At 56.0% G+C, this 57,086-nt stretch carries 54 protein-coding genes and 1 tRNA gene (2 of these 55 cut by a window edge); 23 read left to right on the top strand and 32 right to left on the bottom strand.

Going from position 1 to position 57,086, the window contains the following annotated elements; genetic code table 11:
• The 3 genes in view from ACOYA6_RS15375 to ACOYA6_RS15365 are tightly spaced (at most 28 nt apart) and all read right to left on the bottom strand, a layout consistent with a single transcriptional unit that may run on beyond the window.
• A protein-coding gene (locus ACOYA6_RS15375; RefSeq protein WP_422654953.1) for an ABC transporter substrate-binding protein crosses the window boundary here: on the bottom strand, positions 1-848 show its 5' portion. It extends 94 nt beyond the left edge of the window; only the first 848 of its 942 coding nucleotides appear in the window; it begins with the start codon at positions 846-848; the stop codon falls past the left edge of the window.
• 28 nt (positions 849-876) lie between these two features.
• Entirely contained in the window at positions 877-1,872 is a 996-nt protein-coding gene (locus tag ACOYA6_RS15370) for an ABC transporter permease subunit (RefSeq protein WP_039031974.1), read from the bottom strand.
• Positions 1,869-3,389 (bottom strand): sugar ABC transporter ATP-binding protein, encoded by a 1,521-nt coding sequence (locus tag ACOYA6_RS15365; protein WP_039031975.1) that lies wholly within the window; start codon positions 3,387-3,389, stop codon positions 1,869-1,871. The genes ACOYA6_RS15370 and ACOYA6_RS15365 overlap by 4 nt, the downstream gene beginning before the upstream one ends.
• Before the next feature lie 231 nt (positions 3,390-3,620).
• Between ACOYA6_RS15365 and ACOYA6_RS15360 the strand changes: the two genes are divergently transcribed.
• Together ACOYA6_RS15360 and yjdP are read left to right on the top strand one after the other, a co-directional pair.
• Positions 3,621-5,903, top strand: coding sequence for an ATP-binding protein (locus tag ACOYA6_RS15360; protein WP_422654952.1), 2,283 nt, complete (start codon positions 3,621-3,623; stop codon positions 5,901-5,903).
• A 69-nt stretch (positions 5,904-5,972) separates the two neighbouring features.
• Entirely contained in the window at positions 5,973-6,299 is a 327-nt protein-coding gene (gene yjdP, locus ACOYA6_RS15355) for a DDRRRQL repeat protein YjdP (protein WP_139564002.1), read from the top strand.
• A 79-nt stretch (positions 6,300-6,378) separates the two neighbouring features.
• Here yjdP and phnP read toward each other — a convergent pair whose 3' ends face one another.
• The 16 genes from phnP to ACOYA6_RS15275 all read right to left on the bottom strand — a co-directional run bounded on the left by phnP (position 6,379) and on the right by ACOYA6_RS15275 (position 18,297).
• Positions 6,379-7,137, bottom strand: coding sequence for a phosphonate metabolism protein PhnP (phnP, locus tag ACOYA6_RS15350; RefSeq protein ID WP_422654951.1), 759 nt, complete (start codon positions 7,135-7,137; stop codon positions 6,379-6,381).
• A 9-nt stretch (positions 7,138-7,146) separates the two neighbouring features.
• Positions 7,147-7,581 (bottom strand): aminoalkylphosphonate N-acetyltransferase, encoded by a 435-nt coding sequence (gene phnO / locus ACOYA6_RS15345; protein WP_039028371.1) that lies wholly within the window; start codon positions 7,579-7,581, stop codon positions 7,147-7,149.
• A complete protein-coding gene (gene phnN / locus ACOYA6_RS15340; protein WP_138370049.1) occupies positions 7,574-8,125 on the bottom strand; it encodes a ribose 1,5-bisphosphokinase in 552 nt (183 codons plus the stop codon). The genes phnO and phnN overlap by 8 nt, the downstream gene beginning before the upstream one ends.
• Complete coding sequence (phnM, locus tag ACOYA6_RS15335; protein ID WP_422654950.1) at positions 8,122-9,258, bottom strand: alpha-D-ribose 1-methylphosphonate 5-triphosphate diphosphatase; 1,137 nt, start codon at positions 9,256-9,258, stop codon at positions 8,122-8,124. The genes phnN and phnM overlap by 4 nt, the downstream gene beginning before the upstream one ends.
• Positions 9,255-9,935 (bottom strand): phosphonate C-P lyase system protein PhnL, encoded by a 681-nt coding sequence (gene phnL, locus ACOYA6_RS15330; RefSeq protein ID WP_039028374.1) that lies wholly within the window; start codon positions 9,933-9,935, stop codon positions 9,255-9,257. Before phnL ends, phnM begins: the two co-directional genes overlap by 4 nt.
• A gap of 196 nt (positions 9,936-10,131) precedes the next feature.
• A complete protein-coding gene (phnK, locus tag ACOYA6_RS15325; RefSeq protein ID WP_139564006.1) occupies positions 10,132-10,887 on the bottom strand; it encodes a phosphonate C-P lyase system protein PhnK in 756 nt (251 codons plus the stop codon).
• Complete coding sequence (gene phnJ / locus ACOYA6_RS15320; RefSeq protein WP_039028376.1) at positions 10,884-11,729, bottom strand: alpha-D-ribose 1-methylphosphonate 5-phosphate C-P-lyase PhnJ; 846 nt, start codon at positions 11,727-11,729, stop codon at positions 10,884-10,886. Before phnJ ends, phnK begins: the two co-directional genes overlap by 4 nt.
• The gene (locus ACOYA6_RS15315; RefSeq protein ID WP_422654949.1) at positions 11,722-12,786 is read right to left on the bottom strand and encodes a carbon-phosphorus lyase complex subunit; all 1,065 of its coding nucleotides are present in this window, start codon (positions 12,784-12,786) and stop codon (positions 11,722-11,724) included. The genes phnJ and ACOYA6_RS15315 overlap by 8 nt, the downstream gene beginning before the upstream one ends.
• Complete coding sequence (phnH, locus tag ACOYA6_RS15310; protein WP_039028378.1) at positions 12,786-13,370, bottom strand: phosphonate C-P lyase system protein PhnH; 585 nt, start codon at positions 13,368-13,370, stop codon at positions 12,786-12,788. The genes ACOYA6_RS15315 and phnH overlap by 1 nt, the downstream gene beginning before the upstream one ends.
• Positions 13,367-13,819 (bottom strand): phosphonate C-P lyase system protein PhnG, encoded by a 453-nt coding sequence (gene phnG, locus ACOYA6_RS15305; protein ID WP_138370053.1) that lies wholly within the window; start codon positions 13,817-13,819, stop codon positions 13,367-13,369. The genes phnH and phnG overlap by 4 nt, the downstream gene beginning before the upstream one ends.
• Positions 13,820-14,545 (bottom strand): phosphonate metabolism transcriptional regulator PhnF, encoded by a 726-nt coding sequence (gene phnF / locus ACOYA6_RS15300; protein ID WP_039028380.1) that lies wholly within the window; start codon positions 14,543-14,545, stop codon positions 13,820-13,822.
• A 20-nt stretch (positions 14,546-14,565) separates the two neighbouring features.
• A complete protein-coding gene (gene phnE / locus ACOYA6_RS15295) occupies positions 14,566-15,345 on the bottom strand; it encodes a phosphonate ABC transporter, permease protein PhnE (protein ID WP_139564009.1) in 780 nt (259 codons plus the stop codon).
• A 100-nt stretch (positions 15,346-15,445) separates the two neighbouring features.
• Entirely contained in the window at positions 15,446-16,462 is a 1,017-nt protein-coding gene (phnD, locus tag ACOYA6_RS15290) for a phosphonate ABC transporter substrate-binding protein (RefSeq protein WP_422654948.1), read from the bottom strand.
• A gap of 23 nt (positions 16,463-16,485) precedes the next feature.
• The gene (gene phnC, locus ACOYA6_RS15285; RefSeq protein ID WP_039028383.1) at positions 16,486-17,274 is read right to left on the bottom strand and encodes a phosphonate ABC transporter ATP-binding protein; all 789 of its coding nucleotides are present in this window, start codon (positions 17,272-17,274) and stop codon (positions 16,486-16,488) included.
• Between the two features lie 134 nt (positions 17,275-17,408).
• Positions 17,409-17,840: a VOC family metalloprotein YjdN gene (yjdN, locus tag ACOYA6_RS15280; RefSeq protein WP_138370056.1), complete on the bottom strand. Its 432-nt coding sequence runs from the start codon at positions 17,838-17,840 to the stop codon at positions 17,409-17,411.
• Positions 17,841-17,961: 121 nt separating this feature from the next.
• Positions 17,962-18,297, bottom strand: a complete 336-nt coding sequence (locus ACOYA6_RS15275; RefSeq protein ID WP_039028385.1) for a zinc ribbon domain-containing protein YjdM — start codon at positions 18,295-18,297, stop codon at positions 17,962-17,964.
• A 207-nt stretch (positions 18,298-18,504) separates the two neighbouring features.
• Between ACOYA6_RS15275 and ACOYA6_RS15270 the strand changes: the two genes are divergently transcribed.
• From ACOYA6_RS15270 to ACOYA6_RS15260, 3 genes are all read left to right on the top strand, one after another.
• Positions 18,505-18,690: a hypothetical protein gene (locus tag ACOYA6_RS15270; RefSeq protein WP_039028386.1), complete on the top strand. Its 186-nt coding sequence runs from the start codon at positions 18,505-18,507 to the stop codon at positions 18,688-18,690.
• A 197-nt stretch (positions 18,691-18,887) separates the two neighbouring features.
• Positions 18,888-21,245: a clamp-binding protein CrfC gene (gene crfC / locus ACOYA6_RS15265; RefSeq protein ID WP_039028387.1), complete on the top strand. Its 2,358-nt coding sequence runs from the start codon at positions 18,888-18,890 to the stop codon at positions 21,243-21,245.
• Positions 21,242-22,120, top strand: coding sequence for a diguanylate cyclase regulator RdcB family protein (locus tag ACOYA6_RS15260; protein WP_039028388.1), 879 nt, complete (start codon positions 21,242-21,244; stop codon positions 22,118-22,120). Before crfC ends, ACOYA6_RS15260 begins: the two co-directional genes overlap by 4 nt.
• 501 nt (positions 22,121-22,621) lie before the next feature.
• Here the strand turns inward: ACOYA6_RS15260 and kdgT are convergent.
• Positions 22,622-23,617 carry a 2-keto-3-deoxygluconate transporter gene (gene kdgT / locus ACOYA6_RS15255; RefSeq protein ID WP_422654947.1) on the bottom strand — a complete coding sequence of 332 codons (996 nt, stop codon included), beginning with the start codon at positions 23,615-23,617 and terminating at the stop codon, positions 22,622-22,624.
• Positions 23,618-24,276: 659 nt separating this feature from the next.
• Between kdgT and proP the strand changes: the two genes are divergently transcribed.
• The 11 genes from proP to ACOYA6_RS15200 all read left to right on the top strand — a co-directional run bounded on the left by proP (position 24,277) and on the right by ACOYA6_RS15200 (position 37,809).
• Entirely contained in the window at positions 24,277-25,779 is a 1,503-nt protein-coding gene (gene proP / locus ACOYA6_RS15250; protein WP_039028390.1) for a glycine betaine/L-proline transporter ProP, read from the top strand.
• A gap of 345 nt (positions 25,780-26,124) precedes the next feature.
• A complete protein-coding gene (locus ACOYA6_RS15245) occupies positions 26,125-27,540 on the top strand; it encodes an undecaprenyl-phosphate glucose phosphotransferase (RefSeq protein ID WP_422654946.1) in 1,416 nt (471 codons plus the stop codon).
• On the top strand, positions 27,530-28,816 hold the full coding sequence (locus ACOYA6_RS15240) for an outer membrane beta-barrel protein (RefSeq protein WP_422654945.1): 1,287 nt from the start codon (positions 27,530-27,532) through the stop codon (positions 28,814-28,816). The genes ACOYA6_RS15245 and ACOYA6_RS15240 overlap by 11 nt, the downstream gene beginning before the upstream one ends.
• A gap of 1 nt (position 28,817) precedes the next feature.
• The gene (locus ACOYA6_RS15235; protein WP_039028393.1) at positions 28,818-29,375 is read left to right on the top strand and encodes a polysaccharide biosynthesis/export family protein; all 558 of its coding nucleotides are present in this window, start codon (positions 28,818-28,820) and stop codon (positions 29,373-29,375) included.
• 2 nt (positions 29,376-29,377) lie between these two features.
• The gene (locus ACOYA6_RS15230) at positions 29,378-31,498 is read left to right on the top strand and encodes a GumC family protein (protein WP_039028394.1); all 2,121 of its coding nucleotides are present in this window, start codon (positions 29,378-29,380) and stop codon (positions 31,496-31,498) included.
• Positions 31,495-32,706 (top strand): lipopolysaccharide biosynthesis protein, encoded by a 1,212-nt coding sequence (locus tag ACOYA6_RS15225; RefSeq protein ID WP_039028395.1) that lies wholly within the window; start codon positions 31,495-31,497, stop codon positions 32,704-32,706. Before ACOYA6_RS15230 ends, ACOYA6_RS15225 begins: the two co-directional genes overlap by 4 nt.
• On the top strand, positions 32,703-34,079 hold the full coding sequence (locus ACOYA6_RS15220) for a hypothetical protein (protein WP_039028396.1): 1,377 nt from the start codon (positions 32,703-32,705) through the stop codon (positions 34,077-34,079). The genes ACOYA6_RS15225 and ACOYA6_RS15220 overlap by 4 nt, the downstream gene beginning before the upstream one ends.
• Positions 34,076-35,074, top strand: a complete 999-nt coding sequence (locus ACOYA6_RS15215) for a glycosyltransferase family 2 protein (protein WP_138370061.1) — start codon at positions 34,076-34,078, stop codon at positions 35,072-35,074. Before ACOYA6_RS15220 ends, ACOYA6_RS15215 begins: the two co-directional genes overlap by 4 nt.
• Positions 35,074-36,285 carry a glycosyltransferase family 4 protein gene (locus tag ACOYA6_RS15210; protein ID WP_139564019.1) on the top strand — a complete coding sequence of 404 codons (1,212 nt, stop codon included), beginning with the start codon at positions 35,074-35,076 and terminating at the stop codon, positions 36,283-36,285. Before ACOYA6_RS15215 ends, ACOYA6_RS15210 begins: the two co-directional genes overlap by 1 nt.
• A 1-nt stretch (position 36,286) precedes the next feature.
• On the top strand, positions 36,287-37,399 hold the full coding sequence (locus ACOYA6_RS15205) for a glycosyltransferase family 4 protein (protein ID WP_138370063.1): 1,113 nt from the start codon (positions 36,287-36,289) through the stop codon (positions 37,397-37,399).
• Between the two features lie 2 nt (positions 37,400-37,401).
• The gene (locus ACOYA6_RS15200) at positions 37,402-37,809 is read left to right on the top strand and encodes a hypothetical protein (RefSeq protein ID WP_039028400.1); all 408 of its coding nucleotides are present in this window, start codon (positions 37,402-37,404) and stop codon (positions 37,807-37,809) included.
• 41 nt (positions 37,810-37,850) lie between these two features.
• Here the strand turns inward: ACOYA6_RS15200 and galE are convergent, their stop codons facing one another.
• A complete protein-coding gene (galE, locus tag ACOYA6_RS15195) occupies positions 37,851-38,867 on the bottom strand; it encodes a UDP-glucose 4-epimerase GalE (RefSeq protein WP_422654944.1) in 1,017 nt (338 codons plus the stop codon).
• Positions 38,868-38,988: 121 nt separating this feature from the next.
• Positions 38,989-39,915 carry a glucosamine inositolphosphorylceramide transferase family protein gene (locus ACOYA6_RS15190; protein WP_138370065.1) on the bottom strand — a complete coding sequence of 309 codons (927 nt, stop codon included), beginning with the start codon at positions 39,913-39,915 and terminating at the stop codon, positions 38,989-38,991.
• 228 nt (positions 39,916-40,143) lie between these two features.
• Between ACOYA6_RS15190 and ACOYA6_RS15185 the strand changes: the two genes are divergently transcribed.
• Entirely contained in the window at positions 40,144-41,568 is a 1,425-nt protein-coding gene (locus ACOYA6_RS15185) for a DUF4832 domain-containing protein (RefSeq protein ID WP_422654943.1), read from the top strand.
• A 222-nt stretch (positions 41,569-41,790) separates the two neighbouring features.
• Here the strand turns inward: ACOYA6_RS15185 and ACOYA6_RS15180 are convergent.
• Positions 41,791-41,866: transfer RNA gene (locus ACOYA6_RS15180), tRNA-Phe, on the bottom strand.
• Positions 41,867-42,037: 171 nt separating this feature from the next.
• On the opposite strand from ACOYA6_RS15180, the gene ACOYA6_RS15175 reads away from it, so the two are divergent.
• Positions 42,038-42,880 (top strand): AraC family transcriptional regulator, encoded by an 843-nt coding sequence (locus tag ACOYA6_RS15175; RefSeq protein ID WP_039028403.1) that lies wholly within the window; start codon positions 42,038-42,040, stop codon positions 42,878-42,880.
• A gap of 36 nt (positions 42,881-42,916) precedes the next feature.
• Positions 42,917-43,507 (top strand): LysE family translocator, encoded by a 591-nt coding sequence (locus ACOYA6_RS15170; RefSeq protein WP_138370066.1) that lies wholly within the window; start codon positions 42,917-42,919, stop codon positions 43,505-43,507.
• Here ACOYA6_RS15170 and ACOYA6_RS15165 read toward each other — a convergent pair.
• The 5 genes from ACOYA6_RS15165 to aspA all read right to left on the bottom strand — a co-directional run bounded on the left by ACOYA6_RS15165 (position 43,504) and on the right by aspA (position 49,088).
• The gene (locus ACOYA6_RS15165; protein WP_039028483.1) at positions 43,504-44,079 is read right to left on the bottom strand and encodes a transcriptional regulator; all 576 of its coding nucleotides are present in this window, start codon (positions 44,077-44,079) and stop codon (positions 43,504-43,506) included. The genes ACOYA6_RS15170 and ACOYA6_RS15165 overlap by 4 nt on opposite strands.
• 46 nt (positions 44,080-44,125) lie before the next feature.
• Positions 44,126-45,823, bottom strand: a complete 1,698-nt coding sequence (locus ACOYA6_RS15160; protein ID WP_422654942.1) for a protein-disulfide reductase DsbD — start codon at positions 45,821-45,823, stop codon at positions 44,126-44,128.
• Positions 45,799-46,122: a divalent cation tolerance protein CutA gene (gene cutA, locus ACOYA6_RS15155; protein ID WP_039028406.1), complete on the bottom strand. Its 324-nt coding sequence runs from the start codon at positions 46,120-46,122 to the stop codon at positions 45,799-45,801. Before cutA ends, ACOYA6_RS15160 begins: the two co-directional genes overlap by 25 nt.
• A gap of 113 nt (positions 46,123-46,235) precedes the next feature.
• A complete protein-coding gene (locus ACOYA6_RS15150) occupies positions 46,236-47,537 on the bottom strand; it encodes an anaerobic C4-dicarboxylate transporter (RefSeq protein ID WP_039028407.1) in 1,302 nt (433 codons plus the stop codon).
• A gap of 114 nt (positions 47,538-47,651) precedes the next feature.
• On the bottom strand, positions 47,652-49,088 hold the full coding sequence (aspA, locus tag ACOYA6_RS15145; RefSeq protein ID WP_039028408.1) for an aspartate ammonia-lyase: 1,437 nt from the start codon (positions 49,086-49,088) through the stop codon (positions 47,652-47,654).
• Positions 49,089-49,423: 335 nt separating this feature from the next.
• Between aspA and ACOYA6_RS15140 the strand changes: the two genes are divergently transcribed.
• The gene (locus ACOYA6_RS15140; RefSeq protein WP_039028409.1) at positions 49,424-49,894 is read left to right on the top strand and encodes an FxsA family protein; all 471 of its coding nucleotides are present in this window, start codon (positions 49,424-49,426) and stop codon (positions 49,892-49,894) included.
• Positions 49,895-49,973: 79 nt separating this feature from the next.
• Here ACOYA6_RS15140 and yjeH read toward each other — a convergent pair whose 3' ends face one another.
• Positions 49,974-51,212 carry an L-methionine/branched-chain amino acid transporter gene (yjeH, locus tag ACOYA6_RS15135; RefSeq protein WP_422654941.1) on the bottom strand — a complete coding sequence of 413 codons (1,239 nt, stop codon included), beginning with the start codon at positions 51,210-51,212 and terminating at the stop codon, positions 49,974-49,976.
• A gap of 177 nt (positions 51,213-51,389) precedes the next feature.
• Between yjeH and ACOYA6_RS15130 the strand changes: the two genes are divergently transcribed.
• From ACOYA6_RS15130 to ACOYA6_RS15120, 3 genes are all read left to right on the top strand, one after another.
• Positions 51,390-51,683, top strand: coding sequence for a co-chaperone GroES (locus tag ACOYA6_RS15130; protein ID WP_032616151.1), 294 nt, complete (start codon positions 51,390-51,392; stop codon positions 51,681-51,683).
• A 44-nt stretch (positions 51,684-51,727) separates the two neighbouring features.
• Complete coding sequence (gene groL / locus ACOYA6_RS15125; RefSeq protein ID WP_039028411.1) at positions 51,728-53,374, top strand: chaperonin GroEL; 1,647 nt, start codon at positions 51,728-51,730, stop codon at positions 53,372-53,374.
• A 137-nt stretch (positions 53,375-53,511) separates the two neighbouring features.
• Complete coding sequence (locus ACOYA6_RS15120; RefSeq protein ID WP_039028412.1) at positions 53,512-53,865, top strand: DUF4156 domain-containing protein; 354 nt, start codon at positions 53,512-53,514, stop codon at positions 53,863-53,865.
• Between the two features lie 101 nt (positions 53,866-53,966).
• Here the strand turns inward: ACOYA6_RS15120 and yjeJ are convergent, their stop codons facing one another.
• The 3 genes in view from yjeJ to ACOYA6_RS15105 are tightly spaced (at most 17 nt apart) and all read right to left on the bottom strand, a layout consistent with a single transcriptional unit that may run on beyond the window.
• The gene (gene yjeJ, locus ACOYA6_RS15115) at positions 53,967-54,821 is read right to left on the bottom strand and encodes a YjeJ family protein (protein WP_039028413.1); all 855 of its coding nucleotides are present in this window, start codon (positions 54,819-54,821) and stop codon (positions 53,967-53,969) included.
• Positions 54,822-54,838: 17 nt separating this feature from the next.
• Positions 54,839-56,965, bottom strand: coding sequence for a peptidase domain-containing ABC transporter (locus ACOYA6_RS15110; protein ID WP_039028414.1), 2,127 nt, complete (start codon positions 56,963-56,965; stop codon positions 54,839-54,841).
• Positions 56,958-57,086: the 3' portion of an HlyD family secretion protein gene (locus tag ACOYA6_RS15105; protein ID WP_422654940.1), read on the bottom strand. The gene runs 1,158 nt beyond the window's last position; the window shows 129 of its 1,287 coding nt (coding positions 1,159-1,287); its start codon lies beyond the right edge, outside the window — the gene reads right to left on this strand; its stop codon occupies positions 56,958-56,960. The genes ACOYA6_RS15110 and ACOYA6_RS15105 overlap by 8 nt, the downstream gene beginning before the upstream one ends.

Below are 57,086 nucleotides of genomic sequence, written 5' to 3'. Positions count from 1 at the left end.
TGCAGAATGTCATAGCCGATCTCCACCGCTTTCGCCGCCATCACCTGCGGATCCTGGGCAGGGGTCGCGATGAACAGAGAGTTTTCACGCTTCAGGGCCTCTTCGGCATCCGGTGAGCCATCCACGCCAACGATAAAGAACTCGCTACGTTGCGCCTGTTTGGCTGCCAGATCGGCACCGATCGCCGTTGGATCATTGATCGCAAACACGCCGTCGATCTTCGGATTGGCCGCCAGCAGGGAGGTCATGACTTCCAGCCCGCCTTCGCGGCTGCCTTTGGCGTTCTGGTTATCCGAGAGCACCTTGATATCCGGGTGTTTTTTGAATTCGGTTTGGCACCCTTCCACACGGTTCTGTACCGCAGAGACCGGCGGTCCGTTGATGATCACCACGTTGCCTTTGCCTTTCAGACGGTCGGTAATCAGCTTACAGGCTAGTTCACCGGCCTGGGTGTTGTTGGAGGTGATAGTGGCATCGGCACCTTCTGCCGCCACGTCAACCGCCACCACCACAATCCCGGCATCTTTAGCGCGCTTTACCGCCGGGCCGATCCCTTTCGAGTCAGCGGCGTTGAGAATTATCATATCGACCTTCGCCGCGATAAAATTATCAATCTGAGAAACCTGCTGGCCGAGATCGTAGCCGCTGGAGACCAGGGTTACTTTCACGTTATCGCCTGCCAGCTTGCGCGCTTCCAGCTCCGCCCCCTTGGTGATCTGCACAAAGAACGGGTTCGCCAGATCGCCCACCGTCACGCCGATGGATTTCAGCTCTTTGGCCTGGACAAACGGGCTTGCTGCAAGCAGTGCGCCAGCGCAGAGCGCGGTAACTAAGGGCTTCAATTTCATGCTGTATTCCTCACGTAGGGTATTGTTGTTATGCACTTTGATGGTGTCGGGTACGGTATTTGTCGATCAGTACCGCAATGATGATCACCGCCCCTTTGATCACCAGTTGCCAGAAGTAGGAGACGCCCATCAGCGTCATGCCGTTGTTGAGGGTAGCGATGATCAGCGCCCCCACCAGCGTGCCGGTGATGGTGCCGATGCCGCCGACGAAGCTGGTACCGCCGAGGATCACCGCCGCGATGGCGTCCAGCTCATAGCCGGTGCCCAGGTTGCCGTTGGCGCTGTAGAGCCTGGAGGCGCTCATCACCCCGCCGAGGCCCGACAACAGGCCGCTCATGCCGTAGACAAACAGCAGCACCAGCCAGACCTTAATCCCCGTTAAGCGTGCGGCCTGCATGTTGCCGCCCACCGCGTAGATGTGTACCCCAAGGGTGGTGCGGCGCAGGATGAACCAGCAGACGGCAATCACCGCCAGGGCAATCACCACCAGCCATGGCACCGGCCCGAGGTAGTTATTGCCGATCCACTCAAAGCTGATGCTGGAGTTGATAACCGTCGTGCCATCGGCCAGCAGGTAGGCCGCCCCGCGCAGCGCCGTATAGGTGCCGAGCGTGACGATAAAGGGCGGTAGCCCGGCAAAGGCCACCAGCGCCCCGTTGAACAGCCCCAGCACCATGCCGAGCATCAGTGCCGCCGGGACCGAGAGCATGGACAGCTCCGGCATCAGCGATACCACCATCGCCGCCACCGCCGTGGTGCCCAGAATCGACCCCACCGAGAGGTCGATGCCGCCGGTCAGAATGATGAAGGTCATCCCCGCCGCCAGCACGATGTTGATCGACGCCTGACGGGTGATGTTCAGCAGGTTGCTTTCGGTAAAGAAGTTAGGCGCGATAAAGCCAAATACCGCGACAATCAGGATCAATATCGGCAGGATACCGATGGTTTGCATCAGATCGCCCATCAGCATTTTTTTGGCGGAGGCCGCTTTGGCCACCTGTTGCGGACTGTTTTGTTGGCTCATGATTTTACCGCCTGGTGATGAGAGTCGTTCACGCCGGTTGCAAGCGTCATTATATTTTCCTGAGAGATATCGCTCCGGTGCAGCTCCCCGGCAATGCTCCCTTCGCGCATCACATACACGCGATCGCTCATGCCGACCACTTCCGGCAGTTCGCTGGAGATCATCAGGATCGCCACCCCTTTGCGCGCCATCTGGTTCATGATCCGGTAGATCTCGCTTTTGGCGCCGACGTCCACGCCGCGGGTCGGTTCATCGAGGATCAGAATGCGCGGGCCAATCGCCACCCAGCGGGAGATAAGCAGCTTTTGCTGATTGCCACCGGAAAGTCCGCCCGCCCGCACCTGGGAATGCGGCACGCGAATATTGAGCAGGGCGATGGCGTCATCGGAGATCGACTGCGCTTTTTTGCGGTTGAGCCAGCCGAAAGTGGCGTCGCGCTCCAGCGTCGCCATGGTGATGTTCTCCTGCGCCGCCAGCTCGAGAAACAGCCCCTGCTCCTTGCGGTTCTCGGTTAAAAAGCCGATCCCGTGGTCGATGGCGGCGCGCGGGGAGTGGATCACCACCGGCTCGCCGTCCACCTCTATCATGCCGCCCGTCGCTTTGCGCACGCCGAAAATCAGCTGGGCCAGCTCCGAACGCCCGGCCCCCACCAGCCCGGCGAGGCCGACGATTTCGCCGGAGCGCACCAGCAGGCTGCAGGGCTGTACTTTGCTGCCGTCGGTGAGGTGATGGACGTTAAGACGCGGGCTGCCGAGCGGGATATCGCGCTCCTTGTTAAACAGATCGCTTAAGGGCCGCCCGACCATCATCCGCACCAGCTCGGAGGCGTTGAGCTTGTCGCGGGTCAGGCTGCCGACGTACTGGCCGTCACGCAGCACGCTGACGCGGTCCGACAGTTCATAGACCTCCGCCATACGGTGGCTGATATAGATAATCGCCATCCCCTCATCGCGCAGACGCATAATCAGCTCAAACAGACGGTGGGTTTCCCGCGACGAGAGGGCGGCGGTAGGTTCATCCATCACCAGAATGCGGCTGTTGCGGTGCAGCGCCCGGGCAATCTCCACCTGCTGCTGCTCGGCGATGGTCAGTTTCATCACCAGGTCGGTGGCCTTAAAGTGAGCGCCGAGGCGGTCAATCACCGCCTGGGCCTGGGCCGCCATCTCTCTGCGCTGCACCAGCCCGCCGCGCGACAGCTCGCTGCCGAGGAAGATGTTTTCGGCCACGGTGAGGTTCGGTGCCAGCTGCATCTCCTGATAAATCAGGGTGATGCCCGCGGCCAGCGCGTCCTTCGGGCCTTTGATGTGAAACGGCTTGCCGTCGATCAGGATCTCGCCGCTGGTGGCGATGTAAGCCCCGGCGAGAATTTTCATCAGCGTGCTTTTTCCGGCGCCGTTTTCACCCATTAAAGCGTGGATCTCACCGGGAAAGACCGTCAGATCCACACCCTTCAGCGCGTGGAAGCTGCCAAAGGTTTTGGCAATGTTGCGCATCTCTAAAACCGGGGTCCTGCTCATGGCGGATCTCCTGTGACGTTCGATATCCGCACTTCATCACAGCCCGGTAAATGCAAAATGTCAGAAGTCGTTCATATTTGTCATAGTTCTGAATAGTTAACCGCCGTCACAATTCCCCGCTTTTTTCCCTCTCCCTGTGGGAGAGGGTGTTCAAGTTCCCTCTCCCCTATGGGGAGAGGGTTAGGGTGAGGGGTGAGGGGAAAATACATGCTTACAGCGGAGCTAAAATTAATGCCCTCACGCCGTCCCCCCTTCTTCGCCAGCGCCCGTGGCCGCCTGCTGATCTTTAATCTGCTGGTGGTGGCGGTGACGTTAATGGTCAGCGGCGTGGCAGTGCTGGGCTTTCGCCACGCCAGCCATATTCAGGAGGAGGTGCAGCGCCAGACCCTGGACGACATGAACGGCAGCATGAACCTGGCGCGGGAAACCGCCAACGTGGCGACGGCGGCGGTGCGGCTGTCGCAGGTGGTGGGGGCGCTGGAGTATAAAGACGAAGCCAACCGGCTCAAGCAGACCCAGACCGCGCTGGGCCATTCGCTGGAGCAGCTTGCCTGGGCTCCTCTGGCGCAGCAGGAGCCGGCGCTGGTGGCGCGGATCATCCGGCGCAGCAACGAGCTGCAGCGAAGCGTAACCGGGATGCTGGAGCGCGGGCAGCGTCGCCATCTGGAGCGTAACGCTCTGCTGAGCTCGCTCTACCAGAGCCAGAGCTATCTGCGTCATCTGCAGGACATCAACCGTCGCTTCGCCAGCAACGTCCCGGACGCCCGGTTGCTCAGCGAGATGGACCGCCTTATCGTCGCCGCCATCGAAACCCCCTCGCCGCGGGCGACCATTCAGCAGCTGGACAGGGTGACGGCGATGTTGCCTCAGGGGGTCACGCCGCCGGTGGTGAGCCTCGTCCTGCCTGATTTTAACGCCGAGCTGAACAAGCTCGGCCCGCTCTCCAGGCAGCTGGAGGAGAGCGATCTCTCCATCAGCTGGTATATGTTCCACATCAAAGCGCTGGTGGCGATCCTCAACAGCGACATCAATCAGTACGTGGAGCAGGTGGCGCAGGCCTCGCAGCTGCGCACCGCCGAGAGCCATCAGGAGCTGCGCTCCATCAGCGTCTTTATCACTGTTTTTGCCGTGCTGGCGCTGATCATCACCGCCTTCGCCTGCTGGTACATCTACCGCAACCTGGGCACCAACCTGACCGCCATCTCCCGGGCGATGTCGCGGCTGGCCCACGGCGAGCAGGATGTCTCGGTGCCTGCGCTGCAGCGCCGGGATGAGCTGGGCGAGCTGGCGAGGGCGTTCAACGTCTTTGCCCGCAATACCGCGTCGCTGGAGCACACCACCCGGCTGTTAAAAGAGAAGACTTCGCAGATGGAGGTGGATCGCATTGAACGTCAGGGGCTGGAAGAGGCGCTGCTGCACAGCCAGAAGATGAAGGCGGTGGGCCAGCTGACGGGCGGGCTGGCGCATGATTTCAACAATCTGCTGGCGGTGATCATCGGCAGCCTGGAGCTTGCCGATCCCCATTCGCCGGACGCGCCGCGCATCAGCCGGGCGCTGAAGGCCGCCGAGCGCGGGGCGCTGTTAACCCAGCGCCTGCTGGCCTTCTCCCGCAAACAGTCCCTGAACCCGCACGCGGTGGAGATGAAGCCCCTGCTGGAGAACCTGGCCGAGCTGATGCGCCACTCTCTGCCCGCCACTATCGCCCTGGAGATCGAAGCGCAAACCCCAGCGTGGCCGGCATGGATTGACGTCAGCCAGCTCGAGAACGCCATTATCAACCTGGTGATGAACGCCCGCGATGCGATGGAAGGGCACGCAGGCACCATCAAAATCCGCACCTGGAACCAGCGCGTCACCCGCAGCGACGGCCGCAGGCAGGATATGGTGGCGCTGGAGGTGATCGACCACGGCAGCGGCATGTCGCAGGCCATCAAATCCCGGGTCTTTGAACCCTTCTTCACCACCAAGCAGACCGGGAGCGGCAGCGGGCTGGGGCTGTCGATGGTGTATGGTTTCGTGCGCCAGTCCGGCGGGCGGGTGGAGATCGAAAGCGCCCCCGGACAGGGCACCACCGTGCGGCTGCATCTGCCGCGCGCCACGCAGCAGGCGCTTCCCCAGCCGGAAACGCTGGCGGCTGCCGCAGCGGCGCAAAGCGACCGGCTGGTACTGGTGCTGGACGATCAGAGCGATGTCCGCCAGACCCTGTGCGAACAGCTGCACCAGCTGGGCTATCTGACGCTGGAGGCCGAAACCGGCGAACAGGCATTACAGATGCTGAGCGCCTCGGCGGATATCGAGATGTTTATCAGCGACTTAATGCTACCCGGCACGCTGAGCGGCGCGGAGGTGATCCAGCAGGTCCGCCAGCAGTTCCCGCATCTGCCGGTGCTGTTGATGAGCGGCCAGGATCTGCGTCCGGCTCACAACCCGCAGCTCCCGGACGTGGAGCTGCTGCGCAAGCCCTTTACCCGGGCGCAGCTGGCGCAGGCGCTACAAAAAGCGATGAGAATTTGAGATTCCTCCGCTACTCGCCCCACCTGCCATTCATTACCGTAAAGCCAGCCCACCTGCGAGACTGGCTTTATGAAACGTTACTCTACCGCTCTGTTATTTGGTCTGCTCTCTTTAACCAGCCATCTGGCCCACGCCGATATCGTTGACGATACGATCGGCAATATTCAGCAGGCCATCAACGACGCTTACAATCCTGACAGCAATAATCGTAATTCCGACGACGATCGCTACGAAGATAGCCGTCGCAGTAATGATAGCCGACAGTATGAAGATCGTCGCAGACAGCTTGAGGACCGGCGCCGTCAGCTGGACGATCGTCAGCGGCAGTTGGATGAAGAGCGACGTCGTTTAGAAGATGACGAGCGTCGTTTGGAGGATGATTACGATCGGCGGTAACGCCCGGCGGCGCTTCGCTTGCACGGGCCTACAAAACCGTAGGCCGGGTAAGCGCAGCGCCACCCGGCGATGCGATGCCTCAATCCAGCATCAATACCATCCCGTCATACCCCGCCTCAAACCCCTCCGGCAGCGGGTTGTCCATCATCCACACGTCAAACTCATGGCTGATATGGGTCAGGAGCACCTGCGGACAGCCAATCACCTGATTGAGCGCGATAACCGTATTCAGATCGCAATGGTTGCGCGGCGTCTCTTCCCGCGGCGGGTGGCTGCAGTCAATCACGATGGCCTGCGGCTGGTTGTTGAGTAAAAACTTCACCGTTTTATCCGGCAGCCCGGCGGTATCGGACAGCCATGCCACCCGGCTGTGGGCGCTCTCCAGCAGATAGCCAAAGGTCAGCTTCGAATGGTTGAGCGGCAGCGGCGTTACCCGCAGACCCTGCAGTTCAAACACCACAAAGGGCTCCAGGGTGTGGCTAAAGTCGAGGATGCCGGGGTGCTTAAACAGATCGTCGCAGCCGCTTTCATCCGGCGGGCCGTACACCGGAATGGTCGCTCCCACGCCCCAGCGCAGCGGGAACAGCCCCTGAACATGGTCCATGTGGTAATGGGTGAGCAAAATCTGCTGAAAACTGCCCGCCGGCCAGTCGTCCATCAGGTGTGGGATCCCCGCATCGAGCAGCGTCACCGCATCATTGAATTTGACCACCGCGCTACAGGGGCGACGGCGATGAGCCTCCTGCAAACGCGCCCGGCGACAGGCCGGACAGTCGCAGCCAAAGGCGGGCACCAGCTGGGCGCCACCGGTTCCCGTTAACGTAATGGTCAGACTCATAGCGCCCCCTTACAGCGGTTTGGTAAAGCGGAAATGGCTCTGTGTGTACCCTTCACGAAGATAAAAACGGTGCGCGTCGAGGCGTCTGACGCTGGTGGAGAGCTCGGTCATCTCCGCCCCGGCATGGCGGGCCTCCTCTTCCGCCCAGGCCAGCAGCTGGCTGCCGACCTTCAGGCCGCGCGCCTGGGGCATCACCACCAGCTCCTGGATTTCACCGATCCAGTTGGCGTGATGGAGATGAAACTGCATGTGCAGGCCGATCATCCCGATGATGTGTCCATCCCGTTCGGCCAGCTGGTAACGCATATTGTGATCCTGCAGATTGGCCGCGAACCCGGCATGAAACGCCGACCGATCAAGCTCCGCCTGTTTTAATTCGCAGATCAGGCCATAGACCGCATCGACGTCCTCCGGGGTGGCGGGACGCAACTCACACTCAGGCATGGTTTTTCTCCTTCTGGCTAATGAGTGACAGGAAGTTATCGACAGACTGGTGCAAACTTCCGTCGTTATTCAGGACAGGGCAGTGGGAGGGCGTATAGCGGGCGGCGCGCTCCAGCCGCTGGTCGATCTCTTTTGCGCTCTCCCGACCCCGGTCCTGCAGGCGTTGACGCAGGATCTCCGGCGACACCTGCAGGCAGATCGGCAGTAATGCCTGCGCATACCGCGCCTGCGCCTGGGGCAGATGGGCGCGCGAGCCGTTTACCACCACGTCAAACCCGGCGTGCAGCCACAGGTCGATCTCCAGGCCCACCCCATAATAATAGCCGTTGGCGTGCCAGCTCAGGGCAAACAGCTGCTGCCCGGCGCGGGTAAAAAACTCGGGCTCGCTGAGGGCGATATGGTTTTCGCTCCCGGCGCTGGCAGGGCGGGTAATGTAGCGATGCGCCACCAGCATCTGCGGCTGTGACTGCTGGCGCAACGCCGCCAGCAGGCTGTCCTTTCCGGAGCCGGACGGCCCCATTAACCAGATCACTCTTCCCATCAGAACACCCGTTTTCCCTGACGCCAGACGTGGTCGATATGAATATGCTCGCCTTTACGGTGCGCCAGCACCAGGTCGGCCCGCTTGCCTTCGCCAATCACCCCGCGATCGTGCAGGCTCAGCGCCTGCGCCGGGTTTCGGGTCACCAGGCGGATCGCCTGCGGCAGGGTAAATCCGTTGCCTTCGTCATCCGCCACGCGGAACGCGGCATCCAGCAGGCTGGCGGGGTAGTAATCGGACGACAGGATATCCAGCAGGCCGAGGGACGCCAGCGAACTTGCTGCCACGTTGCCGGAGTGCGATCCGCCGCGCACGATGTTCGGGGCGCCCATCAGCACGTTCATTCCGTGCTGGCGGGAGGCTTCTGCGGCCTCGAACGTGGTGGGAAATTCGGCGATAACGCTGCCAAGCTGGTGGGATTCCTGGACATGATCCGCGGTGGCGTCGTCATGGCTGGCAAGAGCGATATTGCGCTCCCGGCACAGCGCGGCAATGGCCTGACGATTGGGCTGCGACCAGCGGGCGGCAAGCTGAAGCTGCTCCTCTTCGTAGCGCGCCATCTGCGCGTCGTTGAGGGAGTACTTGCCCTGATAGTATTCGCGATACTTTTCGATGTTGGCGAACTGGCGCTGGCCTGGGGAGTGGTCCATCAGCGACACCAGGGTCACCGGCTCGCGGCCCGCCAGTTTCTCGAACAGCGGCAGGGTGGTGTGATGGGGCAGTTCGCAGCGCAAGTGCAGACGGTGCTCGGCGCGGTTGAGGCCGCGCTTCTGCGTCTCTTCCACGGCGTTGATCATCTTCTCCAGATTCTCCAGACGGTCGCCGCCGTCGCGCACGTCGCCAATCGCCACCGCGTCCAGCACGGTGGTGATGCCGCTGGCGACCATCATCCCGTCGTGGCTGCTCATCGCCGAATGGGCGGGCCAGTCAACTTTGGGGCGCGGGGTGAAGAACTTGTCCATGTTGTCGGTGTGTAGCTCGATCAGCCCCGGCAGCAGCCAGCCGCCTTCGCCGTCCATCGCCTCGGGCAGGCGGCTCTGGGTTTCGGCAAAGGCGCGAATGACGCCGTCCTGAACGTCGATGGAGCCGTCAACGACCTCGTTTTCCAGCACCAGTTTTACGTTGTTTACGATCATGCTGTGATCCCCATCGGGTGCAGACGATCCGCCACGCGATCCCGCACGGCGTCGTCGTGGAAGATCCCGACGATCGCCGCGCCGCGCGCTTTGGCTTCTTCGATCAGTTCCATGACCGCGGCGCTGTTTTTCGCATCCAGCGAGGCGGTCGGTTCATCGAGCAGTAAAATCGGGTAATCGACGATAAAGCCGCGGGCGATGTTCACCCGCTGCTGCTCCCCGCCGGAGAAGGTGGAGGGGGCGAGATGCCACAGGCGCTCCGGCACGTTGAGGCGCGTCAACAGGCTGGCGGCCTTGGCGGCGCAGGTGTCGCGCGGCACGCCGAGATCCAGCAGGGGCTGCATCACCACTTCCAGGGCCGGAACGCGCGGGATCACCCGTAAAAACTGGCTGACCCAGCCGATGGTGGTACGGCGCACATCGCGCACCTTGCGCGCCGGGGCCTGCACCAGATCCACCCATTCGTCGCCGTGGCGGATATGGATGTGGCCTTCGTCCGGCAGATAGTTGGCGTACAGCGAGCGCAGCAGGGTTGATTTGCCGCTGCCGGAGTGGCCGTGCAGCACCACGCATTCACCATTTTTTACCTCAAGGGAGGCGTTTTGCAGCACCGGCAGGCGGACGCCGTTTTGCTGGTGGAGCACAAAGATTTTACTGACGTTTTCAACGCGGATCATGTTGGCCTCGTGGTTCGGGATGCCGGGTGGCGCTTCGCTTACCCGGCCTACAAGGAGCTGGATTCATTGCCGGGTGGCGGCTGCGCCTTACCCGGCCTACAAGGTGCTGGATTTATTGCCGGGTGGCGGCTTCGCCTTACCCGGCCTACAAAATCGTAGGCCCGTGCAAGCGAAGCGCCGCCGGGCAACAGCAATCTCAATTCTGCAAAACGGACGACACCAGCAGCTGGGTGTAGGGGTGATGCGGGTCGTCGAGCACCCGGTCGGTCAGCCCACTTTCCACCACCTCGCCGCTCTTCATCACCAGCAGACGGTCCGCCAGCAGGCGGGCGACGCCCAGATCGTGGGTGACAATCACCACCGCCAGGTTCAGCTCCACCACCAGACCACGCAGCAGATCCAGCAGACGGGCCTGCACCGAGACGTCCAGCCCGCCGGTGGGTTCGTCCATAAACACCAGCTTCGGATGGGTGACCAGGTTGCGGGCGATCTGCAGACGCTGCTGCATGCCGCCGGAGAAGGTGGTGGGCAGGTCGTCGATGCGCGAGGATGGGATCTCCACCTCCTCGAGCCAGTGTTTCGCCGTCGCGCGGATCTCGCCGTAATGGCGCGCGCCGGTGGCCATCAGCCGTTCGCCGATATTGCCCCCCGCCGACACCTGGCGGCGCAGGCCGTCCATCGGATGCTGGTGCACCACGCCCCATTCGGTGCGCAGCAGGCGGCGGCGCTCCGCCTCGCTCATGCCGTACAGCGAGTCGCCGTCATAGAGAATCTCGCCGTTCTGCGGGGCCAGACGGGCGGAGATGGACTTCAGCAGGGTGGTTTTGCCGGAACCGGACTCGCCGACAATCCCCAGCACTTCGCCCGGCCACAGGTCGAACGACACGTCGCTGAAGCCTTTGCCCGGCGCATAAAGGTGGGTCAGGTTATTGACCGAAAGCAGCGGTTTCATTGGCTGTTGGCCTCGCTCTGTTGGCGGCAAAAATCGGTGTCGGAGCAGACAAACATCCGCTTGCCGGTGTCATCCAGCACCACTTCATCCAGATAGCTGTGTTTCGATCCGCAGATGGCGCACGGCTCGTCCCACTCCTGCACGGTAAACGGGTGGTCGTCGAAATCGAGGCTTTCGACACGCGTGTAGGGCGGCACGGCGTAGATGCGTTTCTCGCGCCCGGCACCGAACAGCTGCAGGGCGGGCATCATGTCCATCTTCGGGTTATCGAATTTCGGGATCGGCGACGGGTCCATGACGTAGCGGCCGTTGACCTTCACCGGGTAGGCGTAGGTGGTGGCGATATGGCCGAAGCGGGCGATGTCCTCGTACAGCTTCACCTGCATCACGCCGTACTCTTCCAGGGCGTGCATGGTGCGGGTTTCGGTCTCGCGCGGCTCGATAAAGCGCAGCGGCTCCGGGATCGGCACCTGGAAAATCAAAATCTGATCTTCGGTGAGCGGGGTTTCCGGGATGCGGTGGCGGGTCTGGATCAGGGTGGCGTCTTCGGTGCGCTCGGTGGTGTTGACCCCGGTGACGCGCTGAAAGAACTGGCGGATCGACACGGCGTTGGTGGTGTCGTCGGCCCCCTGGTCGATGACCTTCAGCACGTCCGCCTCGCCAATCACGCTGGCGGTGATCTGAATGCCGCCGGTGCCCCAGCCGTAAGGCATCGGCATTTCACGGCCACCAAACGGCACCTGATAGCCGGGGATGGCTACCGCTTTTAAAATGGCGCGGCGGATCATGCGTTTGGTTTGCTCATCCAGATAAGCAAAGTTGTAGCCGCTGAGGTTAGCCATTTTTGCGCTCCTGTTGCAGACGTTTAAGCAGTTCCAGCTCGGCCTGGAAATCGACGTAGTGCGGCAGCTTGAGGTGCGAGACGAAACCGGCAGCCTCGACGTTATCCGCGTGGGCCAGCACGAACTCTTCGTCCTGCGCCGGGCCTGCGAGGTTCTCGTCGTAGTCCGGCGCCTGGAGGGCGCGGTCAACCAGCGCCATCGCCATCGCCTTGCGCTCGCCCATGCCAAACACCAGCCCGTAGCCGCGGGTAAAGTGCGGCGCGTCGTTGTCCGGGGTGACGAAGCCGTTAACCATTTCGCACTCGGTCACCAGTAGTTCGCCGACGTTCACCGCAAAACCCAGCTCTTCCGGCACAATGTTGATATCGATGTAGCCGCTGCGAATTTCACCGGCAAAGGGGTGATTGCGTCCGTAGCCGCGCTGGGTGGAGTAGGCCAGCGCCAGCAGGTAGCCCTCGTCGCCGCGCATCAGCTGCTGCAGGCGCGAGGCGCGGGAGCAGGGGTAGACTGGCGGGGTGCGGGTGATGTCGTCCGGCTCCTCGCCGCTGTCCTCTTCCGCCTTCGCCAGCCCCTGGTTGGCCAGCAGGCTAAAGACGTGCGGGGCGGCGTCCTGCTGCGGCTCTGCCGTGTTCAGTTCCGGCGTTTCACCGTTTGCCAGCAGGGTGAAATCGAGCAGGCGATGGGTGTAGTCGTAGGTCGGGCCGAGCAGCTGGCCGCCGGGGATGTCTTTATAGACGGCAGAAATCCGGCGCTCGAGGCGCATCTCTGCGGTATTCACCGGCTCGCTCACCGCCAGCTTTGCCAGGGTGGTGCGGTAGGCGCGCAGCAGGAAGATGGCCTCGACGTTATCGCCGCTGGCCTGCTTCAGCGCCAGCGCCGCTAGCTCGCGGTCGGCAATGCCGCCTTCGGTCATCACCCGGTCGACGGCGAGGTTCAACTGCTGTTCAATCTGGGCCACGCTCAGCTCGGGAAGCTGGTCATCGCCCCGGCGTCGGTGCTCCTGCAGCGCGTGGGCGGCGGCGATCGCCTTCTCGCCCCCTTTGACGGCAACGTACATCAGCACACCTCCACGTGGGTGGTACGCGGGATCGCCAGCAGGCGCTCGCCGCAGGTCAGCAGCAGGTCGATCCCCAGCGGGAACGGGTGCGGGCGCTCGGTCAGCTCATGAATGATGCACTCCGGCAGCTGCGGGGCGACCATCCGTTCTTCGGCGATCCCGGCGCCGGTCAGGCGCAGCATGCGTCCGCCGCTCAGGCTGGAGACCTGCAAAATCAGGGTGGCGCTGGTCTCGGGGGCCACGGCGGTGCCTTCGCTCAGGGCGTTGAGCTGCTCGTGGCTGATGTGCTCGTCGGCCACGGCGAACACCGCCTGCTGGGGCTGATCCACCAGCGGGGCGCTGGTATGAAAACGCAGGTTGCTGCTGACGATATCGTTGCTGACGGCGCCCGACAGCCACACCGGGGTGTCGTTATCGGCCAGGGTCAGCAGCACGCTAGTGGTGGCGAGGTTCAGCGGCTGCCAGCCATGCTTGAGCTGATGCAGCGAGACGATGACGCCCGGTTCGCTCATGGCTTTCAGCAGACGACGAAAACTGTGCTGGGCATCCTGCACGGCGAGGGTAAAAGCGGGATGAAGGGTCATGCGTTGTCTCCGCGAACGAGCGTAAAGAAGTCGACCCGGCTGGTGTTCACTTCGGCCTGACGGGCAGCAAGGCGTGCGGCGCGATCGGCTTCCAGCGGGGCAATAACGGTTTCCATTAAGGTCTGAAAGTGCGGCGCTTCCTGCAGCAGGGCGTCCACGACGGCGCACTGCTCGGCGTGGGTTTTGTTGCGCCCGAGCAGGTAGCTGTAGCCAAGCGTGCCGCTGGCGAGGCGCACCACGGCGCGGGTCAGGGTGGCGTCGCCGGCAAAGTAGCGTGCGCCGGTGCCGCCCATCCGGGCCTGGATCTGCACCAGCCCGCTCTGTGGGGCGCGGATCAGCTCATAAACCGGGGTCAGGCTCAGGGCCGACATCCGCGCCGCAAGTGCCGCAGGCTGGCTGTGGGCGAGCACGGCCATCCAGTGCTGACGGGTGGAGGTATCGAAGTGCATTCAGTGCTCCATGGTGAATTCAATCATGTCGGCGCGGGTCAGGCTGACGGAGTACTCCGTCGCGTTCACCTCGTCGTCACGGTGATTAAGGGTGCGCACGCAGAGCAGGGGCGCCATGTTGGGGATCTCCAGCACCTTGCTCTCTTTGGCCTGGGCGCGGCGGGCGCTGATTCGCGTCTGGGTACGCTTCAGGGCGATCCCGGTGGCGTCGAACAGGAAGTCGTGCAGCGAGCCGCTGGTGAAATTTTGCAGCACCGGCCAGAGGGCGAGGTCCGCGAAGTAGTGGTCGATCTGGCAGACCGCCACGCCGTTGACCCGGCGCAGGGTGCGCAGGTGAACGACGTTGTCGCCCTCCGAAATCCCCAGCGCGTCGGCGACGTGGCTGGAGGCCGGACGCAGCACCGAGAGCAGTTTTTCGCTGGTAGGGTGGCTGCCCTGATCGAGCAGGTTCTGGCTGAAGCGCGCCTGGGCGTTGAGCGGGTAGTCGAACGGGCGCATCAGCACCAGCACGCCGATGCCCTGACGGCGCTGGACCCAGCCGCGCTCCACCAGCTGGTCAATGGCGCGGCGCAGGGTGTGGCGGTTGACCTCATAGCGGTCGGCAAGCTGCTGTTCGGCAGGCAGGTAGTCGCCGCAGCGGTAGTGGGTTCGTAGCTCCACTTCGAGCTTCGCGGCGATCTCTTGCCAGCGGGTTGGGTAACTGGTCGGATGTCTGGATAAGTGCATATAAAACAATGCCTCGCTACTCAGATGAAGTGCTTACGCAAACGTTGAGAGAGGAAGTCCAGCAGGCTGACGGTGATGATGATGAGCACCATCAGGGCGCAGGTTTGCTGGAACTGGAAGCCGCGAATCGCTTCCCACAGGGTGACGCCAATTCCGCCCGCGCCCACCATGCCGACCACCGTCGCCGAGCGGACGTTGGACTCAAAGCGGTAGAGGGAGTAGGAGATGAGCAGCGGCATCACCTGCGGCAGGACGCCGTAGAGGATCTCTTCCAGCTTGTTGGCGCCGGTGGCGCGAATGCCTTCGACCGGGCCGGGCTCGATGGCTTCCACCGCTTCCGAAAGCAGTTTGGAGAGCACGCCGGTGGTGTGAATAAAAAGCGCCAGCACCCCGGCGAAGGGACCGAGACCGACGGCGACCACGAACAGCATCGCAAAGACCATTTCGTTGATGGCGCGGCAGGCGTCCATCAGGCGGCGCACCGGCTGGTAAATCCACCAGGGCACGATGTTGTCGGCGCTCATCAGGCCAAACGGAATGGAGAGCACCACGGCCAGGGCGGTGCCCCAGACGGCGATTTGCAGGGTGACGGCCATTTCGCCGAGGTAGTCCTGCCACTGGCTGAAGTCCGGCGGGAAGAAGTCGGCGGCGAAGGTCGCCATGTTGCCGGAGTCACGTACCAGCGTCAGCGGGTCCATTTCCGCGCCTTTCCAGGAGACGACGAGCACCGCCAGCAGAACGGCCCAGCCGATCAGCGAAAACCAGCCGCGCTTTGGCGGTGGGAGAGTGATGGTTTGCATGTGTTACTCCGTGGCTCTTTGTGTGCCGGATGGCGCTACGCTTATCCGGCCTACGATCCGTAACGTAGGCCCGGTAAGCGAAGCGCCACCGGGCAAGGGGTTATTGCACCGCTTTACTCACGCTGGTCATGGCGCCCAGCGCGGCGGTCAGGCGGTCGAGATCGTCCAGCTGGGCCTGAATTTCAGACATCTTGCTGCTCTTCTCTTCCTCTTTCAGACCCTTGTTGTCCTTCACGCCCTGGATCTGTTTGAACAGCGCCAGCTGGCGGATAGGTACCAGCTGCAGGTCGCTGGAGGCGCGGAACGGTGCCCAGCCCAGACGTTCCAGCACGGTTTTCTCTTCCGGCGTTTTGCCGTAGTTCATAAAGAAGTCGTACACCTTGTCCTTGGTGCTTTCGGAGAGGTTTTTACGCCACACAATCGGGTCGCCCGGGATCAGCGGGGATTTCCAGATCACCTTCAGCTCTTTCAGCTTGTCCGGAGCGGACGTCTTCAGCTTGTCGAGGTTTTCGGTGTTGTTGGTGGCCACATCCACCTGCTTGTTGGCGACGGCCAGGGCGTTGGTTTCATGCCCGGCGTTGACCGTGCGTTTGAATTCGCTGGTGGAGACGTTGTTCTTGGCGAAGACGTAGTAGCCCGGGACCAGGAAGCCCGAGGTGGAGTTCGGGTCGCCGTTGCCAAAGGTGAGCTCTTTACGCCTGGCGAGCATGTCCTGAAGGTTGTTGATCGGGCTGTCTTTGTTGACGATCAGCACGCTCCAGTAACCCGGGGAGCCGTCGGCGGCGACGGTTTGCGCAAAGACCTGACCGTTGGCGCGATCCACCGCTTCCATGGCGGAGAGGTTGCCGTACCAGGCGATGTCCACTTTGTTAAAGCGCATCCCCTGGATGATGCCCGCGTAGTCCGGGGCGAAGAAGGCGTTCACTTTGATCCCCAGTTTGGTTTCCATATCCTTCAGGAAGGGTTCCCACTGTGGCTTCAGGTTCTGCTGTGATTCCGTCGAAATGATGCCGAAGTTCAGCGCTTTTTCCTGCTCCTCAGCGAACGCCGGGCTTAACAGGGTGCTGATGCTGAACATGCTGGTGAAGGCCAGCGCGGCAACCGTTTTATAGCTCATTTCCATTCCTCATTGTGGGGACGTTAAGCAGCCTGCGCGCTCTCTTCGACGCGATTTATGCTGCGGTAGAGATGGTCAAAACGTTCGTTATCAAACTGATGGCTGGCGCCATCGAAGAAGACGTGGCCCTGACGCAGGGCGACGATGCGCTCGCAGTAGCGCAGGGCGTAATCCACCTGATGCAGCGTCACCACGATGGTGATGCCGTCTTTCTGGTTGATGTCGCGCAGGGTCTCCATGACGATGCGCGCCGACTCCGGATCCAGCGAGGCAATCGGCTCATCGGCGAGAATGATTTTGGCTTTCTGCATCAGCGCCCGGGCGATCGCCACGCGCTGCTGTTGTCCACCGGACAGGGTGGAGACGCGCTGGTGGGCGAAATGGGCCATGCCGACGCGGGCCAGCGCCTGCAGCGCCTCCTGCTTCTGGGCTGGGGAGAACCAGCGCAGGCAGGTGCGCCAGAACGGGGTGCTGCCGAGGGCGCCAATCAGCACGTTCTCCAGCACCGTCAGGCGATTCACCAGGTTGAACTGCTGGAAGATGTAACCGGTCTGGGCGCGGCTTTTACGGATGTCACTCGCCAGACGGCCCGCGCGCTGCACGGTGTTGCCCAGCAGCTCTACAAAGCTTTCCGACGTTTTATCGCAGGTGATAAGGCCGCTTAGGTGGCGCAGAAGGGTGGATTTACCGGAACCGGACGGCCCGAGCAGCGCTACCATTTCGCCCTGATGGACGGTCAGATCAACGGCATGCAGAGCCTTGTTATGATGGAAGGTCTTGCTCAGTTTCTCGACGCGGATGACAGTGTGCATGGGTGAGGCCTCGATTCGAATGTGGCCTCATGCTGGCGGATCAATGTGACATTTAGGTTAAGTGTTAGTTGCGGGAGTTTGAAGAGTTGAGGTGAAAGCGATGACAGGCGGAGGCATGGCCCCCGCCGACGGGATCACGGTTGTTTAACGACGTTGATCATCCAGGGAACGCCGAACTTATCGGTCACTTTACCGAAACCGTGCGCCCAGAAGGTCTCCTGCCAGGCCATATCAACCGTGCCGCCTGCGGCCAGGCTATCGAACCAGCGTTTGCCCTCGGCCACGTCCTGGGTATCAAGTACCAGGGTAAACCCGGCGTAGGTGCCATTACCGCTGAGCGTGCCGTCGCTCATCATGATGTCGCTGCCGGCGATGCGCACGTTGGAGTGGGCGATAGCGGAGTCGGGGAACTGCATGCCGGACGGACAGCCCTCTTCGCTGTTGTCGTCTTTGGGCATGTCACCGAAGGTCATTTTATAGAGGAGTTCTGCGCCAACGGCCTGCTGGTAGTAGGCGATGGCCTCTTCGCAGTTGCCGGCGAAAGAGATGTAGGGACTTAACGGCATAATCGTTACCTCAGGTAAGAGAAGCTCAGTAAGTCTAGTCATTGTAGGCCCGGCAAAAGCGCCACCGGGCGCTTTTGCCGGATGCGCTACGCTTATCCGGCCTACAAAACTACAAAACAAATCAGTTCTTTTTCACGAACTCGGATTTGAGCTTCATCGGGCCGAAGCCGTCAATTTTGCAGTCGATGTTGTGGTCGCCCTCGACCAGACGAATGCCTTTCACTTTGGTGCCGATCTTCAGCATTGACGAGCTGCCTTTTACCTTCAGATCTTTAATGACGGTGACGTTATCGCCATCCGCAAGCAGATTGCCGTTGGCATCTTTGACGATCAGTTCGTCGCTCTCTGCTGCGGGCTCTGCGTTATTCCATTCGTAAGCGCATTCCGGGCAGATAAACATACCGTTATCTTCGTAGGTGTATTCAGAGTTGCATTTTGGACAGTGTGGAAGCTGCATGGTGTTTTCCTCAAAATAGTGCGAACCGGCGGCAATAAGGCCCGCCAAAAATCGACAGGTTGTCGAAAAAGGCGGCAAGTATAGCGCATGTCCTTACTGTTGTCGGTGATATTATTTTTCGCTTTTGTCCAAAAAAGCGTTTTCAGTGACATTGTTTGTCAGTGACTCAGGTAATGATAAGTCTCAGGCACAGGAGGAGAAACTCTTATGAATGAAAGCAATAATATTTATTGCGGCAAATTGATACGCCGTACTATTTCAGATAAGGTTAAGGTGCTAATGATATTCACCGTAAATGTTTTTAAAGCCATCCCCGATCCACAAAGGGGTGAATTACCCCTCATTTTTGGTGGGCGATTAAAGATGGTTTATCCTGAAATTTCGTCAATTTGAGCTACGCTCTTTATCTTTCGGTTTCCCTGACCGAAGGAGCGTGCTCCGCTGCTTTACGCGCCGAAAGAATATATTTTATTGCCATCAAGCAATTATATTGCGTCGAACATATTTGCTACACGGAATCATATAAGCCGATCCTTCATTCTTAAAATAATTCGGTTATATAAAATTTGTGTTAAGGGAAGGCTTTTACCATGCACACACAAACAATATTTGAGTTAAGCCAGGAAGCAGAAAGGCTGCTGCAACTCTCCTTGCAGAATCTCGATGCGCTGAGCGCCATGCCTGTTGCGATGCTGGACAACGCGACGTCGGCCCTTACCGGCGAAACCAGTAACATATTACCTCTGCACTTTAGTGCCCGTGGCTTAGAAGCGCAGCAGTCGATGCTGAATAATGAGCTGCGCAAAATTACCCGTCTGGAGATGGTGCTGGCGATCGTGGGCACCATGAAAGCCGGGAAGTCCACCACCATCAACGCCATCGTGGGCACCGAGGTGTTGCCCAACCGCAACCGCCCGATGACCGCGTTGCCGACGCTGATCCGCCATACCCCGGGCCAGAAAGAGCCGGTGCTGCATTTTTCTCACGTGGCGCCGATCGATACATTAATAAAACAGATGCAAAAGAAGCTCGCCAATTTCGATCGTGGCAAGCTGGCCCAGCAACTTGAAATTGATAAAGATATGAATGCGCTGCTGGGGCGCATTGAATCCGGCGAGGCATTTGAAAAACATTATTTGGGTGCGCAGCCAATATTTAACTGTTTAAAAAACCTTAACGATTTAGTGCGCCTTTCCCAGGCGCTGGGAACCGATTTTCCGTTTTCGGCCTATGCCGCAATTGAAAATATCCCGGTTATTGAAGTGGAATTTGTTCATCTGGCCGGGCTGGACGCGCATCTGGGGCAATTAACCCTGCTGGACACCCCGGGGCCGAACGAGGCCGGGCAGCCTCATCTGCAAAAAATGCTCACCGAGCAGCTCTCACGTGCCTCGGCGGTGCTGGCGGTGATGGACTATACGCAGCTGAAGTCGATTTCGGATGCCGAAGTGCGGCTGGCTATTTCTGCCGTCAGCAAATCGGTCCCGCTGTATGCGCTGGTCAATAAATTCGATCAGAAAGACCGTAACAGCGACGATGAAGAGCAGGTGCGGGCGATGATATCCGGCACCCTGATGAAAGGCCACATCTCTCCGGGCCAGATCTTCCCGGTGTCGTCGATGTGGGGATACCTGGCGAACCGCGCCCGTCATGAGCTGACGCAGCACGGTAAGCTGCCGGATCACCAGGAGCAGCGCTGGGTGCAGGATTTTGCCGAAGCCGCGCTGGGCCGCCGCTGGCGGACTGCCGATCTGGACGATATTGAACATGTTCGCCACTCCGCCGATCTGCTGTGGGAGGACTCCCTCTTCGAGCAGCCGATCCGCAAGCTGATTCACGCCGCCTACGCTAACGCCTCGCTTTACGCGCTACGTTCGGCGTCGCATAAGCTGCTGAACTATGCCCAGAACGCCCGCGAATATCTGGATTTCCGTTATCAGGGGCTGACGGTGGCCTTCGAGGAGCTGGAGCTGAATATCGCCCGGCTGGAAGAGGATATGGCGCTGCTGCAGTCCCGCCAGGCGTCGGTGAGCGATGAGGTGAGGCATGAGGTTAGCCAGGCGCTGACGGCAACCGATCTGTTTATCAGCACCCAGCAGAGCGATATCAAACTTGCGGTAGAACACATCTTCAACCCGGACAATTTGCTGGATCTGGCCGGGTTTAATCCGCATACGCTGCATGCCGATGCGTTAGCGACGCCCGGCCAGCTCGTGCTTGAGGATGAAGGCCAGGCGCAGATCCTGCTGAGCAAAATCCGCTCCTCCTGCGAAATGATCATGCTGGATGCGCAGGCCAAAATCGGCCGCGAGCTGGCGCTGCGGTTTGACCAGCTGGAAACCACTCTGGCCCGCTCGCTGAACGACGCCATGCGTCCGATTGAGACGCGCATTAAAGAGGAGTTAAGCCACGCCGGTTTCCGCGCGCGGATCAGCTTCCCGGCGTTCCAGGCGAACCAGCTTAACTTCAACACCCGGAGCCTGTTCAGCGACGCTATCGCCCAGGAGAGTCAGCCCGCCAGCCAGGCGCAGGGAGCCAGCAGCGCGTTGCGCGAGACGGTCTCCCGCTGGTTGAACAATCCGGGCTGGGGCTGGGAAGATTACGTGATGACGCGGACGCGATACGTTATCAACGTGTCACAGCTTCATGAAAAATTTAAACAGCATATAGATCACTTTTGTGAACAAATTCGTAAAGCTTTGGCGGCGCAGGTCGATGTCTCTGTTACAGCAGGTATGGCAACATTCTTTGCGGAATTCTCGTTATGCCTTGCTGGGTTACAGGAAAGCTTGCGTGATAGCCTCGCAGTGCGCCAGCAAAATGAGCATGCCACACGGGCGCTCAGCCAGCTGCTGCAGCAATGTATTACCACTGCGACGTGGATTCAGGAAGATACCCGACTGTTACGCGATGATATTCAAACGCTATTCGCGGCAGAGCAACCATGACAAAACACTTACTGGACGGTCCCGGACGGACGCTGGAATGTATCCATCCTAAATTTATGGTCGACCTGGTACAGGGGGCTGACGCGCAGCGTCATACCTCTGTGGCGTCGCAACAGCAGCACTTTCGTGAACGTTTAACCCAGGAGATCATGGCGCAGACTCAGCTTCGTCAGTGGGCCATGGGGGGAATGTTCAGCGAAAATGCTGTGCTGCGGCTCGGGCTGGCAGAGAAGCTGGCGGGGATGTTTGACCCCGGCCATCTGGCATTGACCCGGATGACGCAAATCCTCACCACCCTGCGCCAGCAGGCCAGCCTGCGTAATCAGCCAGCCATCGGGCTGGTGCATCAGTACGAGACCCTCGCTGCCCATTTCCAGCAACGTGCACAGTTTAAAGAGAAAGCCTTAACCCAGCGCGGATTAACGGTGCAGGCCGGCGTTCACAGCGAGCAGATTTTTACCCGCTGGCGGGCCGGACACTATGACGGCTGGTCGCTGGCCGGGCGCGGTTATGTGGCGCTGGAGGAGCTGCGCTGGGGAGCGTTTGGTGACGCCTGCCGGCTGGCGAATGCGGACGTCAGCGCCATGCTGAAAGATAACCTGTGCAGCATGGTGGCGAACTATCTGGCGCAGGGGATCAACGCCGCGCCCAACACCCGACATTTCTATCACCAGTGGCTGACCACGCCCGGTACGCCGGGGATTATCGATCATAAAGACATGCTGGGCTGGCTGGGGGACTGGTGTGATACCGACAGGCATCCGGTGTGCTGGTCGGTGACGCAGAGCTGGCAGAATGTGGCATTGGGGATGCCGAGGCTGTGTTCGGCGGCCAGGCTGGCAAAAGCGATGGTGGGTGAGGTGTTTGGGGAGTAAGGGTTGGCACGGTTAGCCCCCTCTCCCTTGAGGGAGAGGGTTGGGGTGAGGGGGAATATGCGGCACCGATGGTTTTTCCGTTCACTTCCAGAGCAGCGCTCCTTTGTAAACAACGTCAACTGTGAACGTGTTAAGGGGGCTATCGCGCCCCTTAACAATCCCGGCTCCCGGCAAGAAAATCGCCGCTTCGCGGATTGTTCGCCCCATCCCTGGGGCTCACCCCTTCGGGGCCAGCGCAAGCGCTGTCCAAAATTGCTCCCGGCAATTTTGTCCTCAGCTTATTCCCGCAGGCTTAGGGTCGGGCGTGATCCTACATCCCTGTAGGTCACGCCCTCTCGGCGCATCCATGCGCCTCGCCCCGGCCTGCGGTCAACGCTTCGGCGATTTTCAGCCGGACCAGGGCGCCGCTGTAAGTCATTTATTATCCTGTAATGACTTCCTTGCTATAAATACAAAGCCCCCTCCCTGTAGGGGAGAGGGCTAACGTTTAGGGTTTACCTGTTAGTGGTGCAGTGACTCCACCGCTTGCGGTTCTTCGGCTTTTGCCGGGACGTTGCCAAAGCGTTTGGCATACAGCGCGGTAATAATCGGAACCAGAATCGCGGTGACGATGACGCTTGCGGCAACCAGCGCGGTAGCGGAAGCGGCAACCGGTTCGAACGCCGGGTTAATCTGGGCGATAATCACCGGGTTTGCCACCGCAGCGCCTGCTGCTGAAGAGGCGGCCACACCCGCAGTACCATTCCCCCCACCGATAACACGGTCGGCAATAATCAGCGGAATACCGGTGATAACGATAACCGCCACACCCAGAACAATACCCAGCAGGCCAGTGTCGAGGATCACGTTCAGGTTGATGGTGTTACCCAGCGCGAAGCCGAAGAACGGGATCAGAACCGGTGTTGCTTTGCTGAAGAAGTCGCGCAGATCGTGGTCGAGGTTGCCGAGGGCAAAACCGATCAGGAACGGCAGGACGGCGCCAACAAAGTGGTGTGGTTCAAAGGACGCCAGACCTGCGGAGCCGAGGATCAGCATGGTCATCAGCGGGCCGGATTCCAGAGACATGAGAACGAAAGCGCCAGACTCTTCTTTGGTGCCGTACTGGTTCATCAGGCTGGCGTACAGACCGCCGTTGGTCATGTCCATTGCAGAGACAATTGCCAGCACCGAGAGGCCCGCGAAGAAGCCGGTCTGAATGCCGTTTTCCGGAATAAACATGGCGCAAACCATCGCCACAATCCACGCCACAGCAATTTTGGTAATAACCAGCGTACCGGATTTACGTAATACCGTACCCGTTGCACGTAAATTAATGGAGGCGCCGATACAGAAGAACCATACCGCAAGAATTGGAACTGTGCCGGTAATCATACCTTTGGTGAACCCACCAAAATAGGCTCCGGTATTTGGTGCTAAGGTATTTAAAATTGCGCCCAGAACCAGCGGAACCAGCATCATCCCACCGGGGATGCGTTCAATCGCGGCTTTAATCTTCATCATCAACCCTCACATCTCATCGCGCATCGCCGGCGGACAAGTCATAATTAATAATCTAATGAATACAACGAATTGCTGCGCATTGACGTCAGGCGATTCGTTATTCATACAGCAGATATAAAACAGTTCGGCTCATTAAACCTTCATTTGAAGGAGGCCTGACTCGTTCTGACGGACTTATGATGCGATCGTTGGAATGATGATTCAATCAAAATAAAACACCGTTTTAGTTATCTTCATCACATATTTTAAGGAAACAGGATATTTGCCTCTTGATTATTAAAGCGGCTGTGAATGTCTTGTAAAAAAATGTCGTTCTTTTTTAATTTCACCGCAAATAATAACGCGCGGAAGGGTATTTACAGAGGCAGACATAAGAAACAACTAATGGTCATGGTTTTACAGTTTTTACACTTCTGGTGATAAACTGAAAAATATATGTGAAGTTGATCACACATATAAACGCTGGTAGGGTATTGAGGTCATCAACAAGCCCAGACAGGCGTCAACAGGTTCGGTTGTACCGGTCAAAAAAGGTCAGTGTAAGTAAACCTGCTACGCTTGAGTGAGGAGAATGCGCATGAGGCGCTTCCCGGGTTCCACAGAGTGCTTTTTTTGAGCGCTGTGGGGAGAGCTGGGCTCAGTCTACGAGGATAGCAATGCTTAAAAGGAAAAAAGTTAAACCGATCACCCTGCGCGACGTCACCATTATTGATGACGGCAAACTGCGCAAAGCGATCACCGCCGCCTCGCTCGGTAATGCGATGGAGTGGTTCGATTTTGGCGTGTATGGCTTTGTGGCCTATGCGCTGGGTAAAGTCTTCTTCCCCGGTGCCGATCCCAGCGTGCAGATGATTGCCGCCCTCGGGACCTTCTCTGTGCCTTTCCTTATTCGTCCGCTGGGCGGCCTGTTCTTCGGGATGCTGGGGGACAAGTACGGACGTCAGAAAATCCTCGCGATAACCATTGTGATCATGTCGGTCAGTACCTTCTGTATCGGCCTGATCCCGTCGTATGAGAGCATTGGTATCTGGGCGCCGATCCTGCTGCTGCTGTGTAAGATGGCTCAGGGCTTCTCGGTTGGGGGCGAGTACACCGGTGCGTCGATCTTCGTCGCCGAGTACTCTCCGGACCGTAAGCGCGGCTTTATGGGCAGCTGGCTCGACTTTGGCTCCATTGCCGGGTTCGTGCTCGGCGCGGGCGTGGTGGTGTTGCTCTCCACCGTGGTGGGCGAAGAGAACTTCCTCTCCTGGGGCTGGCGTATTCCGTTCTTCCTGGCGCTGCCGTTAGGCATCATCGGCCTCTATCTGCGCCACGCGTTAGAAGAGACCCCGGCGTTCCAGCAGCACGTTGATAAGCTGGAGCAGGGCGATCGCGAAGGTCTGCAGGAAGGGCCTAAAGTCTCGTTCAAAGAGATTGCCACCCGTCACTGGCGCAGCCTGCTGACCTGTATCGGTCTGGTGATCTCCACCAACGTGACCTATTACATGCTGCTCACCTACATGCCGAGCTACCTGTCGCATAACCTGCACTACTCAGAAGATCACGGCGTGCTGATCATCATCGCTATCATGGTCGGGATGCTGTTTGTGCAGCCGATTATGGGCCTGCTGAGCGACCGCTTCGGCCGTCGTCCCTTCATTATTTTCGGCAGTGTCGCGCTGTTCGTGCTGGCTATCCCGGCCTTCATTATGATCAACAGTAATGTGATCGGCCTGATTTTTGCCGGTCTGCTGATGCTGGCGGTGATCCTCAACTGCTTTATCGGCGTGATGGCCTCGACCCTGCCAGCGATGTTCCCGACGCACATTCGCTACAGTGCGCTGGCAGCGGCGTTTAATATCTCGGTGCTGATTGCCGGTATTACCCCTACGCTGGCGGCATCGCTGGTAGAGAGTACCCAGAACCTGATGATGCCCGCGTACTACCTGATGGTGATTGCGGTCATCGGCCTGGTTACCGGCATTTATATGAAAGAGACGGCGAACCTGCCGCTGAAAGGGGCGACGCCTGCTGCGTCTGACCTCCAGGAAGCGAAGGAGATCCTGCGTGAGCATCACGACAACATCGAGCAGAAGATTGAAGATATCGATGCTGAAATCGCGGAGCTGCAGGCGAAGCGGTCCCGGCTGGTGGACCAACACCCCCGCATAAACGAGTAAATTAAAAACCCGGCCTCGGCCGGGTTTTTTTATGCCTTTAGTTTGCGTAATCGCTTTTTTCATTCCTGAACGGAATACAACTAAAGTTTGTTGGCGGTTTTATTGAATAGTGCTTACGCTGTATATAAACAGATGTCTCTATAAAACCGACGCTTCAGCGCTATAAGGGATGTGTATGCCGAGTCTTACACCGACATAGCAGTGAACCCAGCCAGACCCTAAAATGCTGACTCATTTAGGTTGCGCCTCCCTGCGCGGACCCGTGTTTTATTTTTACTACGCTTACCGGTGCAATTAGCACAACAAAAAAATAATACCGATGCTTAATTATAAGTAGGTCAGGACATGCTGAGAAATTCGCAAAAGATCACCCATGGAGGTTACTCAGTATTCATTAAATTAATTGATTTCTTCTCAATTAATTTAATTCTGATGCTCAGTGGTTGGTGGTTGAAAATGGAGTCTTTCGACACTGTAATTTTGATCAGCCTATTATACTCCACCGCATTTTTACTGTTTGGCGAGTACACGCAGTGTTATTTGTATCGACCTAAAAACAACAAGTTACGCAACCAGCGGCGGCTTTTCCTGACGGCTTTTTTCGCCATTCTTTTTATCGGCATGGTACGCATTCTCGTTGCCAAATTATATTCGTTGGGCTACTTAACCTTTATCGACGTGCGCAACATTCCCGCGATGCCGTTATGGTATGCCTCGCCGATCCCTTTTCTTTATGTCGTCCGCCTGATTATTTTCAAACTTTCCGCTAAGAAGCGCATCAGAGTTGCCATTATCGGGATTACCGATAACGGCCTGGCCGCGGAAAAGGCGTTGCGTCTGGAATATGCGGACGTGAAGCTGGAGCTGGCCTTCTACGATGAACGCGGCCCGGAGCGACTGGGCGAACTGGCGAAAAGAATTACCAGCCCTTATAACGGGCCCGTAATTAAACTGGTCGAAGAAGCCAAGGCTGGCAGGGTCGACGAAATCTACATTGCCCTGCCGATGGTGGCGCTGGAGCGCATACGCCATTTCCTGGCCATGATGTCCGATACCACGGTAAATACCTGGATCGTGCCGGACTTTTACGCCTACAGCACCAATACCTCACAGATACGCTCCATCCATAACTTACAAACCATCGGTATTTTCACCTCGCCTCTGGATGGCGGAGGGGCGTTTATAAAACGCGCAGAAGATCTGGTGCTCGGCAGCGCGATTATGGTAATGATTGTCTCGTTAATGATCGTCATTGCCATTGGTATCAAGCTCACCTCTCGCGGGCCGGTTTTCTTTAAACAGGATCGCTACGGTCTGAGCGGGCAGAAGATCAAAGTCTGGAAGTTCCGGACCATGAAAGTTATGGAAAATACCGACACGGTGAAACAGGCGACACGAGATGACCCCCGGGTCACGCGCTTTGGAGCATTCTTACGTCGGACATCTCTGGATGAGCTACCGCAGTTCATCAATGTTATTCAGGGAAATATGTCGATTGTCGGCCCACGGCCCCATGCCGTGGCGCACAACGAGCTTTACCGTAAGCAGGTCGAGAACTACATGATTCGCCATAAAGTGAAGCCTGGGATCACAGGTTTAGCGCAAATTAATGGCTATCGTGGCGAAATTGATGCGCTATATAAAATGGAAAAGCGAGTCCAGTACGACATTGAATATATTCAGAACTGGTCCTTTTGGTTAGATATAAAAATCATCATTAAAACCATTTTTAAGGGATTTGTCGGTAAGAATGCATACTAAAATTATTATTATCGCTGGGATTATGGCGTCTCCGGTCGCGTTAGCAGAATTAACGCCAAAATCACACATTGGCTGGGCGGGTATCGACTTTCAAAGCAATGTCGGGGTGAACTATGGGCATAACGATAATGTGACCTTCCAGCCTCAGGATAGCGACGCGAAAGGCTCTGACTTTCAGAGCCTCAAGCCTGTATTGTCCCTGAACGGCGAGCGTGGCCAGGACAAGTATCTGCTGATGTACACCGGGGATTATCGTCACTACTCCAGCGATTCTGCGGATGATTATGACGATCACTTTTTCCGCTTAAAGGGCGACTGGCGTTATGGGCTGATGCATGGCCTGAGCCTGACGCTGGAAGATTCCCTCGGCCATGAAGAGCGCGGGCGTGGCGTGACGGAAGGGTTCCTGCCGGAACAGTTCCGTGAATTTGGCGTAACGTCGCCGTTAACCACCAATTTGTTCAACAGCGAGCTGCGCTATAGTTATGGTGCACCCGACGGACGGGGAAGGGCTGACCTGGCGTTAATGCACCGCAGATGGTCTTTTGGTAATACCGGCCAGGTTGAAAGCAAGGATGAGGACTTTGCACAATATATCCGCGAGCAGGAGTGGACCGAAAATACCCTGATTGCAGAAATTTTCGATCAGTACACATCTAAGACGCGTTTTCGCTATAGTTTTATTACTAACCAGTTTCATTACGATCATGACTCACAAAAAGACAGTAATGAATATTATTTGCGTTACGGCATTCAGTCCCAGCTTACGGGCAAAACGAATGTTGATATGAACGTGTCGTGGCTCTATAAAACTTTTGAGAATAACCCCGGGTCGAAGGATTTCAACGGGATTAACTGGGATATATTGGGTGAGTGGAGACCGCTTCAGCAGTCGCTGTTTACGTTAAGAACATCACAAAGTATTAAGGATCCTTCCGAAGCGGGCGGATATAATTTACTTACTGAGTACGGCATTTCCTACAAACATTTATGGATGAACGACCGGTTAACGACGTTGCTTGATTACGCATATATTACAGAGGATTACAAAGATCAGGACAAGGACCGCCATGACAAAAATAGCGTGTTTTCAATTATCGTAGGTTATGACTTCACCCCATCGTTTAACGTTGGTGTGGAATATCATTTTGATACGCTTAAGTCTAATAAAGATACAGATACGTTTACCATCGGCCCCAACGACGATCGCATCGTGACTGAAACGTTGGGCTATGATCAATCTTTGATTATGCTTACAGCTAAGGTTCAGATTTAAAATGAAAATAATGAAACTGTGCGCATTTTTACTCCTCAGCCTTGTTTTCGCCGGATGCAAATCACCGCAGCCGACGTTAATGGACAATAGCGTAGTGGATTCAGGAAATTATTTACTGGGCTCGGGTGATATCGTCAACATTAACGTTGCCGGGCAGCCTGACCTGACCATGAAAGTAGTACTTGATAACAGTGGGGCTATTAATTACCCCTATATTGGCAAGCTGGAATTAAAGGGCAAAACCGCCAGCCAGGTGGATGCGGAAATTACGCAACGCCTGCGCAAAGGTTTTGTGCTTAATCCCATGGTGACGGTCAATATCGCTGAATTCCGTAAGTTTTATATCTCTGGTGAAGTTGAGAACCCGAATGGCTATTCCTACGAGCCAGGTATGACCGTGGAGAAATCCATCGCCCTTGCTGGGGGTTATACCGATCGTGCAGACCGTACGGATCTCAAAATTCGTCAATCATCCACCGGTGAGTTACTCGAAAATGTTGATGTTACGCACTCCGTACTCCCGGGCGATCTCGTCATTATTGGCACAGGATTCTTCTGACCATGAAACTATCAATAGTGGAAAATGGCAAAAAGCGAGAAAGCGCTATCGATATCGCAAGATTTGCCAGAGAAATTAAAAAGAACTCCTGGAAAATCCTTCTCTCCGGCATCGTTGCCGGGGCGATTGCCTGGCCACTAATGAGTTTGATGTCATCGAAGTACGTTTCCACCGCCACGGTACTGATCAAAGCTCAGCCGGACAATGTTTCACCTTTCCAGAAAGTGGAAGGCTATGACTCCACCCGTAACGGATATTACGAAACACAAACCGCGCTGATGCAGTCGCGCGTGGTGCTTGAGCAGGCCATTCGCACGCTGAAACTCGATCAGAACCCCGCGTTTAACGGCGAGGGGGCGGGCATTGGCGCAACCCCTGAGAACGAACAGCAGCGGGTAGATCATGCTCTGAAAACGCTGATGAAAGATCTCACCATCAGCAACGTGCGCACCACCCATCTGTCCACCGTCTCCTATGAATCCACGTCGCCGCAGCTGGCGGCGGATGTGGCTAACGGCGTCGCCGAGTCGTTTATCAATTACACCCTGGCCCTCAAGCAGCAAAAAACGGCGAAGGCGAGGGATGATAACCAGCAGAAGCTTCAGGAACTTCAGCAGCAGATGGCGCAACAAAAGTCCGCTCTGGATGGCTATCTGGCGAAAGAGGGGTTATTGACCTTCCGCGGCGTGGATGGTTTTGAGACGGAACAGATGGGCATTATCACCAACCGTCTGGCGAATGCGACCGAGCGCCGGGTGGCGGCTGAATCTGTCTATAACGAGATTCGTTCCGGCGGGGGGAGAGCCATCTCGCTGCCGTCGATTTCAAACCATGCCCAGATCCAGGATTTACGCATCGCCCTGATCCAGGCCAACAGCGAGCTTTCGCAGCTGGAAAAAACCTACGGGCCCCAGTACGACAAAGTGATCCAGGCTCGGGCCCGTATCAGCGCAATCCAGGCGCAAACGGCGATGACGCTCAGGGAGCAGGAAGCCGGATTACGCCAGAACTACGAGGCGGCGCTGGCGGACGAAAGAAATTATCAGAAGCAGCTGGAAGAACAGAAAGCGAACTTCCAGAAGTTGTCTATGAAACGTGATGGATACAACGACCTGAAGCTGGCGCTGGATAAAACGGAAGAGATGTACAAGATGGCCTATCAGCGCACGCAGGAGCTGGCGTTACCCGGCTCTTATTCCGATGCTGATGCGGAGATCTACGATCCGGCCGTACCCGCTGCGCTTCCGGCCAAACCGAATAAGCCGCTGCTGATGTTGATGATTGTGCTGCTGGTGATGCTTTTCTACACGATGTACATCATGGTGAAAACCGCCACGGACAAATCGGTGAATACCCTCAGCCAGATGCAGAAACGACTGAATCTGCTGCCGCTGGGTGAGATCCGCCGCTTTAAAGGGGTGGGCGGGCGCAGCAAAATCCGCGATCTGATCGCCAGCGATCCGCTGAATGCCGACATCATTCACAGCATGCGCACGCAGATCATGCTGAACAGCCATCCGCTGCAGGTCATTGCCGTGACGTCGGCGGAAGGTGGAGAGGGGCGGACGCTGCTGGCGAACCTGCTGGCCAACTCCTTTAGCTTTGACCAGAAAACGCTGCTTATCGATATGGATTTCTTCAACAGCGACGGTCTGTCGGGCGAGCTGGGCTCACCGAAGGCGCCGGGCGTGGCAGAAGTGCTGCGCGGCGACAGTGCGACCGAAAACGTGCTGGTGAAGATGAGCGAGAATCTCGACTTCCTGCCGCGCGGCAATACCCCGGTCTCCGCGCTGCTGCTGCTGTCGCCTGAACGGCTGAAACCGCTGATCGATTCGCTGCGTGGCCGCTACCAGCGCATTATCGTCGATGTGGCGGCGGTGAATCAGAGCCAGGAAGTCCAGCTGGTGAGCCAGGTGACGGATGGCCTGATCTTTGTCCTGAAAGCGGGTCTGAACGCGGCCGACACGATTGGGCCAGCCATTGAGAAAGCGGCCAACGATCACAACGTGATTATCGGCGGGGTGCTGAATCAGGTGGTGGATAAAAATCTGGAGAGCAAAGAGGGGCTGCGTTCGCTGAATTACCATACCCACGAACTGATGAATAACACAGGCCAGGCATGAGTCTCCTTAAGAGCGCCTCCACGATCGCGGGGTCATCAGTCATATCACAACTGATTGGTGCCCTGTCGATCTGGCTCATTTCGCATAAGTACGATCTTGGCGAGGTTGGGCTCTACGCGCTCAACTACAGCATTGCCCTGATCGGGGCGCAGGTCTGTACCTTTGCCTCGCAGCTGTTGATCCCAAGACAACAGGATGACGAGCTGGCCCAGAACGTGGTGTTCTGTCTGCTGCAAAGCCTGACCATCGCCATTCCGTATGCCGTACTGACGGGCTGGCTGTTTCATCAGAATGTCCTTTTCCTCTACCTGCTCACGCTCTCGAATACCTGGGTGCTGATAGCCGAGAATCTGTCGCTGCGCACGGCGAACTTTCGCTTTCTGGTGGTGCAACGCATCTCCGTCTCGGTGGTGGTGGTGGTGTCCGTGCTGCTCACCCACCAGGTGATGGCGTTTTACTGGATGTGGGCGATCCTGATGATGGCGCTGACCAGCGCCTGCATCCTGCGGGCATTTGATATTCGCACCGTCGCGCTGCATCACCTGTCGCCCTCCAGTAACCTGGCGTTTCTGCAAAAAAATATCCACCACATCACCAAAGTGGGCAGTGCCGAAGTGCTGGCGATGGCTAACAACAACCTGCCGATCATGCTGATCAACTTCTGGTTCTCGGCCTTAACGGCGGGCTACTTCTCGGTGGTCAGCCGCTTCTGCCTGGCTCCGGTGGTGATTGTCGGCAATGCGGTGCGCAATACCATTTTCTCGAAATGGTCGATTGATTTCAGAAACAACGTCTTCAACTACGAAGAGTACACAAAGGTCCGCCTGCTGCTGTTGGTGCTGGGCGTGATCTGCACCCTGGGCGTCTTTATCTTCTATCCGATTGTGATGAATCTCGGTTTCAGCGAGGAGTGGATCGCCTCCGTACCCACCTCGCGCTACATGCTGCCGTACCTGTTCCCGGCGCTGGCGGTCTGTCCGCTGACGGTGATTGAGCTGATTTTCGGCTCGCACCGCTACTTCCTGCGGATCCAGCTCGAACAACTGGCGATCGTGGGGATCGCGTTTGTCGTTGTCCCGTACTTCTACAATGACTATGCGACCTCCATCATCATATTTTCGATTCTGACGTTCATTCGCTACGCCTTCATCTATCTGAAGGTGAATAAGCGCGCCGATATTCTGAAAAACGGGTCAGTGGCATCATGAATCTTAATACCGGACATTACCTACAAACGTTCACCCTGCTGACCCTCATCTTCTGCGGGCTGGTGCAGTATTTTACCGGTGAGCTGACGGTGCTGTGGCTGCCCTTCTTCTTAACGATGCTGATGGCGGCGTTCCTGCTTCTGCAGACCCGTCACGAACCCGTGCGCCTCGATGCGCAGGAAGCCATTGTCCTGACGCTGTATCTCTCTTTTATCCTGCTCGCAGGGATCTCGACCCTGTTTCAGGGCGGGGCGCTCATCACCCTTATCGGGTTTAAGAATGAGATTGCCCTCTCGCTGGTGATGCTCTGCCTGCTGCTGGGGTTCTGCCGGGAATCGCAGATCTACCAGGTCACGCGCGGCCTGTACTGGATTTTTTATCTCCAGTTCCCGGTTGCGCTCTACCAGCTCATCTTTGTGGTGCCGCAGCGCGTGGCGTTGCATGGCGAAGAGGAAAAATGGGACTCCGTGGTGGGAACGTTCGGGGGCGACCCGATGGGTGGGGGGAACACCGCAGCGATGGGCTTGTTCTGCCTGCTGATCATGCTGCTGAAAGTCTCGGAGTATAAGCATGGGCTGACCAGCTTTAAAAACATGGCCTTGCATATCATCCTGGGTTTTGTGATGTGCATTATTGGTGAAGTGAAGTTCGTGATCCTGCTGTCGCCGTTATTGCTGGGGTGGGTGTGGATCATGCCTTCCTGGGTCAAAGAGGCGAGCAAGGTGAATCTGGCCGTGCTGCTGTCTATTCTGGTGTCGATGGTGCTGTTGATCGGCCTGGCCATTGTCATCCTGGCCTACAGCTATAGCGCCGCCTATGGCATCGACACGTCGGAAAACCCCTTCGCCGTGTTCTTTGACTCACTGGGCTACATTTTCGACCCGAACTTCATCCTGCCGGGCGGGGAGATAGGGCGTTTTACCACCCTGACGTTCTGGTTACAGCATAACGACCTGTCGGGGTTGCCAGGCACGCTGTTCGGCTACGGGCTGAATGCCACCAACAGCGGCAGCTTCCTCTCGCCGGGTTTCCTGAACCAGATCTACAACCTGACCCTCGACAGTACCGCCATGAGTATGCTGCTCTGGGAAGTCGGGGTGGTGGGGACCGTCATCTTTATCGGGCTGTTTGTCTATATTCTGAAAGTGGTTCAGCCTGAACCGCTGCTGTCGGTTGACCAGATTGATGAGCAGGATCTCCGGCTGCTGAGCTTTGCGCCGGCCTTTAACGTTTTTTCAATCGCCTGTCTGCTCAGTATTCCCTACAGCCAGATACTGATGATCGTGCCAATGCTGCAATTCTTGTTCTATTTATCATTAGGTTCCAGCTTGATCATTCGCCGGACCGTACGCCGTTATACGGGGCTCTATTGATGTACAAACCGTTTATTACCGTAAGTATTAAGACGTTTAACGAAGCCGAATGTATAGAGAAAACCATCGACAGTATTCGCAGCCAGATTGCTGAGTATCCGCATAAAATTATCGTTGCCGACAGTCTTTCGACGGATAACACCCAGCAGCTGGCCAGCGATAAAGGGGTGATGGTGGTGTCGTTAACCGAACCGGCAGACCGCTGCTGCGGCGTCGGGCATCAGCTGGGCTACCTTCACAGCGAAGGTGAGTTCATCCTGCTGATGGATGGCGATATGGAGCTGGAGCCGGGATTCATCGATCGGGCGGTGGCGTTTCTGCAGGAAAATCCTGGGTACGCTGGCGTGGCCGGGACGGTGGAGATGGACGACGCTTCAAACTATGAATTCACCTCCCGCAAGCAGCGCATTAATAAGATCTATCCCCTGGGCGACTGCGACCATCTGGGCGGCGGCGGACTGTACCGCCTGTCGGCGATTGCCGACATTGGCTACTTAACCAACCGCAGCCTGCACGCCTATGAAGAGGCGGAGCTGGGGATCCGCCTGTTGACCGCGGGTTACAAACTGCATCGCCTGAACGTGCCCTATTTCCGGCACACCTCCTACACAATGCCGACCTTCAAAATGCTGCGCTATCGCTGGAAGAGCGGTTTCCATCAGGCGCCGGGGGAGCTGCTGCGCAGCGCGTGGGGTAAACCCTGGTTCCGCGACGCGCTGATGCTGGTGAAAAACGAAGTCATCTTCGCAAGTTACATTCTTATCGTGCTGATTGTGTTCTTTACCTTCGACGTCAGCCTGATCGATATCGCGCTGTTGCCGCTGCTGGCCTTTATCCTGCTGAAAACCATTCGCAACCGCTCATTAAAAAACGGCCTCAACAGCGTAATCAATCTGGCGGTGCTCTCTGCCGGGCTGGTCAAAGGGCTTTTTCATCCGCTCCGCGACCCCAGGGTGCCACCGGGCAATAAAGTTATTCGTGAGCAGGGAGAGTAATGAAAGTCTTACTGGTGAATAAGTTCTTCTTTATCAAAGGAGGAGCTGAAACGGTCTATTTTCAGGAACGCAACATGCTGAAAGAGGCCGGCGTGGAGGTGATCGATTTCTCGATGCAGCATGAGAAAAACTTCCCCTCTGACTATGCGGACTACTTTGTCACCAACGTGGATTACCATACAGAGGGTGGTCTGCTGGCCGGGGCTAAAACCGCCATCAACTTTATTCACAACCGGGAAGCCTGCAAAAAAATGCGGGCGCTGCTGGAGCAGACGCGCCCGGAGATCGTCCACTTCCACAATATCTATCACCAGCTGACGCCGGCGCTGATCAAGGTCGCCCGGGATTTCGGCTGTAAGACGGTGTTAACCGCCCACGACTATAAAATTATGTGCCCGTCGTACTCCATGCTGCGCGACGGCAAGGTGTGCGATGCCTGCGTGACCGGCACCGTGTTCAATGCGTTTCGCTATCGCTGCCAGGAGGGCTCGGCGGCGAAGAGCCTGCTGCTCTCCTTAGAGGCCACCTGGCAGTACATCGCGCAAAATTATCAGGCGCTGGACGTGATTGTCTCCCCGAGCGAGTTCCTGCGTAACGAGCTGAAGCGCTCGCTGCCGAAGTCCCGTATCGAGGTGATCGTGAACGGCATCGACGACGGTAAGCCGCCAGAAGAGAGCCCTGATGAGTCGTATCTGCTCTACGTCGGGCGCCTGAGCCGCGAAAAAGGGGTGCCGACGCTGACCCGGGCGCATCAGCTTATGCGCAACAAAATGCCGTTAAAAGTGGTCGGCCACGGGCCGCTGCATGACGACATGGTTAAGAACTTCCCCGATGCGGAATTCCTGGGCTATGTGCAGCAGGGACCGGGGCTGGATGCGTTGATTAAAAACGCCCGGGCGGTGGTGCTGCCCTCAGAATGTTATGAGAACTGCTCGATGGCGGTGCTGGAGGCGATGTCGTTCGCCCGGCCGGTGGTGGGGGCCCGCATTGGCGGCATCCCGGAGCAGATTCGACACGGTGTGGAAGGATTGCTGTTTGAACCTGGCAACGCTCAGGATCTGGCCGATGCGCTGGACGTGATAGCGGAAAACCCGCAGCAGGCCCGGGAGATGGGGCTGAGAGGCCGGGAACGGCTTTGCCAGAAATACTCACTGCGTAAGCACATGGAAACGTTGCAGTCGCTGTACCGCGAGCTGCTCGACGGGCGATAACATGGCAAAAAAAATCACGGTGTTGGGTACCCGCGGGATCCCCGATGTATTGGGCGGCGTCGAAACCCACTGTCAGCATCTCTATCCGGCTATTCGCCAGCAGTATGACGTGGAGATTTGCGTCATTGCCCGGTCTCCCTATGTACCTTACCGGCGCTCGAGCTACAAAAACGTCGAGACGCTGGCGCTGTGGGCACCTAAAAAACGCAGTTTTGAGGCCATCGTGCACTCTGTTATCGCTGCGTTGAGGACATTCTTCGATCGATCCGATATTGTTCATGTTCACGCCATCGGACCCGGCCTCGTGGTGCCGCTGTTACGCCTGCTGGGCAAACGCGTGGTCTTTACCCATCATGGGCCGGACTACGATCGCCAGAAGTGGGGCAAGACGGCGAAAAAAATCCTGATGCTCGGTGAGAAAGTGGCGGTGAAGTACGCCAGTGAAGTGATTGTGATTTCTGAGGTGATCAACCAGCTGATCCAGCAGAAATACTACCGCTATGATGCGCATCTGATTTATAACGGCGTGAAGGTGCCAGAACCGCTGGATAACGAGACGATTGACAGGATCCTCGGGCGGTATGATCTGCAGCCCGGGGGCTATATCGTGATGGTCGGGCGATTCGTTGAAGAGAAGGGGATGCATGACGCCATCGCCGCGTATCAACAGTCGGGCCTGACGTTGCCGCTGGTGCTGGTGGGGGATTCGGATCACCCCTCGGAATACAGTTTGCGTCTGAAGCAGCTCGCGTTTGAGACGCCGGGCGTGGTGATGACGGGATTTTTAAAAGGTGAGGAGTTGCAGGTTGTCTTCTCTCAGGCTTCACTCTTTGTGATGCCGTCGTACCATGAGGGGCTGCCTATTGCACTACTGGAGGCGATGTCCTACTCGCTCCCGGTGGTGGTAAGCGATATTCTGCCCAATCTCGAGGTCGGCTTACCGGATGAGACCAGCTTTAAGCTGGGGAACATCGCGGATTTAGCCCGGAAAATGGCAAGCCAGGCGAACCTGCCGCGCGTGGATTACGGTGATTTTCTGAAGCGTTACAACTGGGACGAAATCGCCAGAAAAACCGTCTCTGTCTACCATAAAATAGATAAAACAATAGGTTAAAATTGACCAGTAAGCCCAGAAACCCGATAGTTATCGATCGTTTTTACGAAGTGCTTGATAAGAACGTTGCCGCTCAGCTGACCCCAGAGCAAAAAGAGGAGATCGAGGACGCCATCGTTTCGATTACCCTGGCATCGCGGCATCGGATCGATTTCCGTAAAAGTTTTCCTTTCTTCGGCAAACGCCTCTATATGGTGTTCTTACTGGGACGGGACCTCCGCGCGCGTTCCCGCCCGGAGTCAAAACTGTCACGCATCGTGGTGACCTTCCTCATTCTGTTCGCCACGCTGTTCCTGCTGTGCTGCGTGCTGCTGACGCTGTACATGATCAAATCGGCACTGGGAATAGACGTCTTCCAGAACTTCCACGTCGGGATCTGGGACTGGTGGCTCAGTCTTAAATATCAGTAAAAAAACAGGTGCCTGATGGCACCTGTTTGCTCAGCTGAACGTCAGGCGTTGTAACCCCCGGGATTGTTCTTCTGCCAGTTCCAGGCGTCGCGCATCATCTCGTCCAGGTTGCGCGTGGCCTGCCATCCCAGCTGCTGGCGCGCCAGCGACGAATCCGACCAGCACTCTGCCACGTCGCCGGAACGCCTGCCGACGATGCGGTAATTGATTCTGGTCTGGGCGGCTTTTTCGAATGCCTTGATCAGGTCAATTACCGAATACCCGATGCCGGTGCCGAGGTTGATGACCTTAAACGCCTCGCCTTCGTCTTTATGATCCAGCGCGGCCAGATGGCCGTGGGCCAGATCCATCACATGAATGTAATCCCGAACGCCGGTTCCGTCAGGCGTCGGATAGTCGTCGCCGAAGACGGTCAGGCACTCCAGCTTGCCGATAGCAACCTGAGAAATATAGGGCACAAGATTATTGGGAATACCGTTCGGATCTTCTCCCAGGCGCCCTGAAGGGTGCGCACCCACCGGATTAAAATAGCGCAGACAGGCGATCCTGAATTGCGGTTGCGCGGCCGCGAAATCCCGCAAAATCTGCTCTACCATCAGCTTGGAGGTGCCGTACGGGTTCGTGGTACCGCCGGTGCGGGACTTCTCGCTCAGGGGAACGGCGTCAGGATTGCCATAAACCGTGGCCGACGAGCTGAAAATTAAACTGGTCACGCCTGCCTGATGCATTTCATCCAGAAGGACCATCGTCCCGACCACATTGTTTTCATAATAGGCGAGCGGCTGGGCAATAGACTCGGAAACAGATTTAAGGCCCGCGAAGTGGATGACGTCGGTAATGGTATGTTGAGTGAAAAGCGTTTTTAACGCGTCGCGATCGAGAATATCAGCGATATGAACCACCGGCTGTTTTCCCGTTAATTCTGCAACCCGGATTAACGACTCCTGCGAAGCATTAGAAAGATTATCTATGACAACGACCTCTTCTCCTCGCTCCAGTAATGTCAGCACCGTATGTGAACCAATATAGCCTGCACCGCCCGTAACCAGAATTGCCATAATAAATCCCCTAAAAAGCCCGCATCCGTCCGCGCACCGGGGTGGCGGAATATAGACGCTCTTTTGCAGTTTTTTATCCTGTGACACTGGTTAGGTTAGTGCTAATTCCCCATATTGTCACTTAGCTAAAAAGACGCTTTCGGTGATTAACCATAACTTTATACGTCAGCTTTTTAAGCGTGGAGAGCAGGCTGAAGGTCAGGTGTTTTGTATCGTAGACAATATAGTTATCGGTAAAGTTTAAGGTGTGAATACCGTCACTGTTATTAATCGACGAACTTATTTTGCCTACCAGTTTCTCTTCATATTTATGCGGCGTCAGGCTGGTCAATTCCTTGATGAAGATAGACTTTCCATAAAAGCCAGGATTGCACTCCTGGGTAAAGAGGTAGGTTTTGTCGTTGATCGAGTAAGGCTTGCCGGCACCTCTGGCATGAACATTACAGATATCCAGGGCCGGGGAGATTTGCTTCCAGTCGCCGAGAATGCCCTCTGAGGTGTGGATCACCAGCTCGTTATCCAGCGTGGTGGAGACCAGGTAGTTCACGCCGTTCAGCTCAAAGACCACGTTATCCGTCACGGCTATATCGGAGACCAGCACTTTAACCTTTTCCCAGCGCGCGGGGAAATCGACGGACTGGAAAAGAATGACCTCTTTTCTCTCTGACGACTCGGGGATCATGAACAGTTTACCCTCGAGTTCAAACAGGAACGGAAAAGAGAGATGGCATTTTAAGTCGTCAAAGCCTTCAAGCTTAACGTCGTCCATCTCCTGAAGGTCTTTATTCAGGATACGGCAACGCAGAATGCCCTTAGAGTTGAGGAAGGAGAAAGCTTCATAAAAAACATACAGTCGATCGCCTTTATCTATAATAAAAGGATCGGCCTGGAAGATATATTTTTTATCAAGCTGCTGTGCTTTAGCGTTACAAAGAATATCCAGCGTATTTTCCGGGAAAACATGCTGGCCGTGGCTGTTTATGACCATGATGTCCCAGGACTCATGGAAGAACAGCTTTTTGATTAGCTTGTTATTTTTATTGAACATTTCACCATGCTACTCATGATAAAAATTGATAAAACCAGAAATAAGCGGTGTCTGTTGGCCCAGAGGTATGATAGATGAATCCTGACACTCACTTTTCCCGCGCAGTAACATATCAACATTAGTTCCTTTCAGGTTTATGGAAATAGTCAATTCGTGTGAGTCCGGGAATATATTCTGTGAAATAAAATGTTATTTATAAGAAGTAAATCACTGTAAAAAGGGGATTCAATGCGCTTAAACGATCTGCCATGCAGTAAAAATGGGTTGTTACTGCTTATCGCCGGAGCGCTGATGTTCTCTTCGGGTTGGGCCTGCGCTGAAAGTGCAGAAACCTTGCAGACGGTGAATCCGCCCGCCATTAGCGGCCCGCTGGCTAATCCCGGGAACGGCGTGGCCCGTTTTCACGATCAGGACTTAAACCTTGCGGATTATCCGGCGACGGGCCTCGAATATCGGCGCTATTACTGGAGCGAGGTCGAACCGCGAGAAGGGCAGTACAATTTTGCGCTGGTGGATGAGGGGTTTGCGGCGGCGGCTGCCCATCAACCGCCCATGAACGTCGGACTGCGCTTTATGATCCTCGATGGGCCGGAGTCAGGCTCTGAGATCCCCCAGTGGCTGATCGACAAAGGGATTAAAGGCACCTGGACGCCTGATCATAAAACCTTTGCCCCCGATCTGGACGATCCTACCTATATTGCCTACGCCCGGCGGCTTCTGCAGGCGTTTGGCGCGCGGTACAACAATCACCCGGAGCTGGCTTTCATCGACATTGGGATGGTGGGCGCCTGGGGGGAGTGGCATAACAGCAACTTCCCTAACCTGCCGCCGTTGCAGGAGCGCTATTCCCCCGCGCTGCTCAACCGTTACGTTGATATGCATTTCAGTGCCTTCCCTGACACGCCTAAGATCATGCTGATCAACGGCTATGATTCCGTCGCCTATGCAGCGAAAAAAGGGGCGGGCTGGCGGGCGGACTGCTGGGGAGACTGGCGCAACTTCAGCCCTACCTGGAGCCATATGGCCAATGATTACCCGGAGCGTATTACGGCGGCGCAGGCGGCCTGGCCGGGATTTAACGACGCCTGGAAAAAAGCGCCCGTCAGCCTGGAGATTTGCGGCCATATGGCGGAATGGCTGACCGAGCAAAAGTACTCTCGCGAAGAGGTACAGGCGACCTTTGACTGGGCGCTGGCGCAGCATGCCAGCACCCTGAATATCAAATCCACTGAAATACCGAAGGTGTATCGCGATATCGTCGACAAGGCGCTGACTAAAATAGGTTACCGCTTCCGGGTGGTGTCGCTGACGCATCCGGCGAGTGCGCGTGCGGGGCAGGCCCTGTCGCTCACCAGCCAATGGTCAAACGATGGCGTGGCGCCGATTTATCTGCGTTATACCCTCGCCTGGCGCCTGCAGGACCAGCGAGGGAGCACGGTCGCCCAGGGCAGCGCCGGGGATGATATCCGCCAGTGGCTGCCGGGCAGGCACAGTTCGGCTTATCAGCTGGCAACGCCGCATAACCTTTCGGCCGGACGCTATCAGCTGGACGTGGCGCTGGTGGATAAAAACAACACAGCGCGGATCCAGCTCGCTAACGAGGGGAAACTGAGTGATGGCTGGTATCGGCTGTCGTCGGTCGTGATTAACTGAAGGATTTGGCTGAAAGCTGAAAAGCAAAAAACCAGCCCTAAGGCTGGTTTTTCTAAATAGTGGTGCCCGGACTCGGACTAACGCCGCAGGCGTTGAACAGCGCGCTTGCCGCGCTGGCCCCGAAGGGGTGAGCCGCTGGCGGCGAATAATCGAACTGAGTTCGATGAAGAGTCCGGCTCTGTAAAAGCAAAAACCCGCCTAAAAGGCGGGTTCTTTAAATAGTGGTGCCCGGACTCGGAATCGAACCAAGGACACGGGGATTTTCAATCCCCTGCTCTACCGACTGAGCTATCCGGGCAACGAGGCGCATTAAACCGTAATCGCGTACGGTCGTCAACCTTATTTCGGGAAACCCTGTTCAACTGCTTAAGATTGCGGCAATCTGTCGGTTTGCGCGGCGATTTTGCACAAATCTTCCAGACAGAAAGATACGCTCGGGCAATGCTGGCAGCGAAAAAGGGGAGCGACAGTGAACGACTGGCTTGAACTGCGACAGCATGCGGATACAGGAATTGAAACGATCAAGGCGCACTTTGAAGGACATGCCTACGATCCGCACTGGCACGACAGCTATCTGGTGGGCATCACCCTGAGCGGTACCCAGCAGTTCCATTGCCGTCGTGAGCGCCATCGTAGCCATCCGGGTGATGCGTTTCTGCTTGAGCCGGGTGAGATCCACGACGGCGACGCTCCTGTCGCAGGCGGCTTCACCTATCTGACCTTCTACCTCGACGAGCGCTGGCTGACCGATACCCTGCATGGCCTGTATGAATCCACCCCCGGCAGTTATTCCCTGCATTTCACGCAAACCCTGACCCGCGAGCCGCAGCTTGTGCGTATCATTGGCGACACCTTTGCCACGCTGCACAACGACGAGATGAAAATCGTGCAGCAAAGCACGATGGATAATCTGCTGGCCCAGCTCACGTCACACTGCTACTGGCGCAAAAAACTCCCCTCGCAACTGCAGAGCGCGGCGGTAGCGCACCGGGCGCGGGACTATCTCTATGCGCACCTGGGCGACAATATTGGTCTTTCCGATCTGGCAAGGGAGACCGGCACCGATCGCTTTACGCTTACCCGCTGCTTCAAGCGCGAGTTTCATCTGGCGCCCCATGCCTGGCTCATTCAGCTGCGGCTGGCAAAAGCACGGCAGCTTCTGGCGCGTGGGGATCAGCCTGTCGATGTGGCGGCGGCGCTGGGGTTTGCCGATCAAAGCCATTTAGGGCGCTGGTTCCAGCGTGCCTATCGCATTACGCCCGCCCACTACCGGCGGTTATGCACAAACCTTCCAGACGTTTCCAGAAAATAGCGGCAATGTCAGGGCTCTTATCAAAAGGAGCCACCTGTGAATCTGATCCCGTTTCTGCTGTTTGCTTTTGTCGCCTCGATAACGCCGGGCCCTACCAATATCCTGATTCTGACCAACAGTCAGCACCACGGTGTGAAGGCAACCCTGCCTGCGCTGGTGAGCGCCTGCGCGGCAGCCAGTGCCATTGTGCTGATTTCGGGGGCCGGAGCGGGTGAGCTGCTGCATCAGTATCCGCTGGTGCGTCAGGGGATGAGCTGGGCCGGGGTGTTGTGGTTGAGCTGGATGAGCTGGCAGTTGTTTTGCGCACCCGCAGCTAACTTATCCGGTAATACGCATACCCGGTTTACCGCGCGTGCGGCGGCACTCTTGCAGGTGATCAATCCTAAAACCTGGATGATGGCGCTGGCGGTAGTCAGCCTGTTTGCTCCTGCAGGGGGGCATGTATTACGGGACGTCGCGCTGATGGCGCTCTGGTTTTTACTGATTTCAGTGGCCTGCCTGCTGTGCTGGGCATGGCTGGGAAAAGCAGTGAACAGGCTGTTTCGCACCACTGCGGCAATGGTGCGTTTCCAGCGCCTGATGGCGCTGTGCCTCTTTATTTCTGCATGGGCGGGAATGCTGGCTTAAGTCAGCGCCCCCCCTTTACGACATTGTGCGAAGTGCAGAATGTCCTCCGCCAGTCGCTGGGCGGTGTCGACATCTGCCTGGCTGCGGTTCACCAGCATCCGGCTGAGGCAGCCCTCCAGGATTAGATCCATCTGCTTTGCCACCATCGCCGGGTCGTCCACTTCAAGCGTGGTCAGCAGCTCATGGGTAAAGTCATGTGAGGCGCGTTTTTGCTGGTCGGCAAGCTGGTGAATAGGGTGGCCCGGATCCGGGAAAAAGGTACAGGCGGCAATAAACAGACAGCCTGGGTAGCGGTGATTGCGCACGCAGTCGGTGAGCGCGGAATAGCGCGCCATTAACTTTTGTTCCGCCGAGAGGTCAGGGTTAAGCATCAGCTGCCTGCGCCAGATGTCCACCTGCTGGCTGAGGTAGCGCAGGGCATCGTACAGCAGAGCCTCTTTATCGGGCCAGAAACGGCGGAGTTCATCCAGAGGATAATTAATTCGTTCGGCGACCATTTCCAGCGAGGTGCTGGCTATCCCTTGAATTTCAAGCAATTGCAGGGTTGCGCCCAGAACATCTTCACGTTGCACGGTTTTCTCCTCCGTTACTTTCGTACTTTCCCGCTTAAAGTGTCGTTTACGGTTGGCGATCGCGCAAATGCGCGCTGAATGCGGCGGCATCCATAAAGCCCGTTACCCGTTGAGCGGACTGCTCCTTACCCTGAGCATTAAAAAAGAGGATGGTAGGCAGGCCGAGCACCTTAAGCTCATTCAGCAGGACCTTATCCTCCGGGCCGTTCGCCGTGACGTTAGCCTGCAGGAGGACGGTATCTTTCAGCGCGTTTTGCACCTGTGGGTCGCTAAAGGTGTATTTTTCAAACTCTTTGCAGGCGACGCACCAGTCGGCGTAGAGGTCGAGCATCACCGGTTTGCCCTGCGCCTGCGCCAGCGCGTGATGTAATTCGTCGACGTTCCTGACCGGCGTGAAATTCAGGTGCGCCTGGCTTTGCGCGGCCGGCGCGCCAAACACCCAGTCCTGTAGCGGGCGCACGCTAACCAGCGCGGCAGCCAGCAGCAGGATCTGCACAACGCGGACCCACGGCTTGCGGGCACTGAGGCTGCTGATAAATGCCCAACTAAAGAATGCCACCCCCAGCATGGCCCACAGGCGCATCCCCCAGACATCGCCGATCACGCGTTCCAGCAGGAACACCGGCAGCGCCAGGATCACAAAGCCAAACGCGGTTTTGACCGTTTCCATCCACGGGCCACTTTTGGGCAGCAGGCGGTTGCCGAATACCGTCATCAGAATCAACGGCAGACCCATTCCCAGGGCGTAAAGATAGAGCGTGCCGCCGCCGAGCCACATATTACCGCTCTGGGCGATATAGAGCAGGATCGCGCTGAGCGGGGCGGTGGTGCAGGGCGAACAGATCAGCCCGGCGATAGCGCCCATCGCAAATACCCCGCTCATGGAACCACCCTGCTGACGGTTACTCATCAGGGTTAAGCGGGTTTGCAGGGAAGAGGGCAGCTGTAGGCTGAAGAGGCCAAACATGGAGAGCGCCAGCAGGATAAACACCACTGACAGCCCGATAAGCACCCACGGATGCTGCAGCGCGGCCTGGAACTGGAGCCCGGCTGCCGCAACGATCAGGCCAAGCGCGGTATAGGTAAGCGCCATCCCCTGTACGTAGATAAACGCCAGCAGCAGCGCGCGGGCGGTAGAGAGACGTTGCTTGCCCCCGAGCACGATGCCGGAGATAAGCGGATACATCGGCAATACGCAGGGCGTAAAGGCGATGCCGATGCCGATCAGAAGGGCCCAGAGGGCGGAGAAGGGCAGTTCACTGCCGCTTTCGCCCGTCACCCCTGAGGGGAGAGGGGAAACTGCCGGTTGGTCAGTTGCGGTAACTTCGCTCAGCGGCACGACTTTGGTTTCGGGCGGATAGCATAAGCCCGCGTCGGCACAGCCCTGATAGGTGACCGTCAGGGTGGCACCTTTATCAGCCTGAGTGACCGTTACCGGGACAGACAGCTGGCCGCGGTAGATTTCGCTTTTACCGTAAAATTCGTCTTCGTGCGCCACGCCGGCGGGCAACTGGAGCTCACCGACCTGCGCCCGAGCGGGCGTAATGCTGATCTGTTTGCGATAGAGGTAGTAACCCTCCTTCACAGTCCAGTTGAGATTCAGTTCATGTTGGTTTTGCTGAAAATCGAACACGAAAGCCTGATCGGCTGGCGTGAAGTTTGAGCGGCCGGGTGCATCAAACAACCCGGCAAAGACTGATGTGCTGCACAGCAGCAGGATCAGCGTAAGGACGCGTTGAGCCATGAGAGATAGTCGTTATCACCGTGGAGCACTGGCAGCACCAGCAGTTCCGGGGTCTGGTAAGGATGATGCGATTTGAGGCAGTCGAGAAGTGCTTGCTGATGGGCCACGCTGGATTTAAGCAGCATCTGCACTTCATACTCCTGTTCCAGCTTGCCTTCCCAGTAGTAAAGGGAGGTGGCGCCGGGGAGGATGGTCACGCAGGCCGCGAGCTTTTCTGCCAGGACTTTGGCAGCCAGATCCTGAGCGGTAGCTTCATCAGGGGCGGTACAGAGTACAACAACAGTGTCAGGCATATTCACAGGTCGACCTCGTTATCGCGAAAAAAATCACTATATCACGACGGGCCGCTGCTCATTAATGAATCGGGCCGCTAAGCGGCCCGACTTTAACTCTTTTTACAGCCAAAAAAGGTTTACAGCACAATCCCGCCGATGATGAAGCCGAGGATCACGCACAGGGTAATAGCAATCACGCCCGGGATCAGGAAGGCGTGGTTAAACACGTATTTACCAATGCGGGTCGAGCCGGTGTCATCCATTTCGACGGCTGCAAGCAGGGTCGGGTAGGTTGGCAGCACAAACAGCGCGGAAACGGCAGCAAACGAGGCGATTGCAGTCAGCGGAGAAACGCCCAGCATCAGTGCCGCAGGCATCAGCGCCTTGGTGGTGGCCGCCTGAGAGTAGAGCAGGGTAGCCGCAAAGAACAGCACCACCGCCAGCAACCACGGGTAGTTATGCAGCAGGTCGCCCGCAACGGTCTGGATATCGGTGATGTGGGCTTTGACGAAGGTATCGCCCAGCCAGGCCACGCCCAGTACGCACACGCAGGCGCTCATACCGGATTTGAAGGTGCTGGCATTAAGCACTTCGCTGGTGTCGATTTTACAGGTGATGCTAATCAGCGTAGCGATGGTCAGCATGAACACCACGATGGCTTCGTTACGCGGCAGGACCGGGTTCTGGATCAGCCCAACGGTATCGCTGATGGCGGTGGCATAGAACATCACCGCGACGATGCCGATCAGGAACAGCAGCACGGAGCGTTTAGCGTGTGGCTTCAGGATAAATGCCTGGCTGCCGCGCAGCTTCACTTCACCTTTTGCCAGACGCTCCTGATACACCGGATCGTCTTTCAGCTCGGCGCCGAGGAAGTTACAGACCACCGCGGTGATCATCACCGCAATCAGGGTCACCGGAATACAGATCGCCAGCAGCGTCAGGTAGCTCACGCCCAGCGGCTCAAGAATACCGGCAAAGAACACCACTGCCGCCGAGATTGGCGAGGCGGTGATCGCAATCTGCGAGGCGACAACGGCAATAGAGAGCGGACGGGACGGACGGATGCCCTGCTCTTTCGCCACTTCGGTGATGACCGGCAGGGTGGAGAAAGCGGTATGGCCGGTACCGGCCAGAATAGTCATAAACCAGGTGACCAGCGGAGCAAGGAAGGTGATGTATTTCGGGTGACGACGCAGCATACGCTCCGCCAGGCTCACCAGGTAGTCCATACCGCCTGCAACCTGCATGGCTGCGATAGCGGCGATAACCGCCATGATGATTTCAATAACGTCAAACGGGATAGCGCCTGGTTTAATTTGAAAAAAGAGAGTGAGGACAAGCACGCCGAGACCGCCGGCGAAACCGATACCGATCCCTCCGAGCCTTGCGCCTAAGTATATCGCCAACAAGACGATGACGAGTTCTGCTCCGAACATAAGTGCCTACCTTGCTTATTAACAAGTTGATATTAAATTGTTGTGTTTTGGTAACGCCTAAAAAGAAAAAAGGCACGTCATCTGACGTGCCTTCATGAAGTTTAACCTGAACTGTTATTGTTCACTTTCATCCGTATATCTTTTTGCTTTATAGGCCGGGTGCATTAAGTTTTGCGCCGAGAAGATATCATCCAGCTCGGCTTCTGTCAGCAGTCCGCGCTCAAGTACGACCTCTCGTACGCTCTTACCGGTTTCAGCACAGATTTTACCGACGATGTCGCCGTTGTGGTGACCGATGAACGGGTTAAGGTAAGTCACGATACCGATAGAGTTATATACATAACTTTCACAAACCGCTTTGTTGGCCGTGATGCCGTTAACGCATTTTTCCAGCAGGTTGTAGCAGGCGTTAGTCAGGATGTGGATGGATTCAAACATCGCCTGGCCAATCACCGGCTCCATCACGTTCAGCTGCAGCTGGCCCGCTTCGGACGCCATGGTAACGGTGATGTCGTTGCCGATGACTTTGAAGCACACCTGGTTTACCACTTCTGGCACGACCGGGTTCACTTTGGCTGGCATGATGGACGAGCCCGCCTGTAGTTCCGGCAGGTTGATTTCGTTCAGACCGGCACGTGGCCCGGAAGAGAGCAGACGCAGGTCATTACAGATTTTGGACAGTTTCACCGCCAGGCGTTTCAGCGCGCTGTGCACCATTACGTAGGCACCGCAGTCGGAGGTGGCTTCAATCAGGTCTTCCGCCGGCACAACGGCCAGGTTGGAGACTTCGGCCAGCTTCTGCACCGCCAGCTGCTGATAACCATCCGGGGTATTCAGGCGCGTACCAATCGCCGTTGCCCCAAGGTTCACCTCAAGCAGCAGTTCAGAGGTGCGCATCAGGTTGCGGGTCTCTTCATTCAGCAGCACGTTAAACGCGTGGAATTCCTGACCGAGGGTCATCGGTACCGCGTCCTGCAGCTGGGTACGCCCCATTTTCAGGATGTCCTGGAATTCGACAGCCTTGTTCTGGAAACCTTCGCCCAGCTGGTTAATCGCATCAACCAGCTTCACGACAGAGGCGTACACGGCGATACGGAAACCGGTCGGGTAGGCGTCGTTGGTGGACTGGCATTTATTGACGTGATCGTTCGGGTTCAGGTACTGGTACTCACCTTTCTGGTGGCCCATCAGCTCAAGGCCGATGTTTGCCAGTACCTCGTTGGTATTCATGTTCACTGATGTACCCGCGCCGCCCTGATAGACGTCGACCGGGAATTGGTCCATGCACTTGCCGTTGTTCAGCACTTCATCGCAGGCGGCGATGATGGTATTGGCGATGTTTTTAGGAATGGTTTGCAGCTCTTTGTTCGCCATGGCTGCCGCTTTCTTCACCATCACCATGCCACGGACAAACTCAGGGATGTCGCTGATTTTGCTGTTGCTGATGTAGAAGTTTTCAATCGCTCTCAGAGTGTGAACACCATAGTAGGCATCCGCTGGAACTTCCCTGGTACCCAACAAATCTTCTTCGATACGAATGTTGTTTAACATGTGAACCTTCTTTTCAAGCTGCCGATTGATGTACTAAACACACAGTACATATGTGGTTATGTCTATTTTCTGACCGACGATTATCCCCTGAATCGACCAGATACCCGGAATGATATGCTGATGATAGCGAAATGCCGTAACCTGGATCACTTATTATGGAGCCCGCGACATGATATTTATTAATCTGTGAAATGAATCACCGCTTTAATATTTCCAGAAAAAATATCCGTGCAAACCGATTGAATTTTGACTAAACGCCTCCATTTCTGACAGACGCGAATCGCAATTTGATACCGACAGGGGCCATAAAGGCGTCTGCCACACAGGAGAAGCCAGTGCGCTGGATACCGTTAGCTGCAATCTTTCTCTATGTTTACATAGAGATTTCTATTTTTATTCAGGTCGCCCACGTGTTGGGCGTCCTGCTGACGCTGATACTGGTGATTTTCACTTCGGTGATTGGCATGTCGCTGGTGCGCAATCAGGGTTTCAAAAACTTCCTGTTAATGCAGCAGAAGATGGCCGCAGGGGAGAGTCCGGCTGCGGAGATGATCAAAAGCGTATCGCTGATTATCGGCGGTATTTTGCTGATTATTCCCGGATTTTTCACCGACTTCCTCGGCCTACTGCTGCTTGTCCCGCCAGTGCAAAAGCTCCTGACGCTGAAGCTGATGCCGCATTTGCGTTTTAACCGTATGCCGGGTGGTGGTTTCAGCGCCGGTACGGGCGGTGGCGAGACGTTTGACGGGGAGTATCAGCGCAAGGATGATCAGCGCGACCGTCTGGACCATAAAGACGACCGTTGATTATGTGCCCGGCGGCGCTGCGCTTGCACGGGCCTGGGGAATCTGTAGGCCCGGTAAGCGAAGCGCCACCGGGCGTAACTTACACCGCACTCCGCTTCGGCAAAAACAGCCATAATCCCGCCAGCATCACAATGGCGTAGAGACTCTTCCATCCCACCATTGCCAGCAGCAGCAAACAGAGTACTCCGCCAATCACCGCCAGCGCTTTATAGCGGCCTTTCAGCAGACGACATCCCGCGAGCATGCACAGCAGGTAGATCATAATGAAAATGCCGTTGGCATAGACGATAAGCGCGTCGAGGTTGATATCCAGCCAGTAGATAGCCAGCGTACTTAGCACACAGCAGCCCAGCACCGTATTCAGGGCGTTGAGCGGCAGCTGACGTTTCGACAGTCGTGCGAGACGGCTTTCCGGCTTGTATAGGGCCTGGGACCAGACCAGTCGGGCAAAGCTCTGGATATAGATATTCAGGCTGGCAAAGCAGGCCAGATAGCCAATGACGCAGGCAATCCACAGCGCCTTCACGCCAAACAGCTGTACCACGATGGCAGGAAGCGAAGCCGCTGCCGCCATCTCGGCACCGTAGGCGGTAAAGTGGAGTACCAGCACCGTACAGGCCCAGTAGACCGTGCCTGCCAGCAACAGACCGATCATCAGGGCGCGCGGAAAATCCCGTTCCGGCTGTTTAAATTCGGAAGCCAGATGGGCAAAAGCCTCGAGGCCGACAAAACACCAGAACATCACAGAAAGCGCCGCGAAAAGCTGCGAGTGGTTGATATCTGTGACCGCAGGGAAGGGGATCTTTGAAACTTCAATATCTCCCGCCCACCAGATGGCGGCAATCAGCGCCACAATCAGAATGGCGACCAGGGTTTGCAGGTTGGCGCTGGAGCTGGCTCCACGTGAGCCAATCCACCAGACGATGGCCAGGGTGCCCAGCTCGGCCAGTAACAGCTGCGCGTCGTGCCAGCCAAAGAGGGCCTGACCGAAGCCCGTCGCGATATGCAGAGCGGCAGGCAGACCCACGGGAATGACGGAAAGGAACAGCCAGCCGGTGACGCGCTCCAGACGCGGGCCAAACGCCATCCCGACAAAGTGCGCTACACCACCCGCGCTCGGGAAGTGACGCCCGAGAATGGCAAAGACAATTGCCACCGGGAAGACCAGCACGATGAGCACCGGCCACGCCCACAGGCTGTTATCACCCGCCACCAGGGCTGCCAGCGCAGGCACGGCAAAAACCCCCGTACCTAATAAAGACGTTGAAAGTAAGCCAACACCCTGCGCGAGTCCCAGCTCCTGTTTGAGTCCACTCATTCCATTGTCCTGCCGCCATCAAAAGAGAGGCGATGGTAACACTTTCACAAATTTTTTTTCGACTACCCCTTGAAGGGGTAAAACCCCATCCCCATCTCTCAGGGCACTAGCCGGAAAACCGCTTACGGCCCGGCGTCACCCATAACTGATAATGACTTTCTCAAAGGAGAGCTATCAATGAGTATTCGTCCGTTACATGATCGTGTGATCGTCAAACGTAAAGAAGTTGAAACCAAATCTGCGGGCGGCATCGTTCTGACCGGTTCTGCAGCAGCAAAATCAACTCGTGGCGAAATCATCGCTGTCGGTAAAGGTCGCATTCTGGAAAACGGTAATGTGCAGCCGCTGGACGTTAAAGTTGGTGACATCGTCATTTTCAACGATGGCTACGGTGTTAAGTCCGAGAAGATCGACAACGAAGAAGTGCTGATCATGTCCGAAAGCGACATTCTGGCAATTGTTGAAGCGTAATCCGCGAACGACACTGAACATACGAATTTAAGGGAAAGATTAAAATGGCAGCTAAAGACGTAAAATTCGGTAACGACGCTCGTGTGAAAATGCTGCGCGGCGTAAACGTACTGGCAGACGCAGTTAAAGTAACCCTGGGCCCGAAAGGCCGTAACGTGGTTCTGGACAAATCCTTCGGCGCACCGACCATCACTAAAGATGGCGTTTCCGTAGCGCGTGAAATCGAACTGGAAGACAAGTTCGAAAACATGGGTGCCCAGATGGTGAAAGAAGTTGCCTCTAAAGCGAACGACGCTGCAGGCGACGGCACCACTACTGCAACCGTACTGGCGCAGGCAATCATCACCGAAGGTCTGAAAGCCGTTGCTGCGGGCATGAACCCGATGGATCTGAAACGTGGTATCGACAAAGCTGTCCTTGCTGCTGTTGAAGAGCTGAAAGCGCTGTCCGTACCGTGCTCTGACTCTAAAGCCATTGCTCAGGTTGGTACTATCTCCGCTAACTCCGACGAAACCGTAGGTAAACTGATCGCAGAAGCGATGGATAAAGTCGGTAAAGAAGGCGTGATCACCGTTGAAGACGGTACCGGTCTGGAAGACGAACTGGACGTGGTTGAAGGTATGCAGTTCGACCGCGGCTACCTGTCCCCATACTTCATCAACAAGCCAGAAACTGGCGCTGTTGAGCTGGAAAGCCCGTTCATCCTGCTGGCTGACAAAAAAATCTCCAACATCCGCGAAATGCTGCCAGTTCTGGAAGCCGTTGCGAAAGCAGGCAAGCCGCTGGTTATCATCGCTGAAGACGTTGAAGGCGAAGCGCTGGCGACCCTGGTGGTTAACACCATGCGTGGCATCGTGAAAGTGGCTGCGGTTAAAGCACCTGGCTTCGGCGATCGTCGTAAAGCTATGCTGCAGGATATCGCGACCCTGACTGGCGGTACCGTGATCTCTGAAGAGATTGGTATGGAGCTGGAAAAAGCGACCCTGGAAGACCTGGGTCAGGCGAAACGTGTTGTTATCAACAAAGACACCACCACCATCATCGATGGCGTGGGTGAAGAAGATGCAATCCAGGGCCGTGTGACTCAGATCCGTAAGCAGATCGAAGAAGCGACCTCTGACTACGACCGTGAAAAACTGCAGGAACGCGTTGCTAAACTGGCAGGCGGCGTTGCAGTTATCAAAGTCGGTGCAGCTACCGAAGTTGAAATGAAAGAGAAGAAAGCACGCGTTGACGATGCCCTGCACGCGACCCGTGCTGCGGTAGAAGAAGGCGTAGTTGCTGGTGGTGGCGTTGCTCTGGTTCGCGTTGCAGCGAAACTGGCTGGCCTGACCGCTCAGAACGAAGACCAGAACGTGGGTATCAAAGTTGCGCTGCGCGCAATGGAAGCTCCACTGCGTCAGATCGTTTCCAACGCCGGTGAAGAGCCGTCTGTTGTGGCGAACATGGTGAAAGCGGGCGAAGGTAACTACGGTTACAACGCTGCTACCGAAGAGTACGGCAACATGATCGACTTCGGTATCCTGGACCCAACTAAAGTGACCCGTTCTGCTCTGCAGTACGCGGCATCTGTTGCTGGCCTGATGATCACCACCGAGTGCATGGTCACTGACCTGCCGAAAGGCGATGCGCCTGACTTAGGTGCTGCTGGTGGTATGGGCGGCATGGGTGGTATGGGCGGCATGATGTAATCATGTTGTTCTGCACCTCGCAGAAATGAATAAACCCCCGGTCAGAAATGATCGGGGGTTTTTCTTTTGGTCATCTTTTTAGTATAAGGTTTAGACGCGGGCAGCACGTGCCCAGCTTATTGAAAACGAGGAATAACATGCGCGTTAAAGTGGGTGCAGGGATAGTAGCAGCAGCGTTGCTGCTGGCGGGTTGTAGTTCCGGTAACGAACTGTCTGCTGGTGGGCAGAGCGTTCGCTTTGTGGAAGATAAGCCGGGCAGTGAATGCCAGCTGGTCGGTACCGCAACCGGTAAACAAAGTAACTGGCTCTCAGGGCAGCATGGCGAAGAGGGCGGTTCGATGCGCGGCGCGGCAAACGCGCTGCGTAATCAGGCGGCAGAGATGGGCGGAAACGTGATTTATGGCGTGAGCAGTCCGACACAAGGGATGTTGTCGAGCTTTGTCCCGACCGCCAGCGAGATGCAGGGTCAGGTTTATAAGTGCCCTAATTAATAATATTTCAGGCTATCCCTCTCAATAAGGAGAGGGAAAACCGGGTAAATGGTCAGAAGAGGGATTATCGTTTGTTCAACATCCTCATAGATGCCCAAGTCTTATTCGGAAGCCATTTCCAGATAGAAATCGCGTAGCGGCCTCAGACATTGCTCTGTCGTAAGCGACGAGTTTGAGGGCGCATCAATATCTCTACAAAATACCTGTGTTAGCTGATGTTTTTCCTGGAGAGCTTTGTACTGAGGCATCAGGAGCGCAATTCTGCCCGCGATGCTTTGTATCTCCGCAGTATTCGCTGTCAGGTAAGTTTTGATAACGGCACCACGTAGGATTTTTTTTCCCTCAGGCGTTTGATATTTAAACAGAATCGCAACATAGTTAGGGAACAGATCCTGGCGCCATACATCATGATGATATTGCTGATAATCCATTTCACTTACATTTTTAAAGCCAGTGTCATACAGAGGAATATAATCCATAGAACCACAGAGATGCATAACCGATTCTTTATCCCCACTGTTCTGCATAGCCTGGGTCATTGCATGTAGCACAAATTCAGCCTGGGTAATGCTGAATCTAATAACGGCAATTTGACCATTCTGTAGTGCAGCGATAATGGAAAAAGTCTCTGCATCATGTTTGAGTGCAACAGACATAATTCTTCTTGCCGAGTCAGGATTAGTTATATCTTCCTGGCACATCTGTGGGATCTGTTGAATTAATTCCTGATTTTCAGCAACCAGCACCGTTTTATAAGCGTCATCTTCGTGTTTAATTTTTTCGGCAACCGCACGTAATTTATTATGCATAATAATCATCATGTCGCGGATAACAACATTCTGCATATAATATAGCGATTCCTGATGCTGCGCATTGCGTATTTTTAGCGCCACGGCTAGCAATTTACCTTCGTGAGTAATAGCCGCTGTGTTGATACCTTTAATAATTTCAGTCATTTGGCATTCCTTTTCCATTAGCTGTTGATGATGCTTGACTGGCATTGAGATAAATCAATTATTCTGTCTGCCGAGGCAATAGTCGAAGGTCGGTGAGCCACGATAATGCGCGTTATACTCAGCGATGAAATCGCCTTGTTAATTTCTGACTCGTTACCTAAATCTAAATGGCTTGTCGCTTCATCCATAAACAAAATATTAGGTTTACGATACAAGGCGCGGGCAATAAGCAGTCGCTGCTTTTGGCCACCTGAAATACCCAAGCCTAATTCGCCTACCAGGGTTTCATATCCCATAGGCATTTTCATAATTTCATCATGAATATTGCTCAGTTTTGCACACTGATAAACAAAGTCGATGTCCGGATTATCGTCAAAGCTGCAAATGTTGTCCGATATAGAGCCTGAAAAAAGGCGATCTTCCTGAAGAACGCATGCCGTACTCAGCCTGTAATTATTAAGACCGATTTTGGTAATATCCAGTCCTTGGACCAACACGTCGCCGTCGGTAGGAGAGAGAAGGCCGCACATAATCTTCATTAGCGTAGTTTTACCGACACCGGACGGTCCAATAAGGGCTACGGATTCCCCCGGTTGTATCGTGATGTTCAGGTCAGAAAAAATCGGACGCGTGAACGGATCATACTGATAACTCAGGTTGCGTACCTGCAATGAAAGTCCCTTACTTTGTTCAAATATTCTGCGAGTTGGCAACTCCTTTTCAGGTTCAGTAAAGACGATTTCTGAAAGCCTTTCATTATGCAGTGACAGCATACGCAACTGCATTACCAGATCGACCAGGCTCGAAGCTCGTTGCGAGAATTGCCCACGGAAGGCATTAAAAGCCATAAACATACCGAGGGTCATTTGATTATCGATAACCATCACTGCCCCCAGCCATAATATGACCACCTGATCGAGAGAGGTAATTAACGTGTTGATTCCACCAAAAAGCATATCAAAACGTGTTTGTTTAATACCGGCATTGCATGCTTCAATATTAATATTCAACCAGTGCTGAGAACGCCTGCTTTTTAAATCAAGAGCCTTAATCGTTGAAACGCCATATAACGATTCCATAAAATGCGAACCGGAGCGCGCACCTTTAACCACTTGCTCTTCTGCAACACGGCGATAGAACTGGTATGTCGCCAGTCGCATTAAGGCGTAGATCAACGTAAAGCCAAAGACGACTATTGCTAACCAACCGCCGTAAAGCGTCAGCATGATAACCAAGCCCACCGTCATGATCATATCGATTATGCCGGTGATAATACTATTGGTGAAGGTTCCACGAATAGTATCGAGCGACGAAAAACGTGACTGTATATCCCCTAAATGGCGCTTTTCAAAAAATGAAAGAGGCAGACTCATAAGGTGGTCGAACAGCGTTGTTTTCCACTGGATGCTTGTTAATGTATTTATTGTTAATGACGTCCACGATCGTAACATACTGATAAAAGTACGGAAAAGTGTAAATACCACCAGACCAATACAAATAACAGACAGTAAGCTTTGATCATGTGCAATTATTACGTGATCGGTTACTAACTGGGTTCCTATGGGAAGCAGTAGATTTATCGCTTCCACGACGACTGAAAATGCAAAGATTTTAACCAGCGCATTTTTCAAGCCGCTGATGTTTTTCATTAAATCAATTAGGCGTAAGCGACTTTTTGCTTTTTCCTGTTGAAAATTGTGATCTGGCCAAAGTTCAAGGGCCACACCAGTAAAATGGTTGGACAGCTCTTTATTACTTATAACACGTTTCCCTAATGAGGGATCGTGAATGACAAAACCGCTGTTGCGAATCTTTACAAGGACAACATAGTGATTCATATCCCAGTGGAGAATACAGGGCAGTTTTAATTGCTTGACTTCCTCAAGATCGAGCGTAACGGCCCTACTTTTTAAACCGGCCTGTTCGGCTGTGCGAGTTAATGAAAGCAGAGTAGCGCCCTGTGAAGCACTACCAAAGCGGTTGCGGAAGTTAAATAGATCCATTTCAAGACCATGATATCCACAGACCATCGCCAGCGAGGCAATGCCGCACTCTGAACTTTCTGACTGGAGTATTACCGGAACCTTTCGGCGTAATGAAAAGTTCACTTTTGACGTGATTTTCTTGAACAGTTCGTTACTCATCGAGTGGCCCATTTACGCTTTGTGAAATTTTATAGAACGGTGTAAACATCCACATATACAGAGGACGTTCATCTAGAAATACGGTTGCCTGTGCTTTAAGCCCGTTCGTAAGAGACAGTGT

The sequence above is a fragment of the Leclercia barmai genome (assembly GCF_049312895.1).
In the GTDB taxonomy this organism is placed as follows: domain Bacteria; phylum Pseudomonadota; class Gammaproteobacteria; order Enterobacterales; family Enterobacteriaceae; genus Enterobacter; species Enterobacter barmai.
The sequence above is the reverse complement of the archived record's forward strand: the minus strand, read 5'-3'. Positions and strand labels throughout refer to the sequence as shown.

Excerpts from the sequence above, each read along its gene's own strand:
- ACOYA6_RS15365 (WP_039031975.1), bottom strand. The coding sequence starts at position 3,389 with ATGAGCAGGACCCCGGTTTTAGAGATGCGCAACATTGCCAAAACCTTT.
- ACOYA6_RS15315 (WP_422654949.1), bottom strand. The coding sequence starts at position 12,786 with ATGTACGTTGCCGTCAAAGGGGGCGAGAAGGCGATCGCCGCCGCCCAC.
- phnD (WP_422654948.1), bottom strand. The coding sequence starts at position 16,462 with ATGAGCTATAAAACGGTTGCCGCGCTGGCCTTCACCAGCATGTTCAGC.
- groL (WP_039028411.1), top strand. The coding sequence starts at position 51,728 with ATGGCAGCTAAAGACGTAAAATTCGGTAACGACGCTCGTGTGAAAATG.
- ACOYA6_RS15185 (WP_422654943.1), top strand. The coding sequence starts at position 40,144 with ATGCGCTTAAACGATCTGCCATGCAGTAAAAATGGGTTGTTACTGCTT.
- yjeH (WP_422654941.1), bottom strand. The coding sequence starts at position 51,212 with ATGAGTGGACTCAAACAGGAGCTGGGACTCGCGCAGGGTGTTGGCTTA.
- ACOYA6_RS15190 (WP_138370065.1), bottom strand. The coding sequence starts at position 39,915 with ATGTTCAATAAAAATAACAAGCTAATCAAAAAGCTGTTCTTCCATGAG.
- aspA (WP_039028408.1), bottom strand. The coding sequence starts at position 49,088 with ATGTTAAACAACATTCGTATCGAAGAAGATTTGTTGGGTACCAGGGAA.
- ACOYA6_RS15275 (WP_039028385.1), bottom strand. The coding sequence starts at position 18,297 with ATGCAGCTTCCACACTGTCCAAAATGCAACTCTGAATACACCTACGAA.
- phnE (WP_139564009.1), bottom strand. The coding sequence starts at position 15,345 with ATGCAAACCATCACTCTCCCACCGCCAAAGCGCGGCTGGTTTTCGCTG.
- phnJ (WP_039028376.1), bottom strand. The coding sequence starts at position 11,729 with ATGGCTAACCTCAGCGGCTACAACTTTGCTTATCTGGATGAGCAAACC.
- kdgT (WP_422654947.1), bottom strand. The coding sequence starts at position 23,617 with ATGAAGATTAAAGCCGCGATTGAACGCATCCCCGGTGGGATGATGCTG.
- phnP (WP_422654951.1), bottom strand. The coding sequence starts at position 7,137 with ATGAGTCTGACCATTACGTTAACGGGAACCGGTGGCGCCCAGCTGGTG.
- ACOYA6_RS15245 (WP_422654946.1), top strand. The coding sequence starts at position 26,125 with ATGCTGAGAAATTCGCAAAAGATCACCCATGGAGGTTACTCAGTATTC.
- ACOYA6_RS15210 (WP_139564019.1), top strand. The coding sequence starts at position 35,074 with ATGAAAGTCTTACTGGTGAATAAGTTCTTCTTTATCAAAGGAGGAGCT.
- galE (WP_422654944.1), bottom strand. The coding sequence starts at position 38,867 with ATGGCAATTCTGGTTACGGGCGGTGCAGGCTATATTGGTTCACATACG.
- phnL (WP_039028374.1), bottom strand. The coding sequence starts at position 9,935 with ATGATCCGCGTTGAAAACGTCAGTAAAATCTTTGTGCTCCACCAGCAA.
- ACOYA6_RS15160 (WP_422654942.1), bottom strand. The coding sequence starts at position 45,823 with ATGGCTCAACGCGTCCTTACGCTGATCCTGCTGCTGTGCAGCACATCA.
- phnM (WP_422654950.1), bottom strand. The coding sequence starts at position 9,258 with ATGATCGTAAACAACGTAAAACTGGTGCTGGAAAACGAGGTCGTTGAC.
- phnK (WP_139564006.1), bottom strand. The coding sequence starts at position 10,887 with ATGAAACCGCTGCTTTCGGTCAATAACCTGACCCACCTTTATGCGCCG.
- yjdP (WP_139564002.1), top strand. The coding sequence starts at position 5,973 with ATGAAACGTTACTCTACCGCTCTGTTATTTGGTCTGCTCTCTTTAACC.
- ACOYA6_RS15130 (WP_032616151.1), top strand. The coding sequence starts at position 51,390 with ATGAGTATTCGTCCGTTACATGATCGTGTGATCGTCAAACGTAAAGAA.
- ACOYA6_RS15240 (WP_422654945.1), top strand. The coding sequence starts at position 27,530 with ATGCATACTAAAATTATTATTATCGCTGGGATTATGGCGTCTCCGGTC.
- phnG (WP_138370053.1), bottom strand. The coding sequence starts at position 13,819 with ATGCACTTCGATACCTCCACCCGTCAGCACTGGATGGCCGTGCTCGCC.
- ACOYA6_RS15225 (WP_039028395.1), top strand. The coding sequence starts at position 31,495 with ATGAGTCTCCTTAAGAGCGCCTCCACGATCGCGGGGTCATCAGTCATA.
- yjeJ (WP_039028413.1), bottom strand. The coding sequence starts at position 54,821 with ATGACTGAAATTATTAAAGGTATCAACACAGCGGCTATTACTCACGAA.
- ACOYA6_RS15120 (WP_039028412.1), top strand. The coding sequence starts at position 53,512 with ATGCGCGTTAAAGTGGGTGCAGGGATAGTAGCAGCAGCGTTGCTGCTG.
- phnH (WP_039028378.1), bottom strand. The coding sequence starts at position 13,370 with ATGACCCTTCATCCCGCTTTTACCCTCGCCGTGCAGGATGCCCAGCAC.
- ACOYA6_RS15370 (WP_039031974.1), bottom strand. The coding sequence starts at position 1,872 with ATGAGCCAACAAAACAGTCCGCAACAGGTGGCCAAAGCGGCCTCCGCC.
- ACOYA6_RS15205 (WP_138370063.1), top strand. The coding sequence starts at position 36,287 with ATGGCAAAAAAAATCACGGTGTTGGGTACCCGCGGGATCCCCGATGTA.
- ACOYA6_RS15220 (WP_039028396.1), top strand. The coding sequence starts at position 32,703 with ATGAATCTTAATACCGGACATTACCTACAAACGTTCACCCTGCTGACC.
- ACOYA6_RS15230 (WP_039028394.1), top strand. The coding sequence starts at position 29,378 with ATGAAACTATCAATAGTGGAAAATGGCAAAAAGCGAGAAAGCGCTATC.
- ACOYA6_RS15360 (WP_422654952.1), top strand. The coding sequence starts at position 3,621 with ATGCCCTCACGCCGTCCCCCCTTCTTCGCCAGCGCCCGTGGCCGCCTG.
- crfC (WP_039028387.1), top strand. The coding sequence starts at position 18,888 with ATGCACACACAAACAATATTTGAGTTAAGCCAGGAAGCAGAAAGGCTG.
- ACOYA6_RS15260 (WP_039028388.1), top strand. The coding sequence starts at position 21,242 with ATGACAAAACACTTACTGGACGGTCCCGGACGGACGCTGGAATGTATC.
- ACOYA6_RS15110 (WP_039028414.1), bottom strand. The coding sequence starts at position 56,965 with ATGAGTAACGAACTGTTCAAGAAAATCACGTCAAAAGTGAACTTTTCA.
- phnF (WP_039028380.1), bottom strand. The coding sequence starts at position 14,545 with ATGCACTTATCCAGACATCCGACCAGTTACCCAACCCGCTGGCAAGAG.
- ACOYA6_RS15150 (WP_039028407.1), bottom strand. The coding sequence starts at position 47,537 with ATGTTCGGAGCAGAACTCGTCATCGTCTTGTTGGCGATATACTTAGGC.
- proP (WP_039028390.1), top strand. The coding sequence starts at position 24,277 with ATGCTTAAAAGGAAAAAAGTTAAACCGATCACCCTGCGCGACGTCACC.
- ACOYA6_RS15270 (WP_039028386.1), top strand. The coding sequence starts at position 18,505 with ATGAATGAAAGCAATAATATTTATTGCGGCAAATTGATACGCCGTACT.
- ACOYA6_RS15235 (WP_039028393.1), top strand. The coding sequence starts at position 28,818 with ATGAAAATAATGAAACTGTGCGCATTTTTACTCCTCAGCCTTGTTTTC.
- phnO (WP_039028371.1), bottom strand. The coding sequence starts at position 7,581 with ATGCCTGAGTGTGAGTTGCGTCCCGCCACCCCGGAGGACGTCGATGCG.
- phnC (WP_039028383.1), bottom strand. The coding sequence starts at position 17,274 with ATGCACACTGTCATCCGCGTCGAGAAACTGAGCAAGACCTTCCATCAT.
- yjdN (WP_138370056.1), bottom strand. The coding sequence starts at position 17,840 with ATGCCGTTAAGTCCCTACATCTCTTTCGCCGGCAACTGCGAAGAGGCC.